At 66.5% G+C, this 40,609-nt stretch carries 42 protein-coding genes and 2 tRNA genes; 11 read left to right on the top strand and 33 right to left on the bottom strand.

The features are described 5' to 3' along the window. Window positions 1-161: 161 nt before the first annotated feature. The 3 genes from IEW15_RS18705 to IEW15_RS18695 are packed head-to-tail and all read right to left on the bottom strand — an operon-like array spanning window position 162 to window position 2,015. Window positions 162-785, bottom strand: a complete 624-nt coding sequence (locus IEW15_RS18705) for a TetR/AcrR family transcriptional regulator (RefSeq protein ID WP_188580738.1) — start codon at window positions 783-785, stop codon at window positions 162-164. 58 nt (window positions 786-843) lie between these two features. Beyond that, entirely contained in the window at window positions 844-1,434 is a 591-nt protein-coding gene (locus IEW15_RS18700) for a hypothetical protein (protein WP_188580736.1), read from the bottom strand. Continuing rightward, on the bottom strand, window positions 1,431-2,015 hold the full coding sequence (locus IEW15_RS18695; RefSeq protein ID WP_188580734.1) for a cupin domain-containing protein: 585 nt from the start codon (window positions 2,013-2,015) through the stop codon (window positions 1,431-1,433). Before IEW15_RS18695 ends, IEW15_RS18700 begins: the two co-directional genes overlap by 4 nt. A gap of 191 nt (window positions 2,016-2,206) precedes the next feature. On the opposite strand from IEW15_RS18695, the gene IEW15_RS18690 reads away from it, so the two are divergent. The 4 genes from IEW15_RS18690 to IEW15_RS18675 all read left to right on the top strand — a co-directional run bounded on the left by IEW15_RS18690 (window position 2,207) and on the right by IEW15_RS18675 (window position 5,427). Further along, complete coding sequence (locus IEW15_RS18690) at window positions 2,207-2,425, top strand: hypothetical protein (protein WP_188580732.1); 219 nt, start codon at window positions 2,207-2,209, stop codon at window positions 2,423-2,425. Between the two features lie 134 nt (window positions 2,426-2,559). Continuing rightward, window positions 2,560-3,153, top strand: a complete 594-nt coding sequence (locus IEW15_RS18685; RefSeq protein ID WP_188580729.1) for a hypothetical protein — start codon at window positions 2,560-2,562, stop codon at window positions 3,151-3,153. 275 nt (window positions 3,154-3,428) lie between these two features. Then, entirely contained in the window at window positions 3,429-4,151 is a 723-nt protein-coding gene (locus IEW15_RS18680; RefSeq protein ID WP_188580722.1) for an L-threonylcarbamoyladenylate synthase, read from the top strand. 10 nt (window positions 4,152-4,161) lie between these two features. Then, window positions 4,162-5,427 carry an MFS transporter gene (locus IEW15_RS18675; protein WP_188580720.1) on the top strand — a complete coding sequence of 422 codons (1,266 nt, stop codon included), beginning with the start codon at window positions 4,162-4,164 and terminating at the stop codon, window positions 5,425-5,427. A 33-nt stretch (window positions 5,428-5,460) separates the two neighbouring features. On the opposite strand, the gene IEW15_RS18670 is transcribed toward IEW15_RS18675, so the two are convergent. From IEW15_RS18670 to IEW15_RS18645, 6 genes are all read right to left on the bottom strand, one after another. Continuing rightward, the gene (locus IEW15_RS18670) at window positions 5,461-5,682 is read right to left on the bottom strand and encodes a formate dehydrogenase subunit delta (RefSeq protein WP_188580718.1); all 222 of its coding nucleotides are present in this window, start codon (window positions 5,680-5,682) and stop codon (window positions 5,461-5,463) included. Beyond that, window positions 5,679-6,515 (bottom strand): formate dehydrogenase accessory sulfurtransferase FdhD, encoded by an 837-nt coding sequence (fdhD, locus tag IEW15_RS18665; RefSeq protein ID WP_188580742.1) that lies wholly within the window; start codon window positions 6,513-6,515, stop codon window positions 5,679-5,681. The genes IEW15_RS18670 and fdhD overlap by 4 nt, the downstream gene beginning before the upstream one ends. Then, window positions 6,502-9,342, bottom strand: coding sequence for a formate dehydrogenase subunit alpha (fdhF, locus tag IEW15_RS18660; RefSeq protein ID WP_188580716.1), 2,841 nt, complete (start codon window positions 9,340-9,342; stop codon window positions 6,502-6,504). Before fdhF ends, fdhD begins: the two co-directional genes overlap by 14 nt. Window positions 9,343-9,355: 13 nt before the next feature. Beyond that, window positions 9,356-10,903 (bottom strand): formate dehydrogenase beta subunit, encoded by a 1,548-nt coding sequence (locus IEW15_RS18655; RefSeq protein ID WP_188580714.1) that lies wholly within the window; start codon window positions 10,901-10,903, stop codon window positions 9,356-9,358. Further along, window positions 10,900-11,454, bottom strand: a complete 555-nt coding sequence (locus IEW15_RS18650; protein WP_188580711.1) for an NAD(P)H-dependent oxidoreductase subunit E — start codon at window positions 11,452-11,454, stop codon at window positions 10,900-10,902. Before IEW15_RS18650 ends, IEW15_RS18655 begins: the two co-directional genes overlap by 4 nt. A 97-nt stretch (window positions 11,455-11,551) precedes the next feature. Continuing rightward, a complete protein-coding gene (locus IEW15_RS18645; RefSeq protein WP_188580709.1) occupies window positions 11,552-12,487 on the bottom strand; it encodes a LysR family transcriptional regulator in 936 nt (311 codons plus the stop codon). 320 nt (window positions 12,488-12,807) lie between these two features. On the opposite strand from IEW15_RS18645, the gene IEW15_RS18640 reads away from it, so the two are divergent. The 3 genes from IEW15_RS18640 (at window position 12,808) to IEW15_RS18630 (ending at window position 16,723) form a co-directional block, all read left to right on the top strand. After that, entirely contained in the window at window positions 12,808-14,088 is a 1,281-nt protein-coding gene (locus IEW15_RS18640) for a LeuA family protein (RefSeq protein WP_188580708.1), read from the top strand. Window positions 14,089-14,301: 213 nt separating this feature from the next. Then, the gene (locus IEW15_RS18635; RefSeq protein WP_188580706.1) at window positions 14,302-15,600 is read left to right on the top strand and encodes an O-acetylhomoserine aminocarboxypropyltransferase/cysteine synthase family protein; all 1,299 of its coding nucleotides are present in this window, start codon (window positions 14,302-14,304) and stop codon (window positions 15,598-15,600) included. A 343-nt stretch (window positions 15,601-15,943) separates the two neighbouring features. Then, window positions 15,944-16,723: a MetQ/NlpA family ABC transporter substrate-binding protein gene (locus IEW15_RS18630; protein ID WP_188580741.1), complete on the top strand. Its 780-nt coding sequence runs from the start codon at window positions 15,944-15,946 to the stop codon at window positions 16,721-16,723. Between the two features lie 103 nt (window positions 16,724-16,826). Here IEW15_RS18630 and IEW15_RS18625 read toward each other — a convergent pair whose 3' ends face one another. Next, window positions 16,827-17,429 (bottom strand): hypothetical protein, encoded by a 603-nt coding sequence (locus IEW15_RS18625; protein ID WP_188580704.1) that lies wholly within the window; start codon window positions 17,427-17,429, stop codon window positions 16,827-16,829. A gap of 174 nt (window positions 17,430-17,603) precedes the next feature. Here IEW15_RS18625 and IEW15_RS18620 point away from each other — a divergent pair. Together IEW15_RS18620 and IEW15_RS18615 are read left to right on the top strand one after the other, a co-directional pair. Beyond that, window positions 17,604-17,680, top strand: a tRNA-Asp gene (locus IEW15_RS18620). Between the two features lie 236 nt (window positions 17,681-17,916). Continuing rightward, complete coding sequence (locus tag IEW15_RS18615; protein WP_188580702.1) at window positions 17,917-18,993, top strand: class I tRNA ligase family protein; 1,077 nt, start codon at window positions 17,917-17,919, stop codon at window positions 18,991-18,993. A 44-nt stretch (window positions 18,994-19,037) separates the two neighbouring features. Here IEW15_RS18615 and IEW15_RS18610 read toward each other — a convergent pair whose 3' ends face one another. The 5 genes from IEW15_RS18610 to IEW15_RS18590 form a co-directional block, all read right to left on the bottom strand. Next, window positions 19,038-19,589 (bottom strand): protein phosphatase CheZ, encoded by a 552-nt coding sequence (locus IEW15_RS18610; protein WP_188580700.1) that lies wholly within the window; start codon window positions 19,587-19,589, stop codon window positions 19,038-19,040. Between the two features lie 264 nt (window positions 19,590-19,853). Beyond that, window positions 19,854-21,014: an amidohydrolase family protein gene (locus IEW15_RS18605; RefSeq protein WP_188580698.1), complete on the bottom strand. Its 1,161-nt coding sequence runs from the start codon at window positions 21,012-21,014 to the stop codon at window positions 19,854-19,856. Next, the gene (locus tag IEW15_RS18600) at window positions 21,011-21,220 is read right to left on the bottom strand and encodes a hypothetical protein (protein WP_188580697.1); all 210 of its coding nucleotides are present in this window, start codon (window positions 21,218-21,220) and stop codon (window positions 21,011-21,013) included. Before IEW15_RS18600 ends, IEW15_RS18605 begins: the two co-directional genes overlap by 4 nt. 1 nt (window position 21,221) lies before the next feature. Continuing rightward, window positions 21,222-23,291 (bottom strand): prenyltransferase/squalene oxidase repeat-containing protein, encoded by a 2,070-nt coding sequence (locus IEW15_RS18595; protein WP_188580695.1) that lies wholly within the window; start codon window positions 23,289-23,291, stop codon window positions 21,222-21,224. Further along, on the bottom strand, window positions 23,281-24,234 hold the full coding sequence (locus IEW15_RS18590; protein WP_188580693.1) for a phosphoenolpyruvate carboxykinase (ATP): 954 nt from the start codon (window positions 24,232-24,234) through the stop codon (window positions 23,281-23,283). Before IEW15_RS18590 ends, IEW15_RS18595 begins: the two co-directional genes overlap by 11 nt. Before the next feature lie 348 nt (window positions 24,235-24,582). On the opposite strand from IEW15_RS18590, the gene IEW15_RS18585 reads away from it, so the two are divergent. After that, window positions 24,583-24,855: a PqqD family protein gene (locus tag IEW15_RS18585; protein WP_188580691.1), complete on the top strand. Its 273-nt coding sequence runs from the start codon at window positions 24,583-24,585 to the stop codon at window positions 24,853-24,855. A 105-nt stretch (window positions 24,856-24,960) separates the two neighbouring features. Here IEW15_RS18585 and IEW15_RS18580 read toward each other — a convergent pair whose 3' ends face one another. The 12 genes from IEW15_RS18580 to IEW15_RS18525 form a co-directional block, all read right to left on the bottom strand. Further along, complete coding sequence (locus IEW15_RS18580; RefSeq protein WP_188580690.1) at window positions 24,961-25,224, bottom strand: SHOCT domain-containing protein; 264 nt, start codon at window positions 25,222-25,224, stop codon at window positions 24,961-24,963. A gap of 221 nt (window positions 25,225-25,445) precedes the next feature. Next, a tRNA-Phe gene (locus IEW15_RS18575) sits at window positions 25,446-25,521 on the bottom strand. A 132-nt stretch (window positions 25,522-25,653) separates the two neighbouring features. Then, entirely contained in the window at window positions 25,654-25,899 is a 246-nt protein-coding gene (locus IEW15_RS18570) for a DNA gyrase inhibitor YacG (RefSeq protein ID WP_188580688.1), read from the bottom strand. Between the two features lie 110 nt (window positions 25,900-26,009). Further along, window positions 26,010-27,638: an Rne/Rng family ribonuclease gene (locus IEW15_RS18565; protein WP_188580686.1), complete on the bottom strand. Its 1,629-nt coding sequence runs from the start codon at window positions 27,636-27,638 to the stop codon at window positions 26,010-26,012. Next, window positions 27,638-28,267 carry a Maf family protein gene (locus IEW15_RS18560; protein ID WP_229708283.1) on the bottom strand — a complete coding sequence of 210 codons (630 nt, stop codon included), beginning with the start codon at window positions 28,265-28,267 and terminating at the stop codon, window positions 27,638-27,640. The genes IEW15_RS18565 and IEW15_RS18560 overlap by 1 nt, the downstream gene beginning before the upstream one ends. 8 nt (window positions 28,268-28,275) lie before the next feature. Next, window positions 28,276-28,494 carry a translation initiation factor IF-1 gene (gene infA, locus IEW15_RS18555; protein ID WP_188580682.1) on the bottom strand — a complete coding sequence of 73 codons (219 nt, stop codon included), beginning with the start codon at window positions 28,492-28,494 and terminating at the stop codon, window positions 28,276-28,278. Between the two features lie 310 nt (window positions 28,495-28,804). After that, complete coding sequence (locus IEW15_RS18550) at window positions 28,805-29,857, bottom strand: methyltransferase (protein ID WP_188580678.1); 1,053 nt, start codon at window positions 29,855-29,857, stop codon at window positions 28,805-28,807. A gap of 105 nt (window positions 29,858-29,962) precedes the next feature. After that, window positions 29,963-30,829, bottom strand: a complete 867-nt coding sequence (locus IEW15_RS18545) for an alpha/beta fold hydrolase (RefSeq protein ID WP_188580676.1) — start codon at window positions 30,827-30,829, stop codon at window positions 29,963-29,965. Next, window positions 30,826-31,671 carry a class-II aminoacyl-tRNA synthetase family protein gene (locus tag IEW15_RS18540; protein ID WP_188580674.1) on the bottom strand — a complete coding sequence of 282 codons (846 nt, stop codon included), beginning with the start codon at window positions 31,669-31,671 and terminating at the stop codon, window positions 30,826-30,828. Before IEW15_RS18540 ends, IEW15_RS18545 begins: the two co-directional genes overlap by 4 nt. Continuing rightward, on the bottom strand, window positions 31,671-31,934 hold the full coding sequence (locus tag IEW15_RS18535; RefSeq protein WP_188580672.1) for an acyl carrier protein: 264 nt from the start codon (window positions 31,932-31,934) through the stop codon (window positions 31,671-31,673). Before IEW15_RS18535 ends, IEW15_RS18540 begins: the two co-directional genes overlap by 1 nt. Further along, complete coding sequence (locus IEW15_RS18530) at window positions 31,931-32,806, bottom strand: diiron oxygenase (protein ID WP_188580670.1); 876 nt, start codon at window positions 32,804-32,806, stop codon at window positions 31,931-31,933. Before IEW15_RS18530 ends, IEW15_RS18535 begins: the two co-directional genes overlap by 4 nt. Before the next feature lie 94 nt (window positions 32,807-32,900). Then, complete coding sequence (locus IEW15_RS18525) at window positions 32,901-34,148, bottom strand: YbfB/YjiJ family MFS transporter (RefSeq protein WP_188580668.1); 1,248 nt, start codon at window positions 34,146-34,148, stop codon at window positions 32,901-32,903. Between the two features lie 130 nt (window positions 34,149-34,278). On the opposite strand from IEW15_RS18525, the gene IEW15_RS18520 reads away from it, so the two are divergent. Beyond that, window positions 34,279-35,202: a LysR substrate-binding domain-containing protein gene (locus IEW15_RS18520; protein ID WP_188580666.1), complete on the top strand. Its 924-nt coding sequence runs from the start codon at window positions 34,279-34,281 to the stop codon at window positions 35,200-35,202. Between the two features lie 27 nt (window positions 35,203-35,229). On the opposite strand, the gene IEW15_RS18515 is transcribed toward IEW15_RS18520, so the two are convergent. The 6 genes from IEW15_RS18515 to dcd all read right to left on the bottom strand — a co-directional run bounded on the left by IEW15_RS18515 (window position 35,230) and on the right by dcd (window position 40,345). Next, a complete protein-coding gene (locus tag IEW15_RS18515; RefSeq protein ID WP_188580664.1) occupies window positions 35,230-35,664 on the bottom strand; it encodes an arsenate-mycothiol transferase ArsC in 435 nt (144 codons plus the stop codon). A gap of 32 nt (window positions 35,665-35,696) precedes the next feature. Further along, window positions 35,697-36,218, bottom strand: coding sequence for a UPF0262 family protein (locus IEW15_RS18510; RefSeq protein WP_188580662.1), 522 nt, complete (start codon window positions 36,216-36,218; stop codon window positions 35,697-35,699). Window positions 36,219-36,382: 164 nt separating this feature from the next. Next, window positions 36,383-37,684 carry a histidinol dehydrogenase gene (gene hisD, locus IEW15_RS18505; protein WP_188580660.1) on the bottom strand — a complete coding sequence of 434 codons (1,302 nt, stop codon included), beginning with the start codon at window positions 37,682-37,684 and terminating at the stop codon, window positions 36,383-36,385. Further along, complete coding sequence (gene hisG, locus IEW15_RS18500) at window positions 37,668-38,351, bottom strand: ATP phosphoribosyltransferase (RefSeq protein ID WP_188580658.1); 684 nt, start codon at window positions 38,349-38,351, stop codon at window positions 37,668-37,670. Before hisG ends, hisD begins: the two co-directional genes overlap by 17 nt. Window positions 38,352-38,417: 66 nt before the next feature. Continuing rightward, the gene (murA, locus tag IEW15_RS18495; protein ID WP_188580655.1) at window positions 38,418-39,707 is read right to left on the bottom strand and encodes a UDP-N-acetylglucosamine 1-carboxyvinyltransferase; all 1,290 of its coding nucleotides are present in this window, start codon (window positions 39,705-39,707) and stop codon (window positions 38,418-38,420) included. 83 nt (window positions 39,708-39,790) lie between these two features. After that, the gene (gene dcd, locus IEW15_RS18490) at window positions 39,791-40,345 is read right to left on the bottom strand and encodes a dCTP deaminase (protein WP_188580653.1); all 555 of its coding nucleotides are present in this window, start codon (window positions 40,343-40,345) and stop codon (window positions 39,791-39,793) included. Window positions 40,346-40,609 lie beyond the last annotated feature (264 nt).

Genomic DNA, 40,609 nt, shown 5'->3' with positions numbered 1-40,609 from the left:
CATGTCCCCCTCTCAGGAACACTCATACAGACTCCACTTCGCCACCGGTCGCCAGGGCTATTCTTCAAATGCGATTCCCCTGCTGGCCGGACACCCGTCTGGCGCGCATGTCATCGAGATGGTCGCCGCAAAAATGCGGCTGGCGGTGAGACCGGCTGCTGTCAGACGCTCAGCATCGGCCGGGCCTGCGGCACCGCGACCAGGGCGGTGTGACTGGCCGAGCCCAGCGCCGCCTGCACCACCGCGCGGATCGGGCTCTCGTCAAACCCGGAACGGGCCATGACATTCAGCCCCTGGAGCACCGCCACCAGCATCGTCGCCATCGCCGTGACCTGCGCCGCGTCGGCGCCCGTACCGGCATTGCCAAGAGCACGGGCAAAGGCCTGACCCACGCGCATCAGGTGGCCGCGCGTCAGATCCCCTGCCATGTCGTCACGTGGCGCACATTCGATGGCGCAATTGGTCATCATACAGCCCCAGCGCCGCTCGCCGGCGATGATCCCCTCGACAACGCGGTCGAAGAACGCCTCGATCGCGGCATAGCCGTCGTCATCGCCATGCTCCAGCCCGGCCAGGGCCCGATCGACCACGCGGACCCGATAGCGATCCACCGCCTCGAAGAACAGGCTGCGCTTGTCGCCGAAGGCGGCGTAAAGGCTGCTGGGGCCGATGCCCGTCGCACAGCGGATCGCCTCGACCGACGTTCCGTCATAACCGTGCCGCCAGAACAGATCGACGACGATGTCGAGAACCCTTTCGCGGTCGAAGCCTCTCGGCCTGCCCATCTGCGCGCCCCTTCCGCATGTCTCATGACCGGAAAACCGGTGCTATTTCCCTCCACACTTACCGTGTGGTTCGCGAACGCCATGTCCTGCCGGGTCCGAACCTACAGGAAGCCGAAGCAGGCGACAGCGAAAAGGGTATGCGTGGTTGCACCGATGCCGCAACAGGCAACGGGTCGAGAGCAGCACCGGTCGTCGGTGCCGGACCCCCGGCATCCGGGGCAGCCGCGCGGGACGCCGGCGGCTCCGTGGTCATGGCCCGCACGCGGGCACACATATCCGGGCCGGCGATGCCGGCCCATCGCCGGGTGGCGGCAGCACCGCTTCCCGCCGCCATGGTCAGCGCGACACCGGCCAGCGTCATCGCCTCGTCGAGCCGCCGGTCGCCGGCGATGTCGTTCTGAAACGGCGCGATCAGGTCGAGCCAGGCCATGGCGTCCAGCACCACCAGATGCGGTGGCCGCCATAACAGCACCGACAGGCCGGCCAAGGCCGCCGACCGGCGCGGACCGGCGGCCCGTTTCCCCTGCCGCGCCGCCAGTTTCAGCATCCGCCGGGCCCGCCGCTCGCCAAGCAGATGATCACCCGACGCCAGATCCAGCACGGTCAATGCCGCGGCCTGACGCCAGCGGGCATCGCGGTCAGCGCTCATGATGCCCCGTCGCCGCCCGTGGACGGGCCGGCTCCTCCGTCCGGCCGCGGGCGTCCCGGCGCCCAGCCGGGCGGCGCCAGTTCAAAGCCCTCGAACAGAAAGGCCGGTGCCACCGTGCAGCCGACGAGCGTCCACGCGCCCAGGCTGCACGCCGCCTGCCACCAACCCGCCGGCACGACCTGCACCGGCCGGGCGCCCTCCACCCCGCCGGCATCCAGGCCCAGCAGGTGGCGTTCAGGCACGCTGTCGTCATCGGCGGCCAGATCCAGCGCCAGGGCGGCGCCGGCATAATGGTGCCATACCTCGCAGGCATCGACGCGGTGCCAGTGCGAACGCTCGCCGGCCTTCAGCAGAAAATAGATGGTGGTCAGGGCGCCGCGTTCGCCGGCAGCCGCGGGGCTGCGATAGACCTCGGCGAACCAGCCGCCTTCCGGATGAGGCTGAAGCCCCAGTTGCGCAATGATGCGGTCCGCATCCGCAGCCAGCGTCGATACCGCCGGCCCCGGGCGAGCGTCGCTCGCGGGGCCATGGTTCAAGAGCCCATGGTTCAAGGGAGTCTGGTTCAAGGGGGCATGGCTCATGGGGCGCGCGTCTCCGCTGTCTCCGTTCATGTCCCGACGTACAACGATAGCGGCCCGAGCCCCCCTTCCGCAATGGCGGCCTGGGTCAACTGTGGCCCGCCATCGCCCCTATCGGGCCACGACCGGCGCTGGATCTCGGCCGGCGGCGGCAATCTGTTGCGCCCGGGGCCGGTCCGGGGCATGGTCTGGTCATGCCCAACAGCTGGCGCCGAGCCCTGATTGTTTTCACCCTGGTCTGGATGACCTTTGTCACGGCAGTGACAGGGGCCGATCCCGCGCATCCGCTGTTCAACGGCTTCTTTCTGGTGCCGCTGGCCGCCTGGATCGGCGCCATGGCGACCCATGGGCTGATCCGCCGCCGGCGCGGCGACCAGCCGGTTTCCCCCGACGACCGCCGGCGGCGCCCCTGATCTGGCCGGAGGCACGACGTCCAGCCTTGTTTCCCGACGACCATGCGACCATAACTAAGGTCACCGGACGCCCCCGGACACCGGCCCGGCCTGCTCGCTTTGCCGGGCCGCGCATTCATTCAGGCTTCTACGACATGACCGAGGGTTCGACCATCGATCAAGCCGCACGGGCGCTGATCTCGGGCGGCGATGCCGAACAGGCCGCCGCCCATGCGGAGCATCACGCCCGCAGGGCGGTTGATGCCGGCGACCGCAACGGCGCGCGCCAGATCTTCTTTCTGCTGGTGCAACGCATCGCCTCGAACGAAGACACCGCCGCCGCCGCTCATCGGCTGTCGCAGGCCGCGGCTGCGATCGGTGAACCGCTGGCGGTGGCCGACGCTGCCGCGGGCGATATCGATGCCGCACGCGATGTGTTCAAGCGTCTGTCGCAACAGGCGGCGCGCCACAACCGGGTGCTGCTGCCCGCCATGGCTCGCGTGCTGACCGCCATCGCCGAAGCCCACCGTCAGGCCGGCCGGCTGCGGGTCGCCTTCGATGAGGTGCAGCGCGCGCTGCTGCTGCTGCGGCCCCTGTTCCTGGCCGAGCGAGAGGCGTATGGCCCGTCGATGGCGCCGATCCTGCGCGCCTATCTGTCGCTGGCGCGCGATTCCGGCCAGCCCGTCGACCGGGCCATGGCGCGCGAATTGTTCGCCGCCTTCAGCATCGGTGCGACACCCCAGTCCTGACGACGCCACGCCACGATCCCGATCTGTCGCGGCCTTTGAAAATCGCCTGTCGGGAGGTGATTATACCTCTTTCATCCATCCAGGGTTGCTGATCCACTTTCGCGCCGGGGCGTTCCCTGCTAATTTGACGCTGTAATTGATCACTGGCCGATCATATCCCGCTAAAGTTCCTCACAATATCTCATGATACGGAACAGTCCGGACCGTGGCGCAGACCATGGCCAGCGGCGAGCGGCCAGGATCAAAGGGCATCAGCGGGCATAAGGGCAGGCTCCATGGTCAATATCGTGAAGATGAGCGCCGGCGCGATCGACGAGGCGGCAGAGGTCATCCGCGCCGGCGGACTGGTGATCACGCCGACGCGCACCCAGTACAATCTGATCTGCGACGCGTTCAACGCCGACGCGATCAGCCGGGTGTTCGAGGTGAAGAAGCGCACCAAATTCGGGCCCCTGACACTCTCCATCGCCGATCCGGCGACCACCGCCGACTATGTGACGGTGCCCGCCTGGGTCGAGCCGGATGCCCTGACCCGGTTGTGGCCGGGAGAGCTGACCGCGATCTTCTGGAAAGCCTGTGACCTGCCGGCCGGCTTCACCATGGGCTATGACACGCTGGGCGTCGCCTGCCAGGGCGCCTCGCCGCTTGAAGACATCATCCGTGCCGCCGGCCGGCCGGTGGGTGCCACCTCGGCGAACATCTCGGGCCAGGGCGACATTTTCGTGGATCTGGACAAGGCCGTGGCCGATATCGGCACCGGTGTCGACCTGATCATCGACTATGGCCGCGACACCGCCGGCGCCACATCCGACAGCGCGGTCAAGGCCAACACCATCATCGACCTCACCTTCGACCGGCCCTATCTGGTGCGCGGCGGCATCTATCCGGTCGGCCGCGTGCAGACCGTGTTCCCCGATCTCGATCCCGACAGCGACGCCTACAAGGCGCGGCTGATGGAGCGGGTCGAACAGGTGCGCGCGCGCGCCGTCGGCGCGTGAGGGGGCGGCGATGAGCATCGCGCTGGTCTATGTCTATCGCATCCTGTCGCGGCTGTATTTCCACCTGCCAATCCTGTTCGTGTTCTTCTACGAGCACGGGCTGGACATCTTCCGGCTGGAACTGCTGCTCGCGGCCTATGGTCTCACCATCTGTCTGGCCGCCGGTATTGCCGCTCCGCTGGGACGGCTTCTGCCGCTGAAGGGCGTCATCGCCATTGGCGAGGTGCTGAAGGCGCTGGGCCTTGCCATGATTGTCGCGACCGCGGTTCTGGTCACCGACGACGGCGCCGCGCTTACCCCGTTTACGCAGCCGCTGGCGATCGATCAGGGCTTCTGGTGGCTGCTGGCGGCGCAGGTTCTGGGGGGCATCGGCTATAGCCTGGCGCAAGGCACCGACTCGGCCCTGCTGCGCAGCCTGCATCGTGATGACCAGATGGCGGCCTATCGCGGCCATGAAAGCCGCACCGCATCGCTGATCTTCCTGGCGGTGCTGGTGGCTGGGGCGATCGGCAGCGTTCTGTACCGCTTCGATGCCGAACTGCCGTTCCTGGCGGCCCTGGTCGCGGCGTTGGCCTCGGCCGTGGCCATTCTGCTGGTGAAGGCACCCGCCCCGCTGGTGTCGGCCACACCGGCCACAGGCGGTGGCGCGGCGGCGGCCAAACCCGCGGCCACTGGTGGCCGGGTGCAGGGCGAGGCCGGCTGGATGATCTATTACATCCTGATGCGCGCCTTCGCGCTCGCCACCTTCGTGGGCTTCCTGCCGGCGCTGTTCTTCCTGACCCTGAAGATCGACCTCTACTGGTTCGGGCTGGTGCTCAGCCTGTTCAATCTGGCGGCCTTCCTGTCCGCGCGCTATGCGGTGAAGGTGATGGACCGGATCGGCACCCGTGCCATCGCCGTGGTGATGCCGGCAATCGGGCTGGTCTCGCTGGTGCTGTTCGCCACAGCGTCGCAGAACCTGATCGCCGGTCTGGCAGCGATCACGGCACTTGGCCTTGCCACCGGCGGCATCCGGCCGGTGACCATGACCAATCTCAACAAGCTGCCGATGGCGACAGCGGTACGGGCCCGGCTGATCGGCCGCATGGAACGCTGGTACGGGCTGACCAATGCGGCGGTTCTGGCGGTGGGCGGCTGGTTCCTGGCCGCTTATGGCTTCGTGCCGCTGATGACCGGCGTCGCTGCCCTGTTCGCGGTGCTGGTGCTGGCCTATGCGCTGGCTGGCAGCCGGTTGATCGGTGCCACCGTGCGTCAGCCGGCAGCGAAAGCGGCCTGAGACGATCACCCTGCGGATCAGCGGGCGGCGGCGTCAGGCCGCCTGCTGATCCCGCAGCATCTCGATCGCCCGGCGGACATGGGGGTCGAGCCCGGCACCACCGGCCGCCAGATGGTCCAGAATGCCCGCCCGCATCCGCGGATCCCAGAACTGCCGGATGTGATCGGCAGTGCCATGCGCCGCCTGATCGGCACCTTGCGACGCGAAGAAGCGGCCGATCTGGTTGGCCATGGACACCAGTTTTTCAGGGGTCATCCCGCCATCCCTTGCTCTGCGGCCGGAACCCTGTCCGGCCGGGTGAAGATCTCGAAACCGTCGGCGCGGGCAATCGCGATCAATGTCAGCCCCGCCGCCTCGGCCATGCGCACCGCCAGCGCGGTCGGCGCCGACACCGCGATCATCACCGATACGCCGATCCGCGCCGCCTTCTGCACCATCTCGATCGACACCCGGCTGGTGATCACCAGCACGCCGTCCGCCGCGTTGATACCGGCCCGTGCCAATCCGCCCGCCAGCTTGTCCAGCGCATTGTGCCGGCCGACATCCTCGCGCAGCAGCACCAGCCCGCGCGCCGGATGCCAGAATGCCGCCGCATGCATGGCGCGGCTGATCCGGCCCCAATGCTGTGCCGGGGGCAGACTGTCGAGCGCCTCGGCCACCTGGCCGGGTGTCAGCACGATACCCGGGCCCACCGCCGGCGGCGGCCGCATCGCCGCCGCAAGGCTGTCGATACCGCACAACCCGCAGCCGGTCGGGCCGGCGACATGGCGCCGCCGCTCGATCAACCCGGCGGCGCGCTCGGCCGACAGCCAGATCCGCAGGTCGATGCCATCGGGCACCGCTACCGCGTCGATCGCCTCGATCTGCCCGGCCTCGTCGATGATCGCCTCGCCCAGACTGAACCCCACCGCCAGATCCTCAAGGTCGGCGGGGCTCGCCATCATCACCGCATGGGTGCTGCCGTTATAGGTGAAGGCGATCGCGGTCTCTTCGGGGATCACCCGGTCATCGGCCGCACTCTGCCCCGCCCGCCAGCGCAGATGGCGGGTCTCGCTCAATGGACCGATATCGCCGTCACTCGGCGGCATCGGCGGCGATGCGGCGGCTCTGTCGTCCATGATCGTCATAGCGGGTCTGCCAGTCGGTGGGTCCGTTGGACGGCGACACCTGCACGGCGGTCACCTTGTATTCCGGACAGTTGGTTGCCCAGTCGGAATAGTCGGTCGTCACCACATTGGCCTGGGTCATCGGATGGTGGAAGGTCGTATACACCACCCCCGGCGCCACCCGGTCGGTGATCGTGGCCTTCAGCGTCGTCGCACCGGCGCGGCTTTGCAGCTTCACCAGATCGCCATCGCGCACGCCGCGCTGCTCGGCGTCGTGCGGGTGGATCTCCAGCACGTCCTCCTCGTGCCAGCGGCTGTTCTCGGTCCGCCGGGTCTGGGCACCGACATTGTACTGGCTGAGGATGCGCCCGGTGGTCAGCAGCAGCGGGAAGCGCGGGCCGGTGCGCTCGTCGGTCGGCACGTATTCGGTGATCATGAACCGCCCCTGGCCACGCACGAAGCCCTGCATATGCATGACCGGCGTGCCCTCGGGCGCTGCCTCGTTGCACGGCCACTGGATCGAGCCCAGCTGCTCCAGCCGGTCATAGGACACGCCGGTGAAGGTCGGCGTCACCCGGGCGATCTCGTCCATGATCTCCGACGGATGGCTGTATGTCATGGCATAGCCCATGGCATGAGCGATATCCAGGGTGATCTCCCAGTCGGCCTTGCCCGCGCGCGGCGTCATCACCCGCCGCACGCGCTGGATGCGCCGTTCGGCATTGGTGAAGGTGCCGTCCTTTTCAAGGAAGGTCGATCCGGGCAGGAAGACATGGGCATAGTTCGCGGTCTCGTTCAGGAACAGATCCTGGACGACCACGCATTCCATGGCGGCAAGCCCGGCGGCGACATGCGCCGTGTTCGGATCGGATTGCAGGATGTCCTCGCCCTGAATGTACAGGCCCTTGAAACTGCCCGATACCGCCGCATCCAGCATGTTGGGGATGCGCAGGCCCGGTTCGCGGTCCAGCGTCGTTCCCCACAACTCTTCAAACATCGCGCGGGTTGCATCATCGGCGACATGGCGATACCCCGACATCTCGTGCGGGAACGAGCCCATGTCGCAGGCACCCTGAACATTGTTCTGGCCGCGCAGCGGGTTCACCCCCACGCCCTTGCGGCCGATATTGCCGGTCGCCATCGCCAGATTGGCGATCGCCATCACCGTGGTCGAGCCCTGGCTGTGCTCGGTGACGCCCAGACCGTAATAGATCGCGGCATTGCCGCCGGTGGCATAGAGCCGGGCGGCGGCGCGCAGCGCCAGCGGGTCGACGCCGGTGGCATCGGCCACCGCTTCGGGCGCGTTCTGCGGCGCCGCCACGAAATCCGCCCAGGCCTGGAAACTGTCGAGGTCGCAGCGTGCCCGCACGAAAGCCTCGTCGACCAGACCTTCGGTGACGACGACATGGGCCAGCGCCGTCAGCACCGCGACATTGGTGCCGGGGCGCAGCGGCAGGTGATGGGCCGCCTGAACATGGGGCGTGCGGACCAGATCGATCCGGCGCGGATCGATCACGATCAATTGCGCGCCCTGACGCAGCCGCTTCTTCATCCGCGATCCGAACACCGGATGGCCGTCGGTCGGGTTGGCGCCGATCACCAGGATGACGTCGCTGTCTTCGACCGAGTCGAAATCCTGGGTGCCGGCCGAGGTGCCGAAAGTGGTCTTCAGGCCATAGCCGGTCGGCGAATGGCACACCCGGGCGCAGGTATCGACATTGTTGTTGCCGAAGCCGGCCCGCACCAGCTTCTGCACCAGAAAGGTTTCTTCATTGGTGCAGCGCGACGAGGTGATGCCGCCCACCGACACCCGGCCGTATTTGCCCTGGATGCGGCGGAACTCCCGCGCCACATGGCCGATCGCCTCATCCCAGCTCACTTCGCGCCACGGGTCGGTGATCCGCTCGCGCAGCATCGGGTTCAGAATCCGTTCGCGATGGGTGGCATAACCCCAGGCGAAGCGGCCCTTGACGCAGGAATGGCCGCGATTGGCCTTGCCGTCCTTATAGGGCACCATCCGGATCAGGTCTTCGCCGCGCATCTCGGCCTTGAAGGTGCAGCCGACACCGCAATAGGCGCAGGTGGTGACGACCGAGCGTTCCGGCAGGCCCTTCTCGATCACCGCGGTTTCCATCAGGGTCGCGGTCGGGCAGGCCTGAACGCAGGCGCCACACGACACGCAGTCGCTGTCGAAGAATGTCTCCCCCATGCCGGCGGCGACGCGTGAGCCGAAGCCGCGATCCTCGATGGTCAGCGCGAAGGTGCCCTGCACCTCCTCACAGGCCCTGACGCAGCGTGAGCAGACGATGCATTTCGACGGGTCATAGGTGAAATAGGGCGTCGACGTATCCTTGGCCGCCCCCAGATGATTGTCGCCCTGATAGCCATAGCGGACATCGCGCAGACCCACGGCGCCGGCCATGTCCTGCAATTCGCAATCGCCATTGGCGGCACAGGTCAGGCAGTCGAGCGGGTGGTCCGAGATATACAGCTCCATCACCCCCCGGCGCAGCTTTTGCAGGCGCGGGGTCTGGGTGCGCACCACCATGCCGTCGGCGACCGGCGTGGTGCAGGAGGCCGGCGTGCCGTTGCGCCCCTCCACCTCGACCAGACACAGCCGGCACGACCCGAAGGCGTCGAGCATGTCGGTCGCGCACAGCTTGGGGATCGAGCCGCCGGCCTCGGTTGCCGCGCGCATGATCGACGTACCTTCAGGCACCTCGATCTCGCGCCCGTCGATGGTCAGGCGGATCGTGGTTCCGGCACGGGATGCGGGCGTGCCGTAATCGATCTCGTGGATCAGCGACATGGCGTGCAACTCCTCATTCCGCGACGGCGAGCGGGGTCTTCAGGCCGAAATCTTCCGGGAAATGGTCAAGCGCGCTCAGCACCGGATAGGGCGCGAAGCCACCCAATGCGCAGAGCGAGCCGAATTTCATCGTCTCGCACAGATCGCGCAGCAGCGTTTCCTGCGCCGGACCGTCGCCGGCGCCCATCCGGTCGATGACCTCGACGCCGCGCGTCGAGCCGATCCGGCAGGGGGTGCATTTGCCACAGCTTTCGATGGCGCAGAATTCCATGGCGAAGCGCGCCTGCGCCCGCAGGTCGACGGTGTCGTCGAACACCACCACCCCGCCATGGCCGATCAGCCCGCCGGCGGCCGCGAAGGCTTCGTAATCGAAGGGTGTGTCGAACAGCGCGCGCGGGAAATAGGCGCCGAGCGGCCCGCCCACCTGCACCGCCCTGACCGGCCGGCCGCTGGCGGTGCCGCCGCCGATATCGTCGACCAACTCACCCAGCGTCATGCCGAAGCCGGTTTCGAACAAGCCGCCGAAGCGGACATTGCCGGCCAGCTGGATCGGCATGGTGCCGCGCGACCGGCCCATGCCGAAATCGCGATAGGTCTCGGGCCCCTCGGCCAGAATGAACGGCACGCTGGCCAGCGAGATGACGTTGTTGATCACCGTCGGGCGGCCGAACAGGCCATGATGGGCGGGCAGCGGCGGCTTGGCGCGCACCTGTCCGCGCTTGCCCTCGATACTGTCCAGCAGGGCGGTTTCCTCGCCGCAGACATAGGCGCCGGCGCCCATGCGCAGCTCGATGTCGAAATCATGAACCGAACCACCGATCCGCGTGCCCAGCAGCCCGTCCCGGCGTGCGGTCTCCAGGGCCCGGCGGAACGCCACCGCGGCATGGGGATATTCCGACCGCAGATAAACATAGCCCCGACTGGCGCCAACCGCGATGCCGGCGATCGCCATACCCTCGATCAGCACGAAGGGGTCACCCTCCATGATCATCCGGTCGGCATAGGTGCCGCTGTCGCCTTCATCGGCGTTGCAGACGATATATTTCTGCGGTGCGTGTGCCGCGGCGACGGTCCGCCATTTGATGCCGGTCGGGAAACCAGCGCCACCCCGGCCGCGCAGGCCCGATTGCACCACCGCCTCGACGATGCCCTCAGGCCCCAGTTCCAGCGCCCGTTCAAGGCCGGCACCGCCGCCATGGGCGCGATAATCGGCGGCACTGGCCGGGTCGACCACACCGCAGCGCCCGAAGGTCAGCCGGGTCTGGCGGGCCAGGAACGGGATCGCTTCGGGCGCACCCAGCCGCAGCGGATGGCCGCCGCCATGGAACAGCCCGGCCGCCACCAGCCCGGCCACGTCTTCCGACGCCACCGGGCCATAGGCGATCCGCCCGGCCGGCGTTGCCACCTCGATCATCGGCTCCAGCCAGAACAGGCCGCGCGAGCCGGTGCGGATGATCTCGACCGCGTGGCCGGCGGCATGGCGGCCGATCGCGGCCGCGACATCGTCGGCGCCCAGCGCCACCGCCGCCGCGTCTGCGGGAACATAGATCCGCACGGTCATCGTGCCACCTCCGCCGCCGGTGCAACGCCAGCGGATGCGGGCGATGGCGGCTCAAGCCCCATCGCCGCGTCGATCAACCGGTCCAGCCGTGCCCCGCTCAGCTTCGCCGCCAGCCGCCGGCCGCCTGCGACCGCCGGCCCCTCCAGCATCGCCGCCGGCGCGGTCGCACATAGCCCAAGGCAATAGACCGGTGCCACCGCCAGCTGCCCGTCGGCGGTGGTCTCGCCCAGCCCGGCACCGGTGCGGCGCGCGACCTCGTCGGCGACGGCGCCGGCGCCGGCAGCCTGACAGGCCTCGGCCCGGCACAGCTTCAGCACCCGTGGCGGCAGCGGTGCTTCGTGGAAATCATGATAGAAGCTGACCGCGCCATGGACATCGGCCCGGCTGATGTTCAGCGCCTCAGCGATCATCGGCAGCGCCGCGCGCGGCACATGGCCGAAGGTCGCCTGGATCTCGTGCAGGATCGGCAACAACGCCGTGCGGCCAGCCGCCGCCATATCGTCGATGATCAGGGCGCCCGCTTCGGGCGTCCAGCTTGGGAAGTCGTTCATGCCGGCAGCCCGTTCTTGATGTTATGGGCACAGTCCTCATAAACCAGAGGATGGCGCCGGCCGACGGCTGCATCAACAGCGCGTTTCCGTCACACGATCAGCTTTTCCTATCGTGGCGATCGGAAACGCCGGGTGAAAGCCTCCCCGCCGCCACCAGGCGCCGGACTTCGGTGAACAATGCCGCGGTCAATGGCATCATCGGCTCGCGATGCGGCGCGACCAGCCCCACTTCATGGCTCATGTCCGGGCCGGTCAGGGGGATGGCGCTGATCCGGCCGTCACCCACCAGACCCAGCGCCCGGGCCAGCCCCGCCGGCATGATCGTCGACCAGCCGGTGGTGCGGACATGGGCGCTGAGCACCGACACCGAATTCGATTCCAGCACCGGCGCCGCATCGGCATCGGCGGCTTTCAGCATCCGGTCGATGATCCGGCGGTTCTGCATATCCGGGGTCAGCAGGCACAGCGGCAGACGCGCGGCATCGGCCCAGGTGATTGCCGCCAGCCGGCCGGCCGGGCTGTCGGTCGCGGTGATCAGGTGATATCGCTCCCGATACAGCGGCACCGTGCCGACCCGACCCAGCGGTTCGTTGTCGAGATAGGTGACGCCGGCCTCGACCGCCAGATCATCGACCAGCTTCAGCACCTCGGTCGATGTGCAGGTGCGGATCGAGAAGCGGACATCCGGGTTGCGGGCGCGGAATGCCGTGGTCAGTTGCGGCGTGATGCCAAGGGCCGTGGGAATGACCGCGATCCTGAGCGTGCCGCTGAGGCCGCGCTTCAAGGCATCGATTTCCTGGCGCATCGCCCGGGCGTCGCCCACGATCCGCCGCGCCCAGTCCAGCACCCGCAGACCTTCCGGCGTGAAGCCCCGGAAGCGCGAGCCGCGTTCCACCAGCATGGCGCCCATCGTGTCTTCCAGCGCCTTGATGCCGGCCGACAAGGTTGGCTGCGATACCCCGCAGGACTGGGCCGCCCGGCCGAAATGGTGTTCCCGCGACAGAGCGAGCAGGAATTCGAGCCGGTCGATCACCTGAACACCCCCTTTGAGCTGGTCATCCGGCCACGGGATGATCCGGTGCCATCAGCCAGTTGTAGCGGGATGGTCCGGCGCTGCCAATCACGCAGCCGCTCGCCGCCATGCGCAGCGGCCGCCGGGAGCGTGATCAACGGCCACAACCTGAACGCGACGCAACAAGATGTTTGTCCTCCTGACTTCGGCGCGCTATACCTATTATAAGTTGTATTTTGTGTTATCTATCGACATAAAATCGGCAAAGCCGCCATTCGCCAAAGCGAGGCATCCGCCACCACCGGCACCAACCGCCGGCAGCATCATCGACGGGGCAAGCCATGGATCAGGCATCCGACGGGATCATCCACATTCAACGGCCGCCAGAGGCCGCAGCCCGGGGCCGGCGGGTGATGGTGTTCGACACCACGCTGCGCGACGGCGAACAGGCACCGGGCAATGTGATGACGGCCGGACAGAAAGTCGAGATGTTCCGCCGGCTTGATGCGTTGGGCCTCGATCTCGTCGAAGGCGGCTTCCCCGCCTCGTCGGGCGAGGATTTCGAGGCCTTCCGCGAGATGGCGCAGGGGCCGCGCCAGACCCGGATCTGCGCCTTCTGCCGGGCGGCGGAACGCGATATCGACATCATCGCCGACGGCCTGGGCAGCAGTGGCAATGCCCAGATCGAAATTCTGCTGGTGGGCTCCGAGATCCATCTGGAACACAAGCGCCGGATCACGCCGCAGGAGGCGGTCGACGAGGCGGTGCGCAGCGTGCGGCACGCCGCATCGCTGGGTTTCACCGACATCGCCGTTGCACCCGAGGATGCCACCCGCGGGTCGCTGGCCTTTCTGGAACGGCTGTTGAAGGCCAGTGTCGAGGCCGGCGCGCGGACCATCGCCATTCCCGACACGGTCGGCTGTGCCCTGCCCCACGAATTCGCCCGGCTGGTGCGGCTGATGCGCGGATGGGTTGGGCCCGATGTGATCCTGTCGGCGCATTGCCATGACGATCTGGGGCTGGCGCTCGCCAATACGCTGGCGGCCCTGGAAGCCGGGGCCGACAGCTTTCAGGCGACACTGTGCGGTATCGGCGAGCGTGCCGGCAACACCGCGCTGGAAGAGGCGATCGCCCAGTTGCGGCTGAACGGCCCGCGCATGGGGCTGAAGACCGATGTGGCGCTGGCGCCCGTGCTGGATGCCGCGCGTGCGCTGCGCGACATGATCCATCTGCCGCTGATGCCGACCAAGCCGCTGCTGGGCAGCGATGCCGGCATCATCACCGCCCCCACCCATCTGGGCTGGGGCAGCCGCAGCACCGATTTCTGGCCGGTGCCGCCGGTATCGCTGACCGATGCCCCGGCCCGCGCCGCCGCCGCCGCGGTCGCCGCCGCCGATCAGCGGGACACGACGCGCAGCCATGCCGTGATGGTGGCCGGCACGCCGCGCAACGCCATCACCCGGCGCCTGGCCGAAGCCGGCGTGGTGATCGACATCGACAAGATCGACGCGGTCTGCGACCGGCTGGCGGCCGATCCGGCCCCCGACCGGTTCAAGGACCATGGCGCCCTGGCCGCCCTGTATCGCGAGGTCGCCGACAGCGGCACCGGCCTGCCGCACTGAGCGGGCAGACAAGCCGCGCACCCTAATCGCCTGAACACCCGGCCCGAACACTCGGCCCCGGCGCGCATCACGTGACCGGGGCCGGCTTTTTCCCAGAATTGACATTATATTTTTGTTCTTAAAGATGGTTACACAATCAGTACTGTTATTATAGAGTGCCGCGACGGGCGAGAGCGAGACCCGATCAGGCACCATCCAGGGAGCGAAGCCATCATGACCCAGTACCGTCACCCCGAGACGGCCGTGCTGCACGCGGGCTACCGCGCGGATCCCACCACCGGTGCGGTCGCGGTTCCGATCTATCAGACCACGTCATACCAGTTCCCCAGCACGGAACGCGCCGCCAACCTGTTTGCGCTGTCGGAGCTGGGCAATATCTACACCCGGATCATGAACCCGACCACCGACGTGCTGGAACAGCGCCTCGCCGCGCTTGAGGGTGGCGTCGCAGCACTCGCCGTCGCATCGGGTCAGGCCGCATCTGCGCTGTCGATCCAGAATCTGGCGCAGGCCGGCGACAATGTCGTCTCGTCGACCGATCTGTATGGCGGCACCTGGAACCTGTTCGCGAACACGCTGCGCCAGCAGGGCATCGAGGTCCGGTTCGTCGACCCGTCCGACCCTGAGAATTTCCGCCGCGCCACCGACGACCGCACCCGCGCCTATTACGGCGAGACCCTGCCCAATCCGAAGCTGAAGGTGTTCCCGATCGCCGAGGTGGCCGAGATCGGCAAGTCCTTCGGCATTCCGCTGATCATCGACAACACCGCCGCACCGATGATCGCCCGGCCCTTCGACCATGGCGCCGCGATCATCGTCTATTCCACCACCAAGTATATCGGCGGCCATGGCACGTCGATCGGTGGTGCGATCATCGATAGCGGCACGTTCGATTGGGAGGCCTTCCCTGAGCGCCAGCCGCTGCTGAACACGCCCGATGCCAGCTATCACGGCGCGGTCTGGACCCAGGCCGTGAAGCCGCTGGGCCCGATCGCCTATATCATCAAGGCGCGCGTCACCCTGCTGCGCGATCTGGGTGGCGCCGCCTCGCCGTTCAATTCCTTCCAGACCATCCAAGGGCTTGAGACGCTGCCGCTGCGCATGCGCGAGCACAACAAGAACGCCACTCTGGTCGCCAAATACCTGTCGGAGCATGCGGCGGTGGAAACCGTCACCCATCCGAGCGTCCAGACCGGCCTTGCCCGCGAACGCGCCGACAAATACCTGAAGGGCGGCTATGGCGCGCTGATCGGCTTCGAGATCAAGGGCGGCGCCGCGGCGGGCCGGGCGTTCATCGAGGCCCTGAAGCTGCTGTATCACGTGGCCAATATCGGCGATGCCCGCAGCCTTGCCATCCATCCCGCCACCACCACCCACAGCCAGTTGACCGAGGACGAGCAGCGGTCGGCCGGCGTCACCCCCGGCTATATCCGCCTGTCGATCGGCATCGAGCATATCGACGACATCATTGCCGATATCGATCAGGCGCTGGCCGTCGCCACCCAGGGCTGATCGTCACCGGGGCGGAGCCTGCCGGCTTCGCCCCGGTTCGTCGTTCTGCAGTTTTCACATGTTCGGCATGTTGTCATTTTATAATTGACACGCACCGCACGCTGTTCTATCTCTGACCCATCGCGCCGATTTGAGCCACAGCTTGCGGGCGCATTACAAATGCAGCTAAAGCGGAGGGGTTGGAAACCCGCGCGACGCTGTCACGCGGGTTTTTTCGTGTTGGGAGTCCGGGCAGGCCCGATCGGCCGGCCGGACGGTATCGCGGCGGCCGCCACCCCTGCCCCGCGGTCCACATGCCTCAGATCCAAGGACACCAGTCCCCATGTCTATCACGTCAGGTCTTCTGAAGACGCTTGGTGGCGCCGCCGCCATTTTCGGCCTCGTCGCCGCTGCCCCGGCCGTCGCCGAGACGATCACCATCGGCGTCACCCCCGGCCCCCATGCCCAGATTCTGGAACAGGTGAAGCCGATCGCGGCCGAAAAGGGTCTTGAGATCAAGATCATCGAGTTCAGCGACTATGTGGTGCCGAACCAGGCGCTGGCCGCCGGCGACATCCAGGCCAACTCGTTCCAGCACCAGCCCTATCTCGACAATCAGAACGCCGATCGCAACTATGGCCTGGTGTCGATCGCCAAGACCGTGGTCTTCCCGCTCGGCATCTATTCCAAGAAGATCAAGAGCCTGGACGAGATCAAGGACGGCGACAGCATCGCCATCCCCAACGACCCCACCAATGGTGGCCGGGCCCTGCTGCTGCTGGAAAGCCGCGGCCTGCTGACCCTGCGCGACGGCGCCGGCCTGAAGGCCAGCCCGCTCGACATCGAGAGCAATCCAAAGCATCTCCGGATTCTGGAACTGGATGCAGCCCAGCTCCCCCGGTCGCTGGACGATACCGCCGCGTCGGCCGTGAACACCAATTACGCCGTCGAAGCCGGGCTGGACCCGATCAAGGATCCGATCGCGCGTGAAGCGGCCGAATCGCCCTATGCCAACATCATCGCCGTCCGCGAACAGGATGCCGACAAGCCCTGGGCGAAGACGCTGGTCGAGGCCTATCACGACCAGAAGATCAAGGACTACATCAACGACACCTACAAGGGCGCCATCGTCGTCGCCTGGTAAGGCGCCGATCGGCCGGCCCTGCCAGGGCCATCCCTCTCAAACGACATCGCCGGCCGGGAGCGTTTGCTCCTGGCCGGCGATGTCGTTTGCAGGTCCGCTTTGCTCAGGCAACCTCGTTGCGGGCGATGCCGGCCGCTTCCCAATAGCCCTCATCCCAGGTTTCGTGGGCGTGGGTGTCGCGGTCATACGGATTATCGGCGGCGGTCAGGCCGTCGAGAAAGGCAATGAAACCTTCCTGAAGCTCGCGCTCCACCGCCGGCTGCGCGGCACTGCCCGGCGCCACCACGGCGTCGGCCGGCACATCGAGCGAGCCGTCGAGCCCCGCCGCCGGGTCGATGATCATGCCGCGCCGGCGCGCCAGATGGGCGCGGAATTCGGGATAGCGCATCAGCACTGTGTCGTCGATCCCATCCGGACAATCGGTCAGCGCGGTGCGGCCGCGATCGGTCAGGGCCAGCAGGCCGTCGCCAGCCCGCCGGATCAGCCCCGCGACCAGCAGCCGGCGCAGATCCACCACCACCCGGCGGTCGAACTCGGCACGGGCGGCCGGATCATGCAGTTCCGGAGAGGTCGGCTCCACCCGCGCCAGGTCGGCGAGCAATCGTGCACCGACCGCCTGCTTGTCGGCATCACGGTGGCCGAGCAGGCGAAGCGCCGTCAGCATGATGGTCGAGCTGGAGGGCCGGACCTCGGTCTGGAATGGCATGATGCTGTCCTCGGTCTTGATGATCGGACCGGGCGCCGGCACCGGTCCTCTTAAGACTTCATGTGGCGGCGACATGCGATCGTCACAAGACGTAAAAAAGGGCTTTTCAAGCGGCTCACGACTGGCTATAAACCGCGCACCCACCGGGACATGGTGGGCCTCGCGAGAGACTGCGGGGGTGTAGCTCAGTTGGTTAGAGCGCCGGCCTGTCACGCCGGAGGCCGCGGGTTCAAGTCCCGTCACTCCCGCCACTCGCACGGGTTTCAAAACGCCCGGTCCATCACATGATGGGCCGGGCGTTTTACTTTTGCTGTCCTTGGCCGGCACGTTGATCGCGACAGCGCGCATTTCACCTGCGAATCACAACCATTGATGTTGACGGCCCGTTCGCCGCTTTCTACGCTTTCCCGATCACGGGGACCGGCCGCCGCCCATTGATATGGTGGTTCCGCCCCCTTTGGATCGGGTTGCTGGAAGGATTGCGGGCGTGACGACGACGGTGCTGACCGACGAACTGATCCTGTGCGCGGCGCCCCCCGCTGATCGCGACATCGATGCGGCGGGATTCGCCGCCATCTGGCTGGCGGCGGATGTCTATGCCCGCGGCCAGCGGCTTCTTGGCCGGTCGGCGCGGGTTCTGATCGCCGCCGGCGGTGGCGGAGATGGCGACGGGGTCGGCGCGCCCGCCACCCTGCGGCGGGCCGGTGTCGACATCGATGGCGTGCTGACCCTCGGTGGCGGCACCCCCGGCGTGCTGCCCCTGCGGCGCCACAGGCCCCGCCAGATCGGCGACCGGCCGATGCCGGTGCGCCTGACGGTTTTCGCCGGGCGGGACGTGGTCACCGCCCGCAGCCTGATCGACGCGGTCAGCGAGATCGATGATCTGGGGCCGGTCACCGACACCCGCATCATCGCACCGCCGCCGCTGACCGATCTGTCGGGGGGCAGTTTCGACCCCAGCACCGGCCGCGCCATTTTCCTGACCGACCTTCTGGACCGGATGCCGGCCGAGGCGCTGCGCTTCTATCTGGCGCTGATGTCCGAGCCGCAGGACGCGCGCGAATTGTCGATGGCCGATCTGGCCCGCACGCACAACCTGTTCATGGTCCGCGATCTGGGCACATCACTCGCCGCCATCTCCAACCTCGATCCGGTGGCGGGCACGGCGCTGGCGCAGGACCGGCCGGAAGACGATCTGATGCTGGATTTCCGAAACCGCCTGCATGTGGCGCTCGATGCCCGCAGCTTTTCGCTGGCGGCCCTGGCCGGCGTGGTGCTGGGCGTCAACGGCCAGATGAAGCAGGCGCGGCTCTATGGCACGCCGGAGCGCATCCCGCGCCTCGCCGGCCTGTTCCAGCTCTTCGCCCGCCCCCTGATGCCCACCGCCGCCGATGGCATCGCGGCCTTTCTGGGGCTGGGTCAGGGCTGGGGGGAGCCGTGGGCCCGTGTCGGCGGCGAAATTCCGTCATGCAGCGCCCGTCTGGTGCGAGGATCGGCCCCAGGCTTCGATGCCGTCGACGAGGCAGCACTGGTGGCGCTGGAATCCGGCATGGCCGCCGCCTGACGCCCAGGTGCAGCCGGACGACCCGAGCCCATTAAACAGCCCGCTCAGTCGAACAGGCTGTCGATATCGCTTTGCGACACCTTGCTGGCGTCATCGATCGGGCCGTTGAGCAGCCGGGCATCGCCCTCGCGTTCCGCCGGCGGCGGCAGCGCCGCCACCTGATCGTGACCGACGATTTCCAGCAACTCTTCAAGATGGGCGTCGACCTGTTGCAACACCCGGCGGACCTTGGCGATGCGCTGGCCGGTCAGATCCTGAAAGCCGCAGGCTTCGTAGAGCGCGGTGATTGCCAGACCGGCATTGGCGAGCGCCGCATGCGCCTGATTTTCCGGTGCCAGTTCGGCGCTCACCGCATCGAGGGCAGCCTCGATCGCCTCGATCTGCGACAGGATCGCTTCAGTGGCCGCCTCGGTCCCTTCGACCACGCCTTCCAACGCCTCGGCGGCCAAGGTCAGCGGGTCTTCGCTCGCGGCCGGATGCCTCAGCACCGCCACCGCGCGCCTGATCCGATCGATAGGCGCGGCCTGTGGCATGTCCATACCGACATCGCCCCAGTCGATGTCATCGTCTGCAGGCTCGGTTTCGTCCGTCGCCATCCGTGCCCGTCTCCTGGCCGTCATGTCTCCGGCCGGGGCCGGACCACGTCTCTCAAGCGCCATGCAGCGCCGTCGGACGAAGTTTAAGGCATTCACCCCGGACGGGAAAGCGTCCCCCGCCGGCTTTTCGCAGTGCGGCAGAGACATGTGTCGCCCCGGCACCGAGAATGCATGGCGGGCGGTAAAGAATGTGTCAACGCACCCGCACGCGATGCAGACATCACGAGCTGAAGCGCCACCGGAGATGCTTTGACGCTCTGGCGATTATTCACCGAAGACGCGCAGGAAATTTCCGGCATAGAACGCCGCGTGCTGCGCCTCTGTACAACCGGCGAGCGAGGCATCAAAGGCCCCCACCGGATCCTGCCCGCCTTCGATGTGCGGATAATCGGTGGAAAAGGCATAAAGCCGGCTGTCGGAGGCCCGGATCAATGCCCCGACATCCTCGTGGTGATAGGGCGTGAACAGGCATTGATCGAGAATCTGTTCCGATGGCCTGCGGCCCGGCGCTCGGCCCGATCCGGCGAAGATCCGCTCCGCCAGGGCATCCAGGCGGCGCATCATGCCGGGCACCCAGGCTCCGCCGAATTCGGCCACCACGCAGCGCAGATCCGGATGGCGTTCCAGCACGCCGTCGAAGACCAGCTTGCTCAGGAAAACCTGTACGCGGTCCGAGGCAAAGATAATCTCTTCGGGCCGCGGCGCGTCGTCGCCATCCAGCATCTCGGGCGGGATCACCTCTCCCGGTCCAGTCATCCGCATCGCGACGTCGAGTGGCGGCATGATGTGGCTGGCAAGCACCAGCCCCGCTTCTGCCATCCGCGCCCAGACCGGCTCCAGATCCCGCGGCCGGAAGGCATAACCCGGCAACCCCTGATGCGGCACCCAGACCGCGCGCAAGCCCAGGCGGATCACATGCTCCAACTCGTCACGCGCAAGGGCGGCATCGTCGATCGGCAGCAGGCCCACGCCCAGCAGCCGCGCGTCGCCGGCACAGAAGGCCGCCATCGCCCGGTTGAGCGCCCGCGCCGTACCATAGGTCAATGGCAGCCCGCCCTGGCCGAAGAAGACCGGGACCAGCGAGAAGGACGGGAAGACCACCTGCCTGTGCAGCCCCAGAAGGTCGAGCGCCTGGCCCCGCTCGCCGCCATCGAAGGCGCCGAGCGCGTGATAATCCTTGGGTCCGGCCAGAAGATCGGTGCCGCGCGCGGCGCGGTCGGCAATGGTCTCCGGCCCATGATGGCCCTGCGCGATGGCCTCGCCCACCGTCGCCTGCCGGCGCTCGGTGTCCATCGCGATCCGCGGCAGCGCCTCGCGAAAGCCTGGATCAGCATGCGCCCGCAGAAAATCCGGCAGCTCCATGACATGGCTGTCGGCGTCGCAGAACAGACGCCGGCAGGCCTGACGTCTGGAAGGATCGGTCATCGCCTGCCCCCTGTCGTCGACAACAGCCGCGCCCGCATCTGAATGCGGAACGCCTCTTCAAGATCAGCCGCCTGAAACCGGTATCCCACCATCTGCGCCAGGGCGATGAGCCCGTCCATATCCGCCGGCCCGACGGCATCGACCGGAGATCCTCGTCGCTGACTGCCCAGAAAGCCCAGCGCGGCCTGGATGCCCGATATCGGCATATCAGCTCCTGTTCCTGCCCGGTGCCGCCACAGTCTGACGCGCCGCCGCGAAGGCCAGCAGCACGCCGGCTGTGGTGAAAATCCGCCGGTCGTCGGGCACGTCGATGATATCCGCTTGAGATTCCATGTGGTCTGGCGCCTGGTCGGGCCGTGGCCAGATCATGTCCGCGCCGACTGCCCAGCTACCGTCACTCAGTTGCGTCCGCAACAGCCCGGCCAGAATATCCCTGGCGGCGCCATGGTCACCACCGGCAATGACGATGCGCGCGATCGCCGCGACACAGAAGGGGCTGAGCGCCGCCAGATCCTGCGCCTTCGCCCAGGCGACCGCCCGGCCGACCGCCGCCTCGTCGCCCTGCATGGCCAGCGCCTCGGCGGCAAGTGCCGTCGGATAAGCGGGCGTGCGCCACCAATACGGCGTCCAGCTGCCATCCGGGGCCTGGCTGCGACGCAGCAGCGGGATCAACTGGTCAGGCAGAAGCAACGCGCAATTGGCCATGACACAGCCATGGGTCGCCCGCCAGCCGGCATCAGTAACATCGACCGCCGCGAAGCGGATCCGGGTGGCGGTGCCATAGGTCAGGAAGCCGTCATCGGTCATGTGGCTGCGCAGAAACCCGCGGGCCGCAACCGCAGCCGGGCTGTCGCCCGCCCCCAGCGCATCCAGCGCCTTGACGATCGAGGCAGTGGTATCGGTATCGACCGGCGCGATCTCATTATGCCCCCAGCCGCCACCGGCCTGCTGGCGCGCGCCCAGCGCCTGCAAGGCCGCCCCTGCCACCGCCAGTGCGCCAGCCTCGCCAGTGGCGGCAAGGGCCAGGGCGGCGACGCCCGTGACCCAGTTGTTGCAGCCGCCATTGACCCAGTTGAAATCGCCCCAGAGCCCGTTCTGCTGGCGGGTCCGCAGCAGGAATGCCGTCGCATCCGCCGTCGCGGCGGTAATGGAGGGACGCGGACGGATGGCGAGCCCGGCGGGCAGTGCTTGCGGGGCCGGACGCCCGAAGCCACGCCGCCAATGATGTTCCACCCCGATATAGGCCTTGGCCTGACCGCCGCCATCAGCCCCGATTGCGAGTTTCAGATGCGAGACATGGCACCGGACCGCCGGATAGGCATCTTCCGGGCCACGGATCGTCGGCAGGATCCAGGCTGCCGGCCATGGCTGGCCGGCATCGCCGGCGGCGATGGTGGCCTCGATGTTGACCAGGGCCGCGCGCTTTTCGATCGTGCACAAGCCGTGCGCGCACAGATGGTCGAGGATGCGGTCCCAGCGCCCTGATGGCAGCGGGTGATCGCAGAAGATCTCGAAGCCGATCGAGGGCCGCACCTGGCCGTCGACAAGATCGATCGCCACCGCCACACGATCTGCCACATCCACCAGCGCGGCGAAATGACCCTGAAGACGGGCGATGTCTCCCGGCCATCCAATCCGGTCCAGCAGGCCGGGCAGCGCGGCCGGCGTAATACCTTTGTAATTCACCCGCAGCACATCGCCGCGGCCCGACATGACACCGATATGGCCGATCGTGACCCCGCGCTCCGCGACGTCGAACAGACGATCGTGCGGCTCTGCTCCATCTGCACCGCAAAGCCGAGCCAGTGTCTGGCGAAGGACGGTGCGCCGCCGGGTCCGGACCGCCGGATCATCAAACCGCAGATCACACGCCAGAAACAGCGCCGGCGGCTGTGGCAGCCCGCCATCAGGTGCCGTGTCCCATTCCAGATAGAGCGGGTCGAACCAGCCCTGCAACCCGTCCTCATCAGCGATCCAGCCGCGCAGAAACGCGACGAGTGGCGCACCGGCCCATCCACCGCCCCGCTCATTCAGGTGGCGTAGCAGGATCTGAGGATCTCCGTCCTGGCTTGTGATCATCTGGTGAAGATCGACCGCCGCCTCATCTGCACCGAGCCGGATTTCAAGTGCGAGACGCGGCACCGGCGGCAGCAGGGCGGCCGCCTCGCGGATCGCCCGATGCCGCCCGGCCGGCACCAGCACATCAGCCAGCCGGGGCACCAGCAGATCGAAACAGCCGGCGGGCGTCAGCCCGGGAATGGCAGGCTCAGGCCGCAACGGGCGCACCATCAGCCGCAAGCCAGGCATCGACGGTGGCGGCGGCGGCGCGGAGCGCGCCAAGACGGTCGGGCAGGCTCAGGCGGTAAATGGCTGCCTGTCGCGACAGGCCCGCCGTGACGCGGATCGCCTCCCGCGAGGGCAGAGCCGAAAGAGCCAGGGGATCAGGGGTCAGGTTGGCGGCCAGTCCGCGCAGGGCATCGGCCCCTGCGGCCCGGTTCCAGCGGGGGCCCTCCAGGTCCGGATCGCGCGCATCAAGCAGCAGAACCGCCTTGATCGGCACCATGGCCGGCTGCGCTCCGAAAGCAGCGGCCGGCAACAGGAATTTGTTCCCCGCCGCCCCCGGCAGGGACCAGCGGGTTGCCAGGGTGGCCGGGTCGAAGCCAAGCGCCCGGGCGGTATCGGCATTGACCCGTGTCGCGGTCCCACCCGCCGCGGCATGCCAGCATCCGTTGTTCCCGACGATCCGCACAAGATCATCGGCGAGGGGTTGCCAGCCTGCCCGGTAAAGGGCGCCGGCCAGGCTGGATTTCCCCGCCCCTTTCCGCCCCATGATCAGAACCGCCGCCCCCTGCTTGACCAGTGCCGCCGCATGGAACGAGACCAGCCCCATCCGGGACATGATGGTTCGCATCACCGGCTCGACAAACAGACTGTTCAGGTCGTTGCGGTCGAGAGCTGGAAGACTGTCCGACAGCACGCGCCGGCCATCACCAGAGATCAGGAACCGGCAGATCGGCCTTCCATCGGGCCCCGCAAAGATCTGCTCGATCCAGGTCGCGCCATCGCGTTCGATCGGCACGGCAGCACCGGTCGGGACACCGGCCATCGATAGCCGGACGACGCACAGATCACGCCATGTGACATCCGCCATCGCCATGTCGGGATGCGCACCATCTCCGCCGGACATGGTGACGCGGAGGCCGTGGATCGCACAGGACATCTGGTAATCCCACAGGCAAGCCGGAGCCGCTACGAAGTGTAGGTGCCATCAGTCTCCGTCGCCTCAGAGTTCTGCGTCAGTTCCTCGACCGATCCGTGTTCACAAAGAAGCGACGGCTCGAATGCCGGCTTGCGTGCTGTAACACCATCTTCTTCAACCATGTCGCGCGGCATCATATTACCTCATACGGTTTGTTAGCTTTTAATATAATTCAAATAAAATGCATGGTAAAGTGGCATGAAGAGACAGGGAACAATAAATTTCCGTCCAGCACTCCGAGTCTGCCGCTCCATTCACGCTTTGGAGTCGACATTCATCAACGCCGCGTGGCCTGCAGGATCAGAGAAAATGCCCATGCTCTATCGCTTCAGTTCCGATGTGCTCCAAGTCGATGTCGATTCGGAGACCATGCTGCTCAATTATGCGTCGGGAAAATATTTCGGCCTCACTGGTGCGGTCGCCCGGGTGGCAGACAACCTCCGCGACGGCGCATCCATCGACGAGATGGCTTGTCATATTGCCGGATATTATGACGTGACCGAGGCCGCTGCCCGTGACGATCTCACGCGTATTCTGATAGAGTTGCAAAAGGCCGGCCTCGTCATCTCGTCGGAGACGTGATCCGGCACTGCCGGATCACTCGTCGAGGCCCGATCACTCGTCGAGGCCCGATCACTCGTCGAGGCCCGATCACTCGTCGAGGCCCGATCACTCGTCGAGGCCCGATCACTCGTCGAGGATATCCTCGCGCTGGTCCTCATACTCATCCGGGGTGATGGCGCCCTTGTCATAGGCGCCCTTCATATCCGACAGCGCCTCGCCCTTGGTGCGGCCGTCGACCGCGACGGAGTCGTCACCACCACCACAGGCGGAAAGACCGGTGGCAAGGCCAAGTGCCACCACGGCGGCGGCCAGCATGCGCGCGGGGTTGCGACTGGCGGCGGGCATAGCGGGGGCCGTGCGGGTGGTGATCTCAGGTTCGTGCCGCATGAGAAGGCTCCATTCTGGTTGGTTCGTGAACCAGAACTGGACCGCCGACGAGCCGCCAGCAACCTCCGCACGGCGTTGTCACCCGTTTGGCACCGCCACGTCACGGAGACACGGCCCCTGCCCCGCAACGGACACGGAACCCGCGAAACGCACCCTGAAAACGCCGAAGCCGCCGCTGCGAATGATCCTCGCGGATCGGGCAGCGACGGCTTCGAAAAAGATGGTGCCCAGGGGCGGATTTGAACCACCGACACGCGGATTTTCAGTCCACTGCTCTACCAACTGAGCTACCTGGGCGTGCCACGCTGCGGTCTTGGCCGCGGCGTGGGTCGGGTTATAGGGCAAAGCCGATCGGCTGTAAAGCGCCGTTTTCAGCGAAAATGAAGATGCAATGACAGCCCATGCGATATCGCCGGCCACCACCCGCCATCAGTGCTTCAGACTGTCATCCGACCACAAGTCGCTCTCGCTCTCGTCGGCCGGGCGCCCCGGCACCACATAGGTGCCGCTGAGCCAGCGATTGAGGTCGACATCGGCGCAGCGCTTCGAACAGAACGGCCGATAGCGCGCAAGCTCGGCAGCGTCCGACCGGCCACGGCCACAGACCGGACAGGTGCCCTGCCCGGTCTTGACGGCATCCCTGCCGGCGGCGGGTTTCGACGGTGTATCGGTCATCGTCTCTTAACTCCTCTGGGCCGGACACCCCCATGGGGCATGGCCGGTACAGCGGACAGGGGAGGATGGCATGCGCCATCGCAGAGGCTATGGGTCAGCATGCGCCCAGGTCAGTCGCGCTCCGCCAGATCGAAGGCATCACGGGCCATCGACGGATCGGCACGGACCTCGACCACGGCATCGGTCAGTTCCGACACCGCCTCGACCATGCCCACGCGGCTGTCGGTCAACAGGGCGGCAACGTCGGGCGACGCCATCACGGTCAGGGCGCGCGCGGCGACCCGCCCGGGCCGCGGGCGCAGCAGCAGCCGGCGGGCCGCGCGCATCACCTCATAAGCCACGGTCTCGGCCGATTTCACCCGGCCGGTGCCGCCGCAGGTGTCGCAATCTTCTGTCAGCACCTGTGACAGGCTCTCGCGGCCGCGCTTGCGGGTCATCTGCACCAGACCCAGTTCCGACATCGGCAGCACCGTGGTCGAGGCCCGATCGGCCACCAGCGCCGCGCGGAAGGCGTCATAGAGCTTCTGGCGGTTCTCCGTCCGCTCCATGTCGATGAAATCGACCACGATCAGCCCGCCCAGATTGCGCAGCCGCAATTGATGGGCGATGACCTCGGCGGCTTCGAGATTGGTATGCATCACCGTCGCTTCCTGGTCGGCCTCGCCGACGAAGCGTCCGGTGTTCACGTCGACCGCCGTCAGTGCCTCGGTCTGGTCGATGACGACGAACCCGCCCGACGGCAGCCGCACACGGGGTTGCAGCGCCTCGGCGATCACATCCTCGACCCCGAAACTGTCGAACAGCCCTTCCGGACGGTCCCACAGCCGGATGCGGTCGACCAGATGCGGCATGAAGCGTCGGGCGAAGGCCAGTGCCCGTTCATAGGCCACCGGCTCGTCGATCAGCATTTCGGCCACACCTTCCTGCGCCTGATCGCGCAGCGACCGCAGCAGCGGGTCAAGGTCGACATGCAGCGGTCGCGGCCCGCCGCCACGCGCGGCGCCGGCTTCCAGATCGGCCCACAGCGTCCGCAGATAGGCGGCATCGGCCTCAAGTTCGGCGGCGGACGCGCCCTCGGCCGCCGTGCGGACGATGAAACCGCCCTCGCCGGCATCGGTCAGCGGCTGGACGATCTCGTGCAGCCGCTCGCGCTCGACCTCGCTGTCGATCCGCCGCGACACCCCGACACCGCCTTGAAAGGGCGTGAACACCAGGTGCCGGCCAGGCAGGCTGATATTCGCGGTCAGCCGGGCACCCTTGCCCTTCACCGCGTCCTTGGTGACCTGCACCATGATCTGGTCACCATCGGCGACACAGTCACCGATCATCAGCCGGCGCGACCGCTGCGTCTGCAATGGCGTCGCCGGCCGCACCTCGACCTCGGCATCGGTCTCGTCGGGCTCCATCGCCGCGGTCACGGCGGCAGCGGCGGCGGCGAGTGCGGCGGCATTGGCCGCCGCCGCGTCCGATGCCTCGCGCGACAACCGGTCGGCCGCGGCACGGGCACGCGGCAGAACCCGCGCGTCATCGGCATGCAGAAAGGCGTTACGACCCAGGCCGACACTGACGAAGGCCGCCTGCATGCCGGGCAGAACCCGCGACACCTTGCCCAGATAGATGTTGCCGACCGCGCTGCGATGGGCCAGACGCTCGATCTGCACGTCGACCACCCGGTCGCCCTCGATCAGGGCCACCCGGGTCTCGTGTTCGGCCTGGTCGATCAGCAGCCGGTTGGTCATCAGGCATCTCCGGCAGCGTTGAAGACATCGATCCCGGATGCCGCCAGCAGCGACGCGGTCTCGACCAGGGGCAGGCCCACGACATTGCTGTATGAGCCGGCAATGAACGGTATCAAGGCGGCGGCCAGGCCCTGGATGGCATATCCACCGGCCTTGCCCTGCCATTCGCCGCGCGCGAGATAGGTTTCACGCTCGGACAGGGACAGGCGTTTGAAGCCGACCTGGGTCATCACCACCCGCGCGCGCGCCTTGCCCGCGCCATCGATGACGCATACCCCACCATAGACACGGTGACGGCGGCCAGACAGCAGATCAAGGAAACGCCGCGCCTCGGCAATATCGGACGGCTTGCCGAGCGCCCGGATGCCGACGGCCACAACGGTATCGGCGGCCAGTACAACGGCCTCCCGGCCATGCAGGCGACCGTCCGGTTCCGCCATCAGCACGCCACGGGCAGCCTCCGCTTTCGCGATGGCCAGCCGCAATGCCAGTTCGCGGGGTGATTCGTCGCGCCGCCGGCTTTCATCGATGTCGGCGGCCTGAACCAGATCGGGCATGATGCCGATCTGCCCCAGCAGGTCGAGACGCCGCGGCGACGCGGAGGCCAGGACCAGGACGGGCGCAGACACCGGACGCCTCACTTGAAGCGGTAGGTGATACGTCCCTTGCTCAGGTCGTACGGGGTCATCTCGACCGTCACCCGGTCGCCGGCCAGAACGCGGATCCGGTTTTTGCGCATCTTGCCCGAGGTGTGGGCGAGGATCTCGTGCTCGTTGTCGAGCTTCACGCGAAACATCGCATTGGGCAGAAGTTCGGTGACGGTGCCCTGAAATTCGATGACGTCTTCTTTTGCCATGTGGCCTGCTGCTTCCTGTAGACTTCGGGAGAGTGGGGAACCTGGAGTGATAAGCCATGCGCACGCGCCGCCTGCAGCAGACGCCGCGGCGACGCGTGGAAACTTGTTCGATCGCCACAGGCGCTGAACGCCCGCGGAATTGAGCGGCGAATTATCCGCCGATGGCATCACAGACGCAACCCTTATCCACCCATGGCGACCCCAGACACGAAGAAGCCGGCCCGGACACGAAGAAGCCGGCAGGGCGTGCGGCTCTGCCGGCTGCAGGGATGCCATCTCGATGGCGGTGGCCAGGCGTTGCAGCCGGTGATCAGGCTTTGCGGCCGGTGATCAGGCTGCGCCAGCCAATGCCGTGGCTGACCTGGATATCGACGAAGCCCGCCTGTTCCATCAGCGACCGCATCTCGGCGACTGAATAGCATCGTCCTTCATACAGATACATCATCAGCACCGAGTATTCGGCGACCGGTGCCGGTCCGGCTTTGTCATCGTCGAGATGCGCGCTGTAGATCGCGACCTGACCTCCGGCATTGAGCGCCGCATAGGATTTCCGCAGCAGAACCGCACCGCTTTCAAGCGTCCAGTCGTGGAGGATGTGGGTGTAGAGATGGGTGTCGAAGCCCTCTGGCAGCGGGTCGGCGAACATGTCGGCGCCGATCACGTCGATCCGATCGACCAGGCCGCGCTGATCGATATGCCAGCGCGCGACATCATCGACCGGCGGGCGTTCCAGCACCGTCACCGACACATCCGCGTGCCGCGCCACGATCGCGCTCGAATAGATGCCCGAGCCACCGGCCACATCCAGCAGCCGCGCCCCCGGCACCTGAAGCATCCGTGCCAGATCGGGTGCCAGCACCGCCCCGCGGCTGTCCATGACGGCGGTATAGTACCGGGCGAAATCGGGACGGCGCATCAGGTCCGTCCACTCCTCCTTCGCGTTACCGGCCTCGGATTTCCCGGCATGCCTGGCCTCCCAGGTCCTGGAATGGCCGCTCTGCAGGACATAGAGCAGATCCTGAACGCCGGCGCGTTCCTTCAACGAGGCGTAATACGGTCTGAGATCGTTTGCCGAACCGGCGACCATATGATCGAGGGCGAGCGCGCTTGGCCGCAGGCCGTGGTCGTCCTCGACCAGCAGCCCCCAGGACAACAGCAGCGTGAACATGGTGTCGGCCGGGCGGGCATGGATGTTCAGTGCCTTGCACACCGCCGCGCGGGGGCCCGGCGATGCCACAAGATGATCGAACAGACCCACCCATGTGGTGGCGACAACGAACATGTCGATCGCGAACGCGGACTCGCGCAATCGAAGCATGTCGTCGGTGGTGGATACGACCTTTTCCGGTGAAGAGATGAACATCGCGGAAACTCCTCGGAAATCAGGGGCACGCAGGTTCGGCGGGCGGCGGCCCTGGCGCACATACGGCATCGCCCATCCGTGCTGGCGGTCTCCGTGATCGCTGCGTCAGCGATCGCGGCGCAGGATAGACATCAGGACGGCGGCGGTGGCCTGCGGCGCCTCGACCGCGAAAGTATGGCCGCATGCGATACGATGGGCCGGCGCCTCGATCGATCCGGCATAGGCCATCGCCGCCTCGGCAGGGATCAAGCTGTCATATACCGGCACGATCACGTCGACCGGACAGGTCATCCGCCCGGCGGGCTCGGCCCGGTCGATCTGGGCCCGGTCGATCTGAGCACGGTCGATCTGAGCACGGGCAAGTCGCGCCAGGCATTCCGGCCGCCGACCATAATACTGGCGATAGCGCAACGACATGACGTCCAGGATCCGGGGGTTGTCCTCGATGAAGCCGGGCGAGAACATGTGGAAGGCGATAACACGCACCAGCATGTCGACATCGCCGGTATCCGCCACCCGTGCCAGGTTGTTGAACCACTGCCGCCAATAGGACTGAAAACCCGGCGTCGACACAGCACCCAGCACGACATGGCGCGGCGACAATCTGCCCCGAGAGACCAGCGACCGAACGATGTCCGCGCCGGCCGAGAACCCGACCAGGGTTGCTGACGAGATATCGAGGCAAAGCTCGTCGAACAGGTCGGCGATCACCGTGCAGTGATCGTCGAAGGTTACGATGTCGGGGCCGCTGTCACTCAACCCTTGATTGAGCATATCGAAGCCGACCGACATCACGGTCTGCGGCAGCAGGCTTTGAACGCCCTGCCATGAGTCGATGCTCTGGAACAGGCCGTTGACGAAGATCAGCGGCGGCCCTTCCCCTGAGATTTCGACATGCATGCCGCGCCGGCTGCGCAGCCGGGTGACGGGCGGGTCAATCGGCTCCGGGCGGTGACGGGTGACGATCGTCATGGCGCATCCCCGATTGCCTGAACGATCCGTCGGGCATCGCCCTCGAAGCGGCGGTCCAGGGCATGCAGCCAGCGCTCCAGCCCGAAGGCGACACAGCCGGTGCTCGCGACCGTGCCGTTGATGGTGATGCCGCAGCGTTCGCCGAAGAAGTTCCGGTGATAGTTCAGCGAGGCGATGGCAAGCGTGCCATCGAAGACGAATTCCTCCTTGGTGGGAAACAGACCGGCGGCAAGCGCGCGGTCGCTCGACCGGTCGAAGAACGGATCGGTCGCGACCTCGATTTTCAGATCCAGCCCCAGCACCTGCCCCAGCCCCAGGATGCGCTGGCGGAAATGGCCCAGATGGGCGGTGATGCTGGCGGGCAGGCCGATGCGGACGATTTCGCGCATGGTGAAACCGCGCAGCCGTTCCAGCCCCTTGTAATGGGTCTCGTTCCTGAAGCACTGGGCGACCGTCGTTATCACACGGTCCTGGCCGAGATCCTGCCCACGCGCATGGAGATAGACGTTGTAGCAGGCGGCAGGCGGCAGCGCGAAAGCCGCATCATCCAGGTCCGCCGCAGGAATCCGGTCGGCCGTCGCTGCCGGGTCGTTGTCGGAATAAGCCGTCCAGCGCCGTTCCGACACCGTGCAGGCACAGAGCCCCAGATGCGGAAAGTTGTGGAAATAATCGAACCGCGCCAGATCCCGCAAGGGCAGCAGATAGGGAAACCGCATCTGCTCGGCACCGACCTCGCCGGCGCGACCCAGGATCCAGCGCTCCAGGGCCTGTTGAACGGCCATGCCCTCGGCACTGAGGACCGCGAAGCCGTCGACCGCCTGGAACAAAGGCGATGTATCCATCACGCGACCTCCCCCAGAACGCCGTCGCGGATCCGACGGATGGTGCGCATGTTCTCGATATCGATCTTCGCGATATCGATCTCCCGCTCCACCAGCTCTTCAAGAAAAGCCACGAAGTTCATGATCGACAGGCTGTCGAGAATCCGGCTTTCGATGATGTCGGTATCCAGATCGACGGGGCCGGGATCGCCGCCATGGCGCCGGCGGTAATTTTCGACGATCCAGTCCGAAATGGCGCGCTGCCAGGTCTCTGTTGTGGTCACAGCACGACCTCCCCGTCACCGAGAATGGTCTGGTCGCGCAGAAACCCGATAGCGCGACCAAGCATCTTGTTGTGATGAGCGCGACGGGCCGGATGCTGGCGCAGCAGGTTGCGCATCCTGAACGGATCTGAGCAGCCCGCATCCCGATAGACCTCGGCGCGGTACAGCACATCGATGCTGCGCGCCATATAGCCCCGGATATGGGCATCCAGCCGAGCGCGCGCGGCGTCAGGGTCGGGCGCCGCCGACATCAGCCTCTGATGAAGAAGCACCACCATCCGCCGGCCGAAGGCGACATGCCGGCTTTCATCCAGATGGTGCAGCCAGTTTACCTGCCGGATGATCGGGGGCACCACCTCGCTGCGGCCGACCCTCATATTGATGTATTCAACAATTTCCTCAAAGATCAGTATGTTGACGAAGACGACAAGATCACGTTCCTCTGGTGTCGTCTCGTCACCCTCGAACATCTTTATTTCGGGAATTCGATAGATCTTCCCAGAATAGTCTTTGCATATCTTTGCAAAAAACCACATGTGCTCGTTTTCTTCACCAAGAAAATGATGTAGGAAGTCATCAGCAAACTGAAACTCGGGGGTGTCTACGCGAAGGGCGACCTCGACGAGCGCCTCCCGGATACCGTGGATATTTAAACTGTAAAAATTGACAGATTCCCACTTCGATATCTCGATCAGAGTCTTCTCTGAAAATGTCTCCATATATTCCGTGCCATAAATGGTCAACAGCTCGGCATCCATCCACATTTTCCCGGGATCGATAACCTGCGGCCATTCTATTGTCGTGTACGGATTCCAGTAATTGTTAACAGAGCGTTTAGATAGACGGTCTATGACATCATCCGCGGCGATCATGGAATTCCCTCCACCCATTTTTTCATCAAGCCGGTAAGCCCGGCCTTTTCATTTTTCAAAGAAACTAAAGCACAGTTACACGCAATCTGGAACTCTATTTAATAACCAATGGTTGATTTTTGCTGACGAGGGCGCCGAGCAGAAGCGCCACGGCCGATGCCGCCAGTCCGATCGACAACCGGCCGGTCGCATCGGCCAGCCACCCGGCCACGACCGGCCCCAGCGTCTGGCCGAAGGCGAACAGCAGGGTGAAAACGGCGATGGCCCGCCCCCATGCCTCCTGGGGCAGCGACTGGCGGAGAAAGGCCGTCGCCGCCGCCGGCGTGATGAAGAAGGCGCTGCCGAACAACGCCGCCGACAGCAGCATCACCGGCAACGAGGTGTCGATCAAAGGCAGTGAAGCGCCGACGGCGACCACCAGAACCGTGGCCGCCATCGGCGTTCCGCCCGACCAGCCGGCAAGCGCGTGGCGCCAGATGCGGTGCGAGAGGGCCGTCACCACGCCCAGTACCACCCACACCAGCGCAACGTTGCCGGGCGAGGCCCCGGCCTCGGACATATGAGCGATGATGAACGTCATGTAACCGATATAGCCGAAGGCGAACAGAACATAGCCGGCAGCCAGCCAGGCGAAGGGACGGATCGACCAGGACGCGCGCATCGCCGGCCGCGGCGGCAGCGCAATGGCCCGCGCCGCCGCCCAGGTGCCGAGGCAGGCCGCACAGGACAACAGGCCCAGAACGATCCAGGCCATATCCCAGGCACCATTGCCCTGGCTGGCGAACAGCCAGGGCAGCACGCCGCCCGACACGGCAATCCCCAGACCGCCCCCCGAAAAATAGACCGCGATCGCGGCCGACGCGCGCCGCCCGTCGCCATCGCCGATCCTGGCTGCCAGCGCACCACCCGAAATGAACACGAATGCCCCGCCCACCCCTGCCACGGCACGCAGGCCCAGAAGCGTGGGGTAATGGCTGGTCATGCCCGACAGCACCAGGGCAAGCGCCGACATCACCATGCCGGTATTCAACAATGTCCGTGCCCCGGCCCGGTCGATCGCCCGCAGCGTGACAAAGGCCCCAAGCAGATACCCGATGGCATTGGTGGTGTTGACCCAGCCGGCTTGGGTATAGCTCCACGACAGATCGCTGCGCATCGCGGGCAGGATCAGGGCGAAGGCGAAGCGTGCCAGGCCGTTGGATGCGGCCGGCCCCAGCGACAGGCCCAGTGCCAGAAGATAGTCCCGCCGCAGAGACACCGGAGCGTCGCCACCGGCGGCGGCCGGCCATGATCTCTGAAGCCGCGCCGCCGTATCGCCAGCCCGATGCCTGCCCTGTTCCATCAACCCGATCCTCGTCGCCACAGATGCGCACCGCGCCTGCTCAGGCTCACACCTGCCATGCCACGCGACCATCGAATTTATCTATGATTGAATGGTATGAATTCTGAACATGGTGAACGGATCGCCCGACATGCTGCCATCGACCAAGGCCCTGCGCGCGGTGGAAGCGGCCGCCCGTCGACGAAGCTTCACCGGTGCCGCCCACGAACTGGGCCTGACCCATGGGGCGGTCGCGCAACAGATCAGGGGGTTGGAGGCCAGCCTCGGCTGCCAGTTGTTCGTGCGTCACGGTCACGAGATGATCCCGACGCCGGCATGCAGCGATCTGGCGGTGACGCTGCGCAACGCGCTGGCGATGATCGAGGCGGCGATATCCCAGGCGGCGCACGTGCCGGTCGTCGGCCTGCTGACCGTCAGCACCCTGCCCGCCTTCGCGACCCGCTGGCTGATCCCGCGCCTGCCGCACTTCAGCGCGCTTTATCCGGCGATCGACATGTCGTTGCGGGCAACCCAGGCGCTGGAAGAACCGGGGCAGGCCGATGTGATGGCGTCGATCCGCTATGGCGCCGGGCTCTGGCCGAAGCTGGCCGCACATCGCCTGTTCGGCGAAACGGTGTTTCCGGTTTGCGCACCGGACCTTCGTGACCGACATTCGCCGGCAGCCCCGTCCGAACTGGTCGACATGCCGCTGCTGCGCTATCCCCGCCAGCCGTGGGCACCCTGGTTTCAGGCCGCCGGCCTGGATCTGCCCGAACCGACACGTGGCCCGATCTATTCCGAGATGCTGCTGCTGCTGGAAGCGGCCGCCGCCGGCCATGGCGTCGCCCTTGCCCGCGAACATCTGGTGGCCGGCGACCTGCGGACCGGCCGCTTGGTCAGGCTGTTCGATATTGCCATCCAGGATCCGTTCGCCTATCACCTGGTCTGGCGGCCAGCCGATCAGGCGGCACCGCAATTGAGCGCCTTCGTGGCCTGGATCATGGCCGAAGCTGAGGATTACATCCGCGCCGGCATCATGCACAGGCAGGTGCCATCTGTACCGGACGTCACCTGATCCGCCGGCGCGGCGCGCATCCCCTCGTCAGAGCGCCATCGAGCCCATCGGCGGAAACCGCTGGCGGATGCGGCGCATCAACTGGTCGCGGACCTCGCGGAACGCGTCGAGTTGCTGATCGCGGCTGCCCTCGGCGATCGACGGGTCGAAGGTCGGCCAGTATTCGACGTCGCACGCCATGTCGCGCGTCAGCTCGACCGCCTTGTGCTGCGCCTCGGGCGACAGCGACACGATCAGGTCATAAGACCCGTCTTCCAGATCGTCGAAGGTTTTCGGCCGGTGCTTCGACAGATCGACGCCCAGTTCCTCGGCCACCGCCACCGCGAACGGATCGACGGGCGCACGCCTGACACCGACGCTGTCGACGAAGATCCGCCTGCCATGCAGCAGTTTCAGCATGCCCTCGGCCATCGGCGAGCGAATCGAGTTGAGCGTGCAGCAGAACAGCACGCTCGACGGCATCCGCAGTCTCGGCCGCCCGGTTGCGTCTGCGATCATTGCCGGATATGCAGCACGCAAAGCAGCGTGAACAGGCGGCGCGCGGTGTCGAGATCCAGCTCGACCTTGCCCTCCAGCCGATCCTTCAGCAGTTCCGAGCCTTCGTTGTGAATCCCGCGCCGGCCCATGTCGATCGCCTCGATCTGCGACGGGCTCTGCGACTTGATCGCGGAAAAATAGCTTTCGCAGATCATGAAATAATCTTTCACGATACCGCGAAACGGCGCGATCGGCAGCGTGACGCGGGTCAGCATCCGGCCGGTTTCATCACTGATATCGAAATACAGCCGGTTGTCCTGAATGCTCAGCAGCAGATCGAACGGCCCGTCCGACGAAACCCCCAGCGGCGCAAAATGGTTCTGCTCCAGCAGATCGAAAATCGCCACCTTGCGCTCATGCTCGACCTGCGGCCCCAGTGCAACCACGCTGCCCTGATCGAGCTTGAGGCTGGCGATCCGCGGATGTGCCGGGCGGTGTTTCTCCGCATCGGCGGGTTGCGGCTCGTGACTGTCGGCCATTATGGAGCGGCTCCTCGGATCGACGGGTGACCGGCAGGCAGGTGCCGGTCGGCTCGACGGGTGACCGGCAGACAGGTGCCGGTCGGCTCGGCAGGTGACCGGCAGACAGGTGCCGGTCTGGGGCTTCGGCCTGCGCGGTGCCCGCCCGACACCAGGCGTCGGGATCAGTCGCCAGACACATCCAGCCGGATGGCAACCGACAGGGCATGCGCCCCCAACCCTTCCGCTTCGGCCAGGCTGATCGCATGGCCGCCGATCACCCGCAGCGAATTCTCATCGCAGGCGATCAGTGAACTGCGCTTCATGAAGTCGAGCACCGACAGGCCCGAAGAGTACCGCGCGCTGCGTGCGGTGGGAAGCACGTGGTTCGGCCCCGCGACATAGTCACCGATCGCCTCGGGCGTATACCGTCCCAGGAAAATCGCGCCGGCATTGCTGACCCGGGCCGCCAGGGCATCGGGGTCGGTAACCGCCAGTTCCAGATGTTCAGGCGCGATGCTGTCGATCAGCGGCGCGGTCTGCATCAGATCATCGGTGACGATGATCGCGCCGTTCTCGCTCCAGCTCTGCCGGGCGATGGCGCCCCGCGGCAGGCGGCTCAGCAGCTCGTCGACCGCCGCGGCGACGCGGTCGGCATAGGCCGCGTCATCGGTGATCAGGATCGACTGGGCGGCGCTGTCATGCTCGGCCTGCGACATCAGATCGGCCGCGATCCAGCGCGGATCGTTATGGGCGTCGGCCACCACCAGAATCTCCGACGGCCCCGCGATCATGTCGATGCCGACCGTGCCGAAGACCTGACGCTTGGCCGCCGCCACATAGGCGTTGCCCGGCCCGACGATCTTGTCGACCGGTGCCACGGTCTCGGTGCCATAGGCCAGCGCCGCGATCGCCTGGGCGCCGCCGATCCGGTAGATTTCGTCGACACCGCAGATCCGCGCCGCCGCCAGCACCAGCGGGTTCAACACGCCGCCGGGCGTCGGCACGACCATGGCGATGCGCTTCACACCCGCCACCCGCGCCGGAACGGCGTTCATCAGCACCGATGACGGATAGGCCGCCTGACTGCCGGGGACATAGATGCCCGCCGCCGCGACCGGCCGCCAGCGCGCGCCCAGCCGGACACCGGTATCGTCGGTATAATCCATATCCTGCGGCACCAGCCGGGCATGGTAGGCGCGGATCCGGTCGGCCGCCACCTCCAGGCTGTCTATCAGATGGCGCGGGCAACTGGCCACGGCCGCATCCACCTCATCGGCACCGATGGTGAGGCCGTCTGCACCGATGGTCATGTGGTCGAAGCGGGTGGTGTAGTCGATCACCGCCGCATCACCGCGCAGCCGCACATCATCCAGGATCGCCCGGACAGCGTCGTTCACCTCGTCGGTGGTTTCGCGCTTCATGCCCAGCAGGGCCTGGAAGGCGTGGGGGAATAACGGGTCGTTGACGTCAAGCCGCTGCGGCATTGCTCACCACCTCGCGAAAACGGTCGATCCAGCCGCCGATCGTCTGCGGCCGGGTTTTCAGAGCCGCACGGTTGACGACCAGATACGACGTCACCTCGGCCACCGTCTCCACCTCGACCAGGCCATTGGCTTTCAAGGTCGAGCCGGTCGAGACCAGATCGACGATCCGGCGGCACAGGCCCAGCTTCGGCGCCAGTTCGATGGCACCGTTCAGCTTGATGCATTCGGCCTGCACGCCGCGCGCCGCGAAATAGGCCCGGGTGACGTGCGGATATTTGGTTGCGACGCGGACATGGCTCCAGCGGCGCGGATCGTCGCCATGGGCCAGATCGGCCGGCTCGGCCACAGCGATATGGCAGCGGCCGATATTCAGATCCAGCGGCGCGTACAGCTCGGCATAGTCGAATTCCATGATCACGTCGCGGCCGCAGACACCGATCTCGGCGGCACCGAACGCCACGAAGGTGGCCACGTCGAAGCTGCGCACCCGCACCAGCCGCACCCCCGGCTGGTTGGTCTCGAATTCCAGCTTGCGCGAGGCATCGTCGAAGAAGTCGGGCTCGGGTGTCAGCCCGGCCTCGGCCATCAGCGGCAGCACTTCCTTCAGGATCCGCCCCTTGGGCAGCGCGATCGTCAGGCCGCGGCGGGGAGAGGTTGCGGGGCTCATCGGCTCTGGTTTCCTTGGATGCTGTCCGGCAGGGGTCGACCTGGACGGGCCGCCGAGCGGTGGCGGTCAGGCGCCCCCGGTCAGCCGGGTGATGTCGGCACCGCAGGCGGCGAGCTTCGCCTCGATGTTCTCGTAGCCACGGTCGAGATGATAGACGCGGCTGACAACGGTTTCACCACGCGCGGCCAGCCCCGCCAGCACCAGCGAGGATGACGCGCGCAGATCGGTCGCCATCACCGGCGCACCGGTCAGCTTCGGCACGCCGCGCACCAGGGCCGATGCGCCATGCAGCACGATGTTGGCGCCCATGCGGTGCAGTTCCGGCACATGCATGAAGCGGTTCTCGAAGATGGTCTCGGTCACCATCGCGGCCCCCTCGGCCACCGTCATCAGAGCCATGAACTGCGCCTGCATGTCGGTGGGAAAGCCGGGATAGACCTGGGTCATCACGTCGGCGCCGCGCAACGGCCCCTGGTCACGAACGATGCGCACGCCGCGATCGGTGACGGTGATCCGCGCGCCGGCCTCTTCCAGCTTTTCCAGCACCGATGCGATCAGCGCCGCATCCAGCCCGGTCAGTTCGACATCGCCGCCGGTGATGGCGCCGGCGATCGCATAGGTGCCGGCCTCGATCCGGTCGGGCAGCACCGAATGTTCGGCGCCATGCAGCCGGGCGACGCCATGGATGGTCAGGGTTTCAGTATCGATGCCCTCGATACGCGCGCCCATCGCGGTCAGGCAGCGCACCAGGTCGCCGATCTCGGGCTCCCGTGCCGCATTGTCCAGAATGGTCGTGCCATCGGCCAGGGATGCCGCCATCAGCAGGTTCTCGGTCGCCCCCACCGACACGAAGGGCATCCGGATATGGGCGCCCTTCAGCCCCCGGGGCGCCGTTGCCCGGATATAACCACCCTCAAGCTCGATGACCGCCCCCAGATCTTCCAGGCCCTTCAGATGCAGGTCGACCGGCCGGGTGCCGATGGCGCAGCCGCCGGGCAGCGACACCTGCGCCTCGCCCACCCGCGCCAGCATCGGCCCCAGCACCAGGATCGAGGCCCGCATCTTACGCACCAGATCATACGGGGCGGTGGTGTTGGTGATCTGCCCGGCATCCAGCGCCAGAACCCGGCCTTCATGGCCGCCGCTGTGGCCGCCATTCATCGTGCAGACCACGCCGTGCTGGGCCAGCAGCTTCACCATGGTGGTGATATCGGCCAGATGCGGCAGATTGGTCAGGGTCAAGGTGTCGGCCGTCAGCAGACCGGCCGCCAGCAGCGGCAGGGCGGCATTCTTGGCACCGCCGATCGGGATGATGCCTTCGAGCGGCCGGCCGCCCCGGATACGGATGCTGTCCATTCCTGGCCCGTTCTGGCTGTGGGTGTCGATAAGGGTGTCGGACTGAAGGCGCGTGGCGCCACCTGACAGGATCATCGCCATGGTCACAGACGCGGCAGCGTCACGCCGCGCTGGCCCATATATTTACCCAACCGGTCCTTGTACGAGGTCTGGCACGGCTGCTCGCCCTTCAGGAACAGGAACTGGCAGGCGCCCTCGCCGGCATAGATCTTGGCGGGCAGCGGCGTGGTGTTGCTGAACTCCAGCGTCACATGGCCTTCCCATTCCGGCTCCAGCGGCGTCACGTTGACGATGATGCCGCAACGCGCATAGGTCGACTTGCCGACGCAGATCACCATGATGTCGCGGGGAATGCGGAAATATTCCACCGTCCGCGCCAGGGCGAAGCTGTTCGGCGGGATCACGCAGACATCGAGCTTGCGGTCGACGAAGCTGCGGTCCGAGAAATCCTTCGGATCGATGACCGCGCTGTCGACATTGGTGAAGATCTTGAACTCGTCGGCCACCCGCGCGTCATAGCCATAGGATGACAGCCCGTATGAGATCATGCCCTCGCGGACCTGCTTCTCGACGAAGGGCTCGATCATCCCCTCGTTCAAGGCGGTCTCGCGGATCCATTGATCGGACATGATCGACATCGGGTGCATCTCCCGCAGATGACAGAAGGCGTTGGCCGGAACGGCGCCGCGCCCGCAACCGGATGGCCCGCGCACACCGGAGTGACGCGGATCGGCCGATGCAGGCAGGGGGGCGACCATCGGGGCGCCGCTGGCCTCTTATAGACGACGCCGCAGCCGGGCTCAACGACGCGTTCGGCAACCCCAGGGCAACGAGTTCAGGTTAACGCGGTGATCGGAATCTCTGGCGCACGATAGTTTGGCGTGATTCAACAGGCTTCCACA

The sequence above is a fragment of the Tistrella bauzanensis genome (genome assembly GCF_014636235.1).
Taxonomy (GTDB): domain Bacteria; phylum Pseudomonadota; class Alphaproteobacteria; order Tistrellales; family Tistrellaceae; genus Tistrella; species Tistrella bauzanensis.
The sequence above is the reverse complement of the archived record's forward strand: the minus strand, read 5'-3'. Positions and strand labels throughout refer to the sequence as shown.

Bases quoted from the DNA above. Each gene is read 5' to 3' on its own strand.
- IEW15_RS18705 (WP_188580738.1), bottom strand. From the start codon at position 785: ATGGGCAGGCCGAGAGGCTTCGACCGCGAAAGGGTTCTCGACATCGTC.
- IEW15_RS18700 (WP_188580736.1), bottom strand. From the start codon at position 1,434: ATGAGCGCTGACCGCGATGCCCGCTGGCGTCAGGCCGCGGCATTGACC.
- IEW15_RS18695 (WP_188580734.1), bottom strand. From the start codon at position 2,015: ATGAGCCATGCCCCCTTGAACCAGACTCCCTTGAACCATGGGCTCTTG.
- IEW15_RS18690 (WP_188580732.1), top strand. From the start codon at position 2,207: ATGCCCAACAGCTGGCGCCGAGCCCTGATTGTTTTCACCCTGGTCTGG.
- IEW15_RS18685 (WP_188580729.1), top strand. From the start codon at position 2,560: ATGACCGAGGGTTCGACCATCGATCAAGCCGCACGGGCGCTGATCTCG.
- IEW15_RS18680 (WP_188580722.1), top strand. From the start codon at position 3,429: ATGGTCAATATCGTGAAGATGAGCGCCGGCGCGATCGACGAGGCGGCA.
- IEW15_RS18675 (WP_188580720.1), top strand. From the start codon at position 4,162: ATGAGCATCGCGCTGGTCTATGTCTATCGCATCCTGTCGCGGCTGTAT.
- IEW15_RS18670 (WP_188580718.1), bottom strand. From the start codon at position 5,682: ATGACCCCTGAAAAACTGGTGTCCATGGCCAACCAGATCGGCCGCTTC.
- fdhD (WP_188580742.1), bottom strand. From the start codon at position 6,515: ATGCCGCCGAGTGACGGCGATATCGGTCCATTGAGCGAGACCCGCCAT.
- fdhF (WP_188580716.1), bottom strand. From the start codon at position 9,342: ATGTCGCTGATCCACGAGATCGATTACGGCACGCCCGCATCCCGTGCC.
- IEW15_RS18655 (WP_188580714.1), bottom strand. From the start codon at position 10,903: ATGACCGTGCGGATCTATGTTCCCGCAGACGCGGCGGCGGTGGCGCTG.
- IEW15_RS18650 (WP_188580711.1), bottom strand. From the start codon at position 11,454: ATGAACGACTTCCCAAGCTGGACGCCCGAAGCGGGCGCCCTGATCATC.
- IEW15_RS18640 (WP_188580708.1), top strand. From the start codon at position 12,808: ATGGATCAGGCATCCGACGGGATCATCCACATTCAACGGCCGCCAGAG.
- IEW15_RS18635 (WP_188580706.1), top strand. From the start codon at position 14,302: ATGACCCAGTACCGTCACCCCGAGACGGCCGTGCTGCACGCGGGCTAC.
- IEW15_RS18625 (WP_188580704.1), bottom strand. From the start codon at position 17,429: ATGCCATTCCAGACCGAGGTCCGGCCCTCCAGCTCGACCATCATGCTG.
- IEW15_RS18610 (WP_188580700.1), bottom strand. From the start codon at position 19,589: ATGGCGACGGACGAAACCGAGCCTGCAGACGATGACATCGACTGGGGC.
- IEW15_RS18605 (WP_188580698.1), bottom strand. From the start codon at position 21,014: ATGACCGATCCTTCCAGACGTCAGGCCTGCCGGCGTCTGTTCTGCGAC.
- IEW15_RS18600 (WP_188580697.1), bottom strand. From the start codon at position 21,220: ATGCCGATATCGGGCATCCAGGCCGCGCTGGGCTTTCTGGGCAGTCAG.
- IEW15_RS18590 (WP_188580693.1), bottom strand. From the start codon at position 24,234: ATGTCCTGTGCGATCCACGGCCTCCGCGTCACCATGTCCGGCGGAGAT.
- IEW15_RS18585 (WP_188580691.1), top strand. From the start codon at position 24,583: ATGCCCATGCTCTATCGCTTCAGTTCCGATGTGCTCCAAGTCGATGTC.
- IEW15_RS18580 (WP_188580690.1), bottom strand. From the start codon at position 25,224: ATGCGGCACGAACCTGAGATCACCACCCGCACGGCCCCCGCTATGCCC.
- IEW15_RS18570 (WP_188580688.1), bottom strand. From the start codon at position 25,899: ATGACCGATACACCGTCGAAACCCGCCGCCGGCAGGGATGCCGTCAAG.
- IEW15_RS18565 (WP_188580686.1), bottom strand. From the start codon at position 27,638: ATGACCAACCGGCTGCTGATCGACCAGGCCGAACACGAGACCCGGGTG.
- infA (WP_188580682.1), bottom strand. From the start codon at position 28,494: ATGGCAAAAGAAGACGTCATCGAATTTCAGGGCACCGTCACCGAACTT.
- IEW15_RS18550 (WP_188580678.1), bottom strand. From the start codon at position 29,857: ATGTTCATCTCTTCACCGGAAAAGGTCGTATCCACCACCGACGACATG.
- IEW15_RS18545 (WP_188580676.1), bottom strand. From the start codon at position 30,829: ATGACGATCGTCACCCGTCACCGCCCGGAGCCGATTGACCCGCCCGTC.
- IEW15_RS18540 (WP_188580674.1), bottom strand. From the start codon at position 31,671: ATGGATACATCGCCTTTGTTCCAGGCGGTCGACGGCTTCGCGGTCCTC.
- IEW15_RS18530 (WP_188580670.1), bottom strand. From the start codon at position 32,806: ATGATCGCCGCGGATGATGTCATAGACCGTCTATCTAAACGCTCTGTT.
- IEW15_RS18525 (WP_188580668.1), bottom strand. From the start codon at position 34,148: ATGGAACAGGGCAGGCATCGGGCTGGCGATACGGCGGCGCGGCTTCAG.
- IEW15_RS18520 (WP_188580666.1), top strand. From the start codon at position 34,279: ATGCTGCCATCGACCAAGGCCCTGCGCGCGGTGGAAGCGGCCGCCCGT.
- IEW15_RS18515 (WP_188580664.1), bottom strand. From the start codon at position 35,664: ATGCCGTCGAGCGTGCTGTTCTGCTGCACGCTCAACTCGATTCGCTCG.
- IEW15_RS18510 (WP_188580662.1), bottom strand. From the start codon at position 36,218: ATGGCCGACAGTCACGAGCCGCAACCCGCCGATGCGGAGAAACACCGC.
- hisD (WP_188580660.1), bottom strand. From the start codon at position 37,684: ATGCCGCAGCGGCTTGACGTCAACGACCCGTTATTCCCCCACGCCTTC.
- hisG (WP_188580658.1), bottom strand. From the start codon at position 38,351: ATGAGCCCCGCAACCTCTCCCCGCCGCGGCCTGACGATCGCGCTGCCC.
- murA (WP_188580655.1), bottom strand. From the start codon at position 39,707: ATGGACAGCATCCGTATCCGGGGCGGCCGGCCGCTCGAAGGCATCATC.
- dcd (WP_188580653.1), bottom strand. From the start codon at position 40,345: ATGTCGATCATGTCCGATCAATGGATCCGCGAGACCGCCTTGAACGAG.